General features: G+C 61.3%; 57 protein-coding genes and 1 tRNA gene (2 of these 58 cut by a window edge). 22 read left to right on the top strand and 36 right to left on the bottom strand.

Annotated elements, in window-relative coordinates; all coding sequences use genetic code 11:
• The 3 genes in view from HMPREF1531_RS08685 to HMPREF1531_RS08675 are tightly spaced (at most 38 nt apart) and all read right to left on the bottom strand, a layout consistent with a single transcriptional unit that may run on beyond the window.
• On the bottom strand, positions 1-205 hold the 5' portion of the coding sequence (locus HMPREF1531_RS08685) for a fluoride efflux transporter FluC (protein ID WP_198011026.1). The gene continues 152 nt to the left of window position 1, outside the view; the window shows 205 of its 357 coding nt (coding positions 1-205); the start codon lies at positions 203-205; the stop codon falls past the left edge of the window.
• 20 nt (positions 206-225) lie between these two features.
• Complete coding sequence (locus HMPREF1531_RS08680) at positions 226-522, bottom strand: GroES family chaperonin (protein ID WP_084669374.1); 297 nt, start codon at positions 520-522, stop codon at positions 226-228.
• A gap of 38 nt (positions 523-560) precedes the next feature.
• Positions 561-890: a DUF3618 domain-containing protein gene (locus tag HMPREF1531_RS08675; RefSeq protein ID WP_016669572.1), complete on the bottom strand. Its 330-nt coding sequence runs from the start codon at positions 888-890 to the stop codon at positions 561-563.
• Positions 891-981: 91 nt separating this feature from the next.
• Between HMPREF1531_RS08675 and bcp the strand changes: the two genes are divergently transcribed.
• Positions 982-1,473 (top strand): thioredoxin-dependent thiol peroxidase, encoded by a 492-nt coding sequence (bcp, locus tag HMPREF1531_RS08670; RefSeq protein WP_016669571.1) that lies wholly within the window; start codon positions 982-984, stop codon positions 1,471-1,473.
• Between the two features lie 25 nt (positions 1,474-1,498).
• Positions 1,499-1,583, top strand: a tRNA-Leu gene (locus HMPREF1531_RS08665).
• A gap of 1,074 nt (positions 1,584-2,657) precedes the next feature.
• Here the strand turns inward: HMPREF1531_RS08665 and HMPREF1531_RS08660 are convergent.
• From HMPREF1531_RS08660 to HMPREF1531_RS08655, 3 genes are all read right to left on the bottom strand, one after another.
• Positions 2,658-3,326, bottom strand: a complete 669-nt coding sequence (locus HMPREF1531_RS08660) for a TMEM175 family protein (RefSeq protein WP_016669570.1) — start codon at positions 3,324-3,326, stop codon at positions 2,658-2,660.
• The gene (locus HMPREF1531_RS13335) at positions 3,320-4,003 is read right to left on the bottom strand and encodes an SDR family NAD(P)-dependent oxidoreductase (RefSeq protein WP_016669569.1); all 684 of its coding nucleotides are present in this window, start codon (positions 4,001-4,003) and stop codon (positions 3,320-3,322) included. The genes HMPREF1531_RS08660 and HMPREF1531_RS13335 overlap by 7 nt, the downstream gene beginning before the upstream one ends.
• A gap of 145 nt (positions 4,004-4,148) precedes the next feature.
• On the bottom strand, positions 4,149-4,844 hold the full coding sequence (locus tag HMPREF1531_RS08655) for a sugar-binding domain-containing protein (RefSeq protein WP_016669568.1): 696 nt from the start codon (positions 4,842-4,844) through the stop codon (positions 4,149-4,151).
• Between the two features lie 345 nt (positions 4,845-5,189).
• On the opposite strand from HMPREF1531_RS08655, the gene galK reads away from it, so the two are divergent.
• From galK to HMPREF1531_RS08625, 6 genes are all read left to right on the top strand, one after another.
• Complete coding sequence (gene galK, locus HMPREF1531_RS08650) at positions 5,190-6,404, top strand: galactokinase (RefSeq protein ID WP_016669567.1); 1,215 nt, start codon at positions 5,190-5,192, stop codon at positions 6,402-6,404.
• A 78-nt stretch (positions 6,405-6,482) separates the two neighbouring features.
• Entirely contained in the window at positions 6,483-7,526 is a 1,044-nt protein-coding gene (locus HMPREF1531_RS08645) for a LacI family DNA-binding transcriptional regulator (protein ID WP_016669566.1), read from the top strand.
• A gap of 31 nt (positions 7,527-7,557) precedes the next feature.
• Complete coding sequence (locus HMPREF1531_RS08640) at positions 7,558-8,940, top strand: UTP--glucose-1-phosphate uridylyltransferase (protein WP_016669565.1); 1,383 nt, start codon at positions 7,558-7,560, stop codon at positions 8,938-8,940.
• 26 nt (positions 8,941-8,966) lie between these two features.
• The gene (locus HMPREF1531_RS08635) at positions 8,967-10,808 is read left to right on the top strand and encodes an HSP90 family protein (protein WP_016669564.1); all 1,842 of its coding nucleotides are present in this window, start codon (positions 8,967-8,969) and stop codon (positions 10,806-10,808) included.
• The gene (locus HMPREF1531_RS08630) at positions 10,805-13,600 is read left to right on the top strand and encodes a hypothetical protein (RefSeq protein ID WP_016669563.1); all 2,796 of its coding nucleotides are present in this window, start codon (positions 10,805-10,807) and stop codon (positions 13,598-13,600) included. The genes HMPREF1531_RS08635 and HMPREF1531_RS08630 overlap by 4 nt, the downstream gene beginning before the upstream one ends.
• Before the next feature lie 12 nt (positions 13,601-13,612).
• A complete protein-coding gene (locus HMPREF1531_RS08625; RefSeq protein ID WP_016669562.1) occupies positions 13,613-14,086 on the top strand; it encodes a YbjN domain-containing protein in 474 nt (157 codons plus the stop codon).
• A 6-nt stretch (positions 14,087-14,092) separates the two neighbouring features.
• Here the strand turns inward: HMPREF1531_RS08625 and HMPREF1531_RS08620 are convergent, their stop codons facing one another.
• Positions 14,093-14,416, bottom strand: a complete 324-nt coding sequence (locus HMPREF1531_RS08620) for a CHY zinc finger protein (RefSeq protein WP_016669561.1) — start codon at positions 14,414-14,416, stop codon at positions 14,093-14,095.
• A gap of 98 nt (positions 14,417-14,514) precedes the next feature.
• Here HMPREF1531_RS08620 and HMPREF1531_RS08615 point away from each other — a divergent pair, with 98 nt between their 5' ends.
• Entirely contained in the window at positions 14,515-15,120 is a 606-nt protein-coding gene (locus HMPREF1531_RS08615; RefSeq protein WP_016669560.1) for a class I SAM-dependent methyltransferase, read from the top strand.
• Here HMPREF1531_RS08615 and HMPREF1531_RS08610 read toward each other — a convergent pair.
• The 9 genes from HMPREF1531_RS08610 to HMPREF1531_RS08570 all read right to left on the bottom strand — a co-directional run bounded on the left by HMPREF1531_RS08610 (position 15,074) and on the right by HMPREF1531_RS08570 (position 23,915).
• A complete protein-coding gene (locus HMPREF1531_RS08610) occupies positions 15,074-16,489 on the bottom strand; it encodes a DNA polymerase IV (protein ID WP_016669559.1) in 1,416 nt (471 codons plus the stop codon). The genes HMPREF1531_RS08615 and HMPREF1531_RS08610 overlap by 47 nt on opposite strands.
• A complete protein-coding gene (locus HMPREF1531_RS08605) occupies positions 16,489-16,983 on the bottom strand; it encodes a dihydrofolate reductase (protein WP_016669558.1) in 495 nt (164 codons plus the stop codon). The genes HMPREF1531_RS08610 and HMPREF1531_RS08605 overlap by 1 nt, the downstream gene beginning before the upstream one ends.
• Before the next feature lie 8 nt (positions 16,984-16,991).
• A complete protein-coding gene (locus HMPREF1531_RS08600; protein ID WP_016669557.1) occupies positions 16,992-17,786 on the bottom strand; it encodes a thymidylate synthase in 795 nt (264 codons plus the stop codon).
• On the bottom strand, positions 17,783-18,403 hold the full coding sequence (gene rdgB, locus HMPREF1531_RS08595; RefSeq protein ID WP_016669556.1) for an RdgB/HAM1 family non-canonical purine NTP pyrophosphatase: 621 nt from the start codon (positions 18,401-18,403) through the stop codon (positions 17,783-17,785). The genes HMPREF1531_RS08600 and rdgB overlap by 4 nt, the downstream gene beginning before the upstream one ends.
• Entirely contained in the window at positions 18,400-19,122 is a 723-nt protein-coding gene (gene rph / locus HMPREF1531_RS08590) for a ribonuclease PH (protein ID WP_016669555.1), read from the bottom strand. The genes rdgB and rph overlap by 4 nt, the downstream gene beginning before the upstream one ends.
• Positions 19,123-19,288: 166 nt before the next feature.
• The gene (locus tag HMPREF1531_RS08585) at positions 19,289-19,951 is read right to left on the bottom strand and encodes a LutC/YkgG family protein (RefSeq protein WP_016669554.1); all 663 of its coding nucleotides are present in this window, start codon (positions 19,949-19,951) and stop codon (positions 19,289-19,291) included.
• Positions 19,948-21,456: a lactate utilization protein B gene (locus tag HMPREF1531_RS08580; protein ID WP_016669553.1), complete on the bottom strand. Its 1,509-nt coding sequence runs from the start codon at positions 21,454-21,456 to the stop codon at positions 19,948-19,950. Before HMPREF1531_RS08580 ends, HMPREF1531_RS08585 begins: the two co-directional genes overlap by 4 nt.
• Positions 21,456-22,241: a (Fe-S)-binding protein gene (locus tag HMPREF1531_RS08575; RefSeq protein ID WP_016669552.1), complete on the bottom strand. Its 786-nt coding sequence runs from the start codon at positions 22,239-22,241 to the stop codon at positions 21,456-21,458. Before HMPREF1531_RS08575 ends, HMPREF1531_RS08580 begins: the two co-directional genes overlap by 1 nt.
• Positions 22,242-22,262: 21 nt before the next feature.
• A complete protein-coding gene (locus HMPREF1531_RS08570) occupies positions 22,263-23,915 on the bottom strand; it encodes an L-lactate permease (RefSeq protein ID WP_016669551.1) in 1,653 nt (550 codons plus the stop codon).
• Positions 23,916-24,110: 195 nt separating this feature from the next.
• Between HMPREF1531_RS08570 and HMPREF1531_RS08565 the strand changes: the two genes are divergently transcribed.
• On the top strand, positions 24,111-24,797 hold the full coding sequence (locus HMPREF1531_RS08565; protein ID WP_016669550.1) for a FadR/GntR family transcriptional regulator: 687 nt from the start codon (positions 24,111-24,113) through the stop codon (positions 24,795-24,797).
• Positions 24,798-24,854: 57 nt separating this feature from the next.
• A complete protein-coding gene (locus HMPREF1531_RS08560) occupies positions 24,855-27,710 on the top strand; it encodes an FAD-binding and (Fe-S)-binding domain-containing protein (protein WP_016669549.1) in 2,856 nt (951 codons plus the stop codon).
• Between the two features lie 49 nt (positions 27,711-27,759).
• On the opposite strand, the gene murI is transcribed toward HMPREF1531_RS08560, so the two are convergent.
• The 3 genes from murI to clpS all read right to left on the bottom strand — a co-directional run bounded on the left by murI (position 27,760) and on the right by clpS (position 29,923).
• Positions 27,760-28,596: a glutamate racemase gene (gene murI, locus HMPREF1531_RS08555; RefSeq protein ID WP_051123418.1), complete on the bottom strand. Its 837-nt coding sequence runs from the start codon at positions 28,594-28,596 to the stop codon at positions 27,760-27,762.
• Positions 28,597-29,024: 428 nt separating this feature from the next.
• Positions 29,025-29,612, bottom strand: a complete 588-nt coding sequence (locus HMPREF1531_RS12985; protein ID WP_016669547.1) for a DUF2017 family protein — start codon at positions 29,610-29,612, stop codon at positions 29,025-29,027.
• Positions 29,612-29,923, bottom strand: coding sequence for an ATP-dependent Clp protease adapter ClpS (clpS, locus tag HMPREF1531_RS13690; protein WP_036898828.1), 312 nt, complete (start codon positions 29,921-29,923; stop codon positions 29,612-29,614). Before clpS ends, HMPREF1531_RS12985 begins: the two co-directional genes overlap by 1 nt.
• Before the next feature lie 51 nt (positions 29,924-29,974).
• Between clpS and HMPREF1531_RS08540 the strand changes: the two genes are divergently transcribed.
• The gene (locus tag HMPREF1531_RS08540) at positions 29,975-31,330 is read left to right on the top strand and encodes a nicotinate phosphoribosyltransferase (RefSeq protein WP_036897593.1); all 1,356 of its coding nucleotides are present in this window, start codon (positions 29,975-29,977) and stop codon (positions 31,328-31,330) included.
• A 34-nt stretch (positions 31,331-31,364) separates the two neighbouring features.
• Positions 31,365-31,940, top strand: a complete 576-nt coding sequence (locus HMPREF1531_RS08535) for an isochorismatase family protein (protein ID WP_016669545.1) — start codon at positions 31,365-31,367, stop codon at positions 31,938-31,940.
• Between the two features lie 24 nt (positions 31,941-31,964).
• Here HMPREF1531_RS08535 and malQ read toward each other — a convergent pair whose 3' ends face one another.
• Positions 31,965-34,127 carry a 4-alpha-glucanotransferase gene (malQ, locus tag HMPREF1531_RS08530; protein WP_442852412.1) on the bottom strand — a complete coding sequence of 721 codons (2,163 nt, stop codon included), beginning with the start codon at positions 34,125-34,127 and terminating at the stop codon, positions 31,965-31,967.
• Positions 34,128-34,158: 31 nt separating this feature from the next.
• A complete protein-coding gene (locus HMPREF1531_RS12980) occupies positions 34,159-34,911 on the bottom strand; it encodes an RDD family protein (RefSeq protein WP_016669543.1) in 753 nt (250 codons plus the stop codon).
• Positions 34,912-34,974: 63 nt separating this feature from the next.
• On the opposite strand from HMPREF1531_RS12980, the gene HMPREF1531_RS12975 reads away from it, so the two are divergent.
• The gene (locus HMPREF1531_RS12975) at positions 34,975-36,138 is read left to right on the top strand and encodes a serine/threonine-protein kinase (protein ID WP_016669542.1); all 1,164 of its coding nucleotides are present in this window, start codon (positions 34,975-34,977) and stop codon (positions 36,136-36,138) included.
• Positions 36,139-36,190: 52 nt separating this feature from the next.
• The gene (locus HMPREF1531_RS08515; protein WP_016669541.1) at positions 36,191-37,048 is read left to right on the top strand and encodes an NAD(P)-dependent oxidoreductase; all 858 of its coding nucleotides are present in this window, start codon (positions 36,191-36,193) and stop codon (positions 37,046-37,048) included.
• Positions 37,049-37,073: 25 nt separating this feature from the next.
• Here HMPREF1531_RS08515 and HMPREF1531_RS08510 read toward each other — a convergent pair whose 3' ends face one another.
• Positions 37,074-38,435 carry an MFS transporter gene (locus HMPREF1531_RS08510; protein ID WP_016669540.1) on the bottom strand — a complete coding sequence of 454 codons (1,362 nt, stop codon included), beginning with the start codon at positions 38,433-38,435 and terminating at the stop codon, positions 37,074-37,076.
• A gap of 44 nt (positions 38,436-38,479) precedes the next feature.
• On the opposite strand from HMPREF1531_RS08510, the gene HMPREF1531_RS08505 reads away from it, so the two are divergent.
• Positions 38,480-38,743 (top strand): DUF3039 domain-containing protein, encoded by a 264-nt coding sequence (locus HMPREF1531_RS08505; protein WP_016669539.1) that lies wholly within the window; start codon positions 38,480-38,482, stop codon positions 38,741-38,743.
• A 72-nt stretch (positions 38,744-38,815) separates the two neighbouring features.
• Here the strand turns inward: HMPREF1531_RS08505 and HMPREF1531_RS08500 are convergent, their stop codons facing one another.
• From HMPREF1531_RS08500 to HMPREF1531_RS12970, 6 genes are all read right to left on the bottom strand, one after another.
• Entirely contained in the window at positions 38,816-40,135 is a 1,320-nt protein-coding gene (locus HMPREF1531_RS08500; RefSeq protein WP_016669538.1) for an MATE family efflux transporter, read from the bottom strand.
• Entirely contained in the window at positions 40,132-41,364 is a 1,233-nt protein-coding gene (locus tag HMPREF1531_RS08495; RefSeq protein ID WP_016669537.1) for an anaerobic glycerol-3-phosphate dehydrogenase subunit C, read from the bottom strand. The genes HMPREF1531_RS08500 and HMPREF1531_RS08495 overlap by 4 nt, the downstream gene beginning before the upstream one ends.
• A gap of 1 nt (position 41,365) precedes the next feature.
• Positions 41,366-42,565: a glycerol-3-phosphate dehydrogenase subunit GlpB gene (glpB, locus tag HMPREF1531_RS08490; RefSeq protein ID WP_016669536.1), complete on the bottom strand. Its 1,200-nt coding sequence runs from the start codon at positions 42,563-42,565 to the stop codon at positions 41,366-41,368.
• Positions 42,562-44,139, bottom strand: a complete 1,578-nt coding sequence (gene glpA / locus HMPREF1531_RS08485) for an anaerobic glycerol-3-phosphate dehydrogenase subunit GlpA (RefSeq protein WP_016669535.1) — start codon at positions 44,137-44,139, stop codon at positions 42,562-42,564. The genes glpB and glpA overlap by 4 nt, the downstream gene beginning before the upstream one ends.
• 106 nt (positions 44,140-44,245) lie before the next feature.
• Complete coding sequence (locus HMPREF1531_RS08480) at positions 44,246-44,908, bottom strand: response regulator transcription factor (RefSeq protein ID WP_016669534.1); 663 nt, start codon at positions 44,906-44,908, stop codon at positions 44,246-44,248.
• Positions 44,905-45,954, bottom strand: a complete 1,050-nt coding sequence (locus HMPREF1531_RS12970) for a sensor histidine kinase (protein ID WP_016669533.1) — start codon at positions 45,952-45,954, stop codon at positions 44,905-44,907. Before HMPREF1531_RS12970 ends, HMPREF1531_RS08480 begins: the two co-directional genes overlap by 4 nt.
• A gap of 154 nt (positions 45,955-46,108) precedes the next feature.
• On the opposite strand from HMPREF1531_RS12970, the gene HMPREF1531_RS08470 reads away from it, so the two are divergent.
• Entirely contained in the window at positions 46,109-47,155 is a 1,047-nt protein-coding gene (locus HMPREF1531_RS08470) for a DUF418 domain-containing protein (protein ID WP_016669532.1), read from the top strand.
• Positions 47,156-47,209: 54 nt separating this feature from the next.
• On the opposite strand, the gene ahcY is transcribed toward HMPREF1531_RS08470, so the two are convergent.
• The gene (ahcY, locus tag HMPREF1531_RS08465; protein ID WP_036897589.1) at positions 47,210-48,598 is read right to left on the bottom strand and encodes an adenosylhomocysteinase; all 1,389 of its coding nucleotides are present in this window, start codon (positions 48,596-48,598) and stop codon (positions 47,210-47,212) included.
• Between the two features lie 62 nt (positions 48,599-48,660).
• Positions 48,661-49,014 carry a hypothetical protein gene (locus HMPREF1531_RS08460; protein ID WP_016669530.1) on the bottom strand — a complete coding sequence of 118 codons (354 nt, stop codon included), beginning with the start codon at positions 49,012-49,014 and terminating at the stop codon, positions 48,661-48,663.
• Positions 49,015-49,065: 51 nt separating this feature from the next.
• Between HMPREF1531_RS08460 and HMPREF1531_RS08455 the strand changes: the two genes are divergently transcribed.
• The 3 genes from HMPREF1531_RS08455 to HMPREF1531_RS08445 are packed head-to-tail and all read left to right on the top strand — an operon-like array spanning position 49,066 to position 50,708.
• Positions 49,066-49,299: a hypothetical protein gene (locus HMPREF1531_RS08455; protein WP_016669529.1), complete on the top strand. Its 234-nt coding sequence runs from the start codon at positions 49,066-49,068 to the stop codon at positions 49,297-49,299.
• A gap of 32 nt (positions 49,300-49,331) precedes the next feature.
• Positions 49,332-50,255 carry a hypothetical protein gene (locus HMPREF1531_RS08450; RefSeq protein ID WP_156860227.1) on the top strand — a complete coding sequence of 308 codons (924 nt, stop codon included), beginning with the start codon at positions 49,332-49,334 and terminating at the stop codon, positions 50,253-50,255.
• Between the two features lie 9 nt (positions 50,256-50,264).
• Positions 50,265-50,708, top strand: a complete 444-nt coding sequence (locus tag HMPREF1531_RS08445; RefSeq protein ID WP_016669527.1) for an RNA-binding S4 domain-containing protein — start codon at positions 50,265-50,267, stop codon at positions 50,706-50,708.
• A gap of 373 nt (positions 50,709-51,081) precedes the next feature.
• On the opposite strand, the gene HMPREF1531_RS08440 is transcribed toward HMPREF1531_RS08445, so the two are convergent.
• A complete protein-coding gene (locus HMPREF1531_RS08440) occupies positions 51,082-51,300 on the bottom strand; it encodes a hypothetical protein (protein ID WP_016669526.1) in 219 nt (72 codons plus the stop codon).
• Positions 51,301-51,905: 605 nt separating this feature from the next.
• On the opposite strand from HMPREF1531_RS08440, the gene HMPREF1531_RS12965 reads away from it, so the two are divergent.
• Positions 51,906-53,345: a glycoside hydrolase family 6 protein gene (locus HMPREF1531_RS12965; protein WP_051123357.1), complete on the top strand. Its 1,440-nt coding sequence runs from the start codon at positions 51,906-51,908 to the stop codon at positions 53,343-53,345.
• 209 nt (positions 53,346-53,554) lie between these two features.
• Here the strand turns inward: HMPREF1531_RS12965 and HMPREF1531_RS08430 are convergent, their stop codons facing one another.
• From HMPREF1531_RS08430 to HMPREF1531_RS08415, 4 genes are read right to left on the bottom strand one after another with little or no spacing between them, the layout of a single operon-like run.
• Positions 53,555-54,580: an SIS domain-containing protein gene (locus tag HMPREF1531_RS08430; protein WP_016669524.1), complete on the bottom strand. Its 1,026-nt coding sequence runs from the start codon at positions 54,578-54,580 to the stop codon at positions 53,555-53,557.
• Between the two features lies 1 nt (position 54,581).
• On the bottom strand, positions 54,582-54,770 hold the full coding sequence (locus tag HMPREF1531_RS08425) for a Trm112 family protein (RefSeq protein WP_016669523.1): 189 nt from the start codon (positions 54,768-54,770) through the stop codon (positions 54,582-54,584).
• Positions 54,767-55,537 carry an HAD-IIB family hydrolase gene (locus HMPREF1531_RS08420; RefSeq protein ID WP_016669522.1) on the bottom strand — a complete coding sequence of 257 codons (771 nt, stop codon included), beginning with the start codon at positions 55,535-55,537 and terminating at the stop codon, positions 54,767-54,769. Before HMPREF1531_RS08420 ends, HMPREF1531_RS08425 begins: the two co-directional genes overlap by 4 nt.
• A 9-nt stretch (positions 55,538-55,546) precedes the next feature.
• Entirely contained in the window at positions 55,547-55,921 is a 375-nt protein-coding gene (locus HMPREF1531_RS08415; RefSeq protein WP_016669521.1) for a DUF3499 domain-containing protein, read from the bottom strand.
• Between the two features lie 49 nt (positions 55,922-55,970).
• Here HMPREF1531_RS08415 and HMPREF1531_RS08410 point away from each other — a divergent pair, with 49 nt between their 5' ends.
• Complete coding sequence (locus HMPREF1531_RS08410; protein ID WP_016669520.1) at positions 55,971-56,408, top strand: metallopeptidase family protein; 438 nt, start codon at positions 55,971-55,973, stop codon at positions 56,406-56,408.
• Positions 56,409-56,410: 2 nt separating this feature from the next.
• On the opposite strand, the gene HMPREF1531_RS08405 is transcribed toward HMPREF1531_RS08410, so the two are convergent.
• On the bottom strand, positions 56,411-56,441 hold the end of the coding sequence (locus tag HMPREF1531_RS08405; protein ID WP_016669519.1) for a DUF5719 family protein. Its footprint extends 1,511 nt past the window's final position; only the last 31 of its 1,542 coding nucleotides appear in the window; the start codon falls outside the window, past its right edge — the gene reads right to left on this strand; its stop codon occupies positions 56,411-56,413.

The raw sequence follows: 56,441 nt of genomic DNA, 5'->3' as shown, positions 1-56,441 counted from the left end.
ATGCTCCACAGAACCCCACCCCGAACAGCAATCGGATCCGCTCAATGTGCGCCGAGGAACGGGCAAGCGCCATCGCGGTGATCGCACCCAGTGCAAAGGAGCCGATGATGTTGACCAAGAAAGTTCCCAGCAGCGAACCGGCTACAAACCCCACACCGACTCGCAATCCGGTTCCCGCACAGCCACCCATGAAAACCAAGGCCATCGAGCACAAGGAAGGACGCATCACAAGTACAGACCAGTCTCTGCCTCGGAGATCCTCTCGGCCGCGATCGCATGCAGGTCGCGTTCCCGCAACAGCACGTAGGTCTTGGCCTGCAGTTCCACCTCGGAGCGCTCCTGGGGGTCGTAGAGCACCCGATCGCCCAGTTTCACGGTGCGCACTGAAGAACCGACGGCCGCGACCCTCGCCCAAGCGAGACGATGCCCCATCTGCACGGTCGCCGGGATGAGGATGCCACCCGTTGAGTGGCGTTCCCCGGCGTCGGCATCCGGATCGACGAGCACCCGGTCATGCAGCATCCGGATCGGCAAGCTCACCAATCCGGAAGTCTCCTCGTTCACTTGGTGATGCCGCGGCGAGCGAACTTCGACAGACCCGAGACGGCCGCCACGACGGTGACGACGCCGACCACGGCGATGGTGACGGTACCGACGTGGTCCCAGCGAACCCCGTTCTCGTCGACGAACCAGCCCCTCGCCCTGCGCACGGAATCGAAGGCGGACTGCTTGGCTTCGTCCGCCATGTCCTGGGCGACTTCCTTCACGGTGTTCTTGATGGCACTCGGGTGAACCTCGGAGACGAGCCCCTCAAGACCAACGGTCATCGCATGCCGCGATGCGGCGATGTCGGCACGAATCTGCTCCGGCGTGCGTCGGTTCGAAGCCACTTTTCCTCCTCGGATCACTGAAGTGCACCCCAAGCCTATGCCCTGTGGTGTCTCGTTCGCAGTCGCCCTCCCTGATGGATAGGGTTAACCCATGACTGAACTCGCCACCGGGGACCCTGCACCCGCCTTCACCCTACACAATGCCGACGGCAAGGAGGTCTCGCTGTCGGACTATGCAGGCAAGAAGGTGATCGTCTACTTCTACCCCGCGGCGCTCACCCCAGGATGCACCACCCAGGCGGTCGACTTCAGCGAATCCAAGGAAGCCTTCGATGCCGAGGGCATCGACGTCGTGGGAATCTCCCCCGATCCGGTCGCCAAACTCGACAAATTCCGTTCGAAGAACGCGCTGTCGGTAGAGTTGCTGTCGGATCCGGACCGCGAGGTGATCAAGGCCTACGGTGCCTGGGGCATGCGCTCCCTGTATGGCAAGCAGGTGGAGGGCCTACTACGTTCCACCTTCTTAGTTGAGGTAGATTCATCCGGGGTGGGCACCATCGCCCTAGCCCAGTACCGCGTCCGGGCCACCGGGCACGTAGCAAGGCTCCAGAAGAAACTGGGGATCGGAGTCGACCTGGACTGATCCCCCCGCCCCGCCAGGGGCATGAACCGGAATGGTGGAATTGGTAGACACGCAGGATTTAGGTTCCTGTGCCGCAAGGCGTGAGGGTTCGAGTCCCTTTTCCGGTACCAGTAAGCTCTTCAAACCACCCCAGTTGAAACAGGCTGGGATGTGGTCTCAGCTGATGAAGGACGCCCAACCGTTAGAGTGGGCGTCCTTCATGTTGCGAGGCTCGTGGGTATGTCGCCAGCAGTGGGCGATGTGGTCAGGTTGTCAGGCTGAGCCTCATGCTGTAAAAAGTGCGCGCAAGCTGCGGCGTGCAGGCTGGAACTGGCCATCTGGTCGACGACCGTGTCGGCTTCGGCTGCCGTGAGGTTGGGGTGGGAACCAATGGAAGAGGTGTGATGAACCGAGTGACGAGCGCCGTCATGACACTGGTGAGAACACCGTCCTTGCCGAGCAGCTCCCAGGCGATGCAGACACGGTTTCGTTTGCAGCACAGCGCCCCACCGAAGTGCCACACTCACGCCTCGAGCAGGCCCTCGCACCCGAGGAAACCGCATCATCCGCCGCCGACGCCGCCGACGGTACAGCCTAATCCGTCTCGACCGCCATCTGCCGCGCCAGCGCTAACAGGATCCGCGCCACCACCCGGTGATCCACCATCCACCACTTGACGCCGTACCGGCACCAAGCGCACCCGCCGCGTAGAGGGCCATCATGGCTACCTCCTCAGAGAATGAGGACGCCGCCGACCGTTCTTTTGTTGACCTCCAGCAGTGGAGTGAGTGCGTCGCTTCCGGCTGACTGTCTCAGCATCAAGCCCGGGGCTCAAGCTGCGACTATCCCATTGCCGCTGATACCGCTGCTCAGCCCGTTCCGCCTGATGGCCTGCATCAGCTCGCCACTGCTCAAGCTGACTATACTGATTGTGACCACCGTGAGCACCCGACTCCCTCACCACTCCCGTCGGCCCCGCCACCAGCACACTGCCAGCCACTGCCTTACCCGACGGTACTTCACCGCCTCAGCAAATCAGCGACAAGCGGGAGGGTGCATCGGGCTGGCCACGACCACCGCGAGGAGAAAAACCCGCGAACCTGCCCCAACCTGACGACAGAATCAACAACCAGACCGTCAACCAGATCCGCTACAAGATCGAGAGGGTGCTCTCCAACATTAAGACCTGACCTATCCTGAACACTTCAACCTCGGGAAGTTGACATACTATCCATCATGTAAAACATGATAAGACAAATATAGGTACCTATACTTAGCCATACGTTTACAATACCAAGAACGCACGCAAACATATACAAAAATGGACCAAAAGCGAATCGCAAACTCATCCTCTTGACCACAGATTCTGAAATCTCAAATTTCAGGTTACTAGGGTTCCGAATAGCTGAATGCCATAAAGCGTTGAAAAGTAGTCCACCAACCACCATCACGCCGCCATAAAAAACCGCGCCCACACGAGCTTCCGATCCAATCTCCAAGCTGTCAGCGAGAACGGAAGTGGCGAACGGCAAGAAGACAACATCCAATAATAACAAAAGATTAAAAATCAACACTCGTTGATCGACTACACGAAGAATATGAAAAACGGCGTGATGGTTAAGCCACACTTGACCGATAAGCATAAAACTCAACACAAATCCAACATACGTTGGCCATAAAGTGACCAAATCGCCCAATAAGTCCCCATGATAATCGGGAAGCTTAATCTCAAGGCTAAGCAATGTTATGGCGATCGCCATAACCCCGTCACTAAACGCCTCCAGCCTGCCCGTGCCGATCTCCGGAAAACTATTCTTTTCCCCGTCTTCCTTGGCAGCAACACTTTTCGATGACCGCTTAAAAAACATCACCATGCAATCACCTTTCTATCACGGAGAAACCTGCCATTGATGCGCGTCTTATTTCGGCGAGTAGCAAGCCACACAATAGTATCGACGCCCTCTGCAACGCTCCTTGGAGCACTGGCTCCACCCATATCCGTTCGAACCCATCCTGGGCAAACTGCATTTACCTCGACAGAAGCAACAGCGTATTTGGAAGCGACAATCGTTAGCGCGTTCATAGAAGCTTTTGCGATACCATACGCCGCTGGGCCAGGAATATCATTCTCGAATGCCCCTCCACCTGAAGATACGTTAACGATTGCGCCTCGACCTACCGCGTTCATGCGCGGCAAAAATAACGACGTGAGTCGAAACGCCCCCATCAAATGAACATCTATCGACTCCTGTAAGGCTTCAGCACTAAGGCTTTCGAATGGACTCATCTCGTACGTCCCTGCGTTATTCACAAGCACGTCCAACTGCAATCCCACCGCGCTTCCAACTGAAGAAATATCGTCAGGATTTCTCACATCAAGTCTAACCGGAACGACTTCTCCATTGCTCTGGATCTCGCGCGCCGCTTCGTTCCCCAACTCTAAATCACGACAGCCGAGATATACCTGAAATCCTTGTTCAGAGAATTGGCGACACGCCTCTCTGCCAATACCTCGGTTACCTCCAGTGACAAGCACCTTCTTTATCGTCATTTTTTTCCTTGGGACTAATTACCCAACTTTAATTGATCGCCATTTTATGATTATACCTCACCTTACAGATCAGATGCAAGGCCGCAATAAATTCATTGACGCGACCGCTAATGATCGCATCATGCACGCATTCGGCGAGCGGAATCTAAGCGCATGTAAACTCGGTCCTGATCGCGGTGGTCGTGAAGTAGTCGAACAGCACCTTCTCAGGCCGGTCGAGCAAATAGACATCGCGGATGATGCCGCTGGTGCGGAATTTGTCCTGGTCCTCCAGGTAGGTGCCGTCGCACCACTTGAGTACCAGAACGGCCAAGTGGTTACTGCCATTGCGTAGGAAGTCGGTGACATCAAACTCGCTGGTGGCATGCGTTACCTGGCTGTAGCCGATGTAGTGGCCGTTCAGCCACACGTGGAAGCATGAGTCCACGCCGTCGAACAACAGATACGTGCGCGGGAGGTCCACGCGTCCGACATGTTCGAAGTCCAAGGTGTAGGCGGCACAGGGATTATCCCAGGGTACGAAGGGCGGATCGAGCGGTATCGGGTAGCGCACATTCGTGTACTGGTGTACGTCATACCCGTTGTGCTGCCAGGCACCGGGCACGACCGTGGGCTCGAAACCGGGACCACCATCCGCAGCGATGAAAGCATCATCCAAGCCACGAATCGACGTGCCGAACCGCATCCGCCAGGTGCCATTGAGTGACTGCACCCGGTCGGAATCATCCCGGGCGTTGACCACGTCGGTGAGCGGTACGGCTGCCGGTACGTAGTACGAACGAGCTGGCAGCGTGTTCACGTGCAGAACCGCCAAATTCTCGTGGTGGTTGGGAATCAACATCGTTGGTGCTCCTTGATCTGCTCCGGTCAGGACCAACGACGATGAGAGGATGCCACCACGATGCGGCTCATCCGCCGCTCACGGGAGTGAGCCCCTGCAATAACCCTGCTGATCTTCAACGAGAGCAGGATCCGATGACTCACTGGCGATCATCGATTTATGTTTGCGTCATCATTGATCCAATGCATCAACCGTGAGCGATCTTTGCACCATTGTCAAGAGGATGTGTTAAATTTGTGATAGCGCAAACAAGTAGATGCGTGACAGCCCTCGACCCAAGGTGACGGCATCGGGTCACCTTGCGTCCAATGACAGAGCAGCGATAAGAACGGGCGTGGAGCGACGATGAGCAACTGGAAGACGGCATGGAGCAGCGGCAAGGGCGTGACACGGGCCCGAGCCCTCTTCGCGGAGACTTTCGGACACGATGCGCACGGCGTGTGGGCCTCCCCCGGCCGGGTGAACCTTATCGGGGACCATATCGACTACAACGCGGGCCCCTGTTTGCCGATCGCATTGCCGCACAGAACCTACGTGGCGCTCAGCCCACGCAGCGACGAGGTGACGCGCATCATCACTGACATGGATGGGGGTCAGCGGTGGGAGGGCACTCTGGCCGATATCTCACCCGGCGGCGTGGAGGGCTGGGTGGCCTATTGCGCGGGCCCCGCGTGGGCTCTGCGCCGAACCGGTATTCGGCTGAGCGGTTTCGATGCCGCTGTCGTCTCGTGCGTACCGGTCGGGGCCGGGTTGTCCTCCTCGGCAGCTGTGGAATGCGCCATGGCGCTGGCTCTCACCGAAGTCTTCGATCATCCAGTCGGCGAATCAGACAAGACACGCGCCCACCTCGCCGAGTGTTGCGTGGCAGCCGAGAACGAGATCGCGGGTGCTCCCACCGGCGGCCTGGACCAGGCAGCCTCCTTACGCAGTCGCGACGGGCACGCGCTGCTGCTCGACACCTCGGATGGCAGTGTGCGGCACATTGCGCTGCCATTGACGGAGCATCAGCTCTGCGTGCTGGTGATCGATACCCGGGCCTCCCACAGTCTGGGCGACGGCCAGTATGGCGCCCGGCGCAGCAGCTGCGAGCAGGCGGCTACCATCCTCGGCCTGCGAACCCTGCGTGAAGCAGCTGACGCCACCACCACACGAGAGGAACTGGACGCACTGCTGTCATGCCTGCCCGATGATCTGTTGCAACGTCGCGTGCGGCATGTCGTGACAGAGATTTGGCGGGTGTCCGAGTTCACCGCTGCCCTGAAGGCAGGCGACATGAATCGTGTCGGCCGGGTCATGACCGGTTCTCACGCATCCTTGCGCGATGATTTCGAAGTGTCGGTCGCGGAACTCGACACCGCTGTCGAATCGGCATTGCAGGCCGGGGCACTGGGTGCCCGGATGACCGGTGGTGGGTTCGGCGGAAGCATCGTCGCCCTGGTCGACGATGCGAAGATAGATACAGTGGCAGCGAAGGCTATCAAGCAGGCTCGAGCCCGGGGTCTGCCACGACCCCGGATCCATTTGGTCACGGCAGGCGCATCCGGTCGGCGACTTGCTTGACACCCGGTTCACGGTCCATGACCATGACAACCCCCACCGACCCACGTCGGCACACTCCAAGAAGGGAACACAGGTTCCATGACCGAACATCAGACGACTGGATCCCGCCGAGGTGGCAAGGGGTGGGCCCAGCGGGCCACAGCAAAGGATGTTGCGGCACTCGCGGGCGTGTCACCGCAGACCGTCTCCCGAGTCGCCAATGATCTGGACAATGTCCTGCCACAGACCCGCAACCGTGTGCTGGATGCGATGAAACGCCTCGGGTACGCCCCGAACGCCGCCGCCCGCAGCCTGCGTGCGGGGCGTTCCACCACTATCGGACTCGTTGCCCATCACCTAAGCCGAACCGGTGAGGCGAACATCATCGAAGCCGTGTGCACCACCGCCCGTGCTCACGGGTACGACATCGCCTTGGCCAATGCACCCAGCGGATCGGCCGATGACCTGAACCGGACCATGGTTCGCGCACGTCAAGGCGTCGCAGGTCTGGTCGTTCTCGGCTTGGAAACAGCCGAGGTGGGTGATCTGCGCTTCCCGGTGAATCTTCCCCTGGTGATCGCCGATTCCCGACTGCTGTCACTGCCCAGCGTGGGATTCGATCAGGCGGGCGGAGCCAGGCTGGCCGTCGGGCACCTGCTCGACGGGGGTGCGCGAACAGTCACGATGATCGCCGGGCCTGCCACCTCAATCCAATCACAACAACGCGTCACCGGTTGGCGTGAGGCACTGCAATCAGCGGGCCGGGCTACCCCCGAGCCGTTGTGGGGAGACTGGAGCCCGGCATCCGGCTACCGACTCGGCCAAATGATCGCCGATGACTCGCATGTACACGCCGTCTTCGTCGCCAACGACGAGATGGCCTCCGGGGTGCTGCGCGCCCTGCACGAGGCAGGGCGGAACATCCCACGAGACGTGGCCGTCGTCGGTTTTGACGACATCAGCGCCGAATACCTGTGGCCCCCGCTGAGCAGTATCCACCAAGATTTCCGGGCCATCGGCCACGGCTTGGTCAGCACGCTAGTCGAGCAGATCGAACAGCATGCCGACGCCGGAGTCCTCAGCCCCAGCCGATCCACGGTCATCGCACCGAAGCTGGTTGTGCGGGCCAGCAGCACCGCATGATTCCACCCACCACCGCGAAGAAGATTCCATCATGAGTGAACACGGGCGACGACTGGCCCTGACCAAGATGACTGCGGCAGGGATCAGCCCCGCCGCTATACGCGTCTTTGAAAAGCACTGCATTCAACTTGAGCATGGTGTCACCGGCATCATTCGCGAAGCCGACATCGAACCTTTGCTCGACATTCCCCAAATCGACGAACTGAAGATTGATCCGGACCGGGCCCGAGTGGCCATGGACCGGACCGTTATTCTCAAACTCAACGGGGGTCTTGGCACCTCCATGGGCCTGGACAAGGCGAAAAACCTGCTTCCGGCCCGTAACGGCATGACCTTCCTTGATGTCATCGTATCCCAAGTGCTGGCCGCGCGCGCCGCACACGGTGCCCGGCTTCCACTGCTGTTGATGAACTCATTCCGCACCCACGAGGATACCCAGAAGGCACTTGCCGCATACCCAGATCTGCCAGCCGACGATCTGCCGGTCTGCTTCCTACAGAATCGGGAACCCAAGCTTCGGGCCGATGACTTGACTCCTGTCGACTGGCCGGCCGACCCTACGCTCGAGTGGTGCCCACCCGGGCACGGCGATGTCTACGCCGCACTCTACGATTCGGGACTAATTGACCGGCTGCTCGTACACGGCTACGAATATCTTTTCCTAAGTAACGGCGACAACCTCGGTGCTGCGCCGGATGCCCGCATGGCCGGCTGGTTCGCGGCTTCTGGCGCCCCCTACGCTGCCGAGCTCTGCCGCCGCACCGCCAACGACCGCAAAGGCGGGCATCTGGCTACCCGCAAGCTTGATGGCCAACTGGTGCTGCGCGACACCGCTCAAACCGCACCAGAAGAGATGGACTTCTTCACCGACGAGTCTCGTCACCCCTTTTTCCACACCAACAACCTGTGGATTCGCTTATCCAGGCTCAAGGAAGTGATGCGGGCCCGGGACTGTGTCTTGGACCTTCCCCTCATCCGTAACGAGAAGACCGTTGATCCCACCAACCCCACGTCTCCCAAAGTGATCCAACTCGAATCTGCCATGGGAGCCGCAGTCGGGGTATTCCCAGGGGCCACCGCCATCGGCGTGAGCCGCGAACGTTTCGTGCCGGTAAAAACCACCAACGAACTGCTCCTACTACGTTCGGACCTCCACGAACTCGACGACCAGTACCGTCTCGTGGCCAAGGGCCGGACCCCGGCTGTCTGGTTGGACCACCATTTCAAGCTGATCCACGACTTCACCCGCCGCGTCCCGTTCCCGCTTCACCTTCGCCGGGCAACCTCTCTCACTGTCACAGGAGACGTCAGCTTCGGTCAAGCCGTGCACATCCTGGGAGATGTCGACATCACCTCCCAGGGCCCGCTGCACATCTCTGACGGCACTTGGCTGGGAACCCTCAACGATGACTGACGGACCGCCTCGGAGCCATCGATCACGTGCTGAGTGGCGACTTCAACGCAGGCATGCACCAACTGCCGCTACGGTGGGACTGGACTCATCGTTGGAAGGACACCGTGGAGAACTTCAAGGTTGATCTGAGCGGAATCGTCGAACTCTTGTCGACAGCCATCTACTCGACCCCTTCGGTGTATCTGCGTGAACTCATCCAGAACGCTGTGGACGCGGTCACCGCTCGTCAACAGCAGGAACCTGGCTGGGTCTCAGCGGGTATCCGTATCACCCCGGCCGGGGTCCAAGGCCCAACGATGACCATCCGTGACGACGGGGTGGGGCTCACCGTCGAGGAGATCAACGAATTCCTGGCGACCGTCGGATCTTCGACCAAACGCGACGCGCTGGGCATGCGCTCAGCGGGGATGATCGGACGGTTCGGTATCGGCCTGCTCTCCGCGCTGATGGTCTCCCAGCAGATCATCGTGCACACCCGCTCGGTGAAGGGTGGCCCTCCCATCGAATGGATCGGGCGTGGCGACGGCACCTGGTCGATAACCGAACTGACCACCGATCTACCCTTCGGGACGACCGTCATCCTCGAACCACATGCCGACAACGACCACTTGGTGTCCACGGAATCTGTCAACCGTCTGGCACGCCACTACGCGCGTTATCTGCCGGTACCGATCCACATCGCCACTGGCGGAGCGGATGTGACGATCACCGAACCCCCCGCCTTTGCCTCTACCGACCCGATGGTGCTGGAGGCTCACGGCACCGAGGTGCTCGGTACCACCCCTTTCGATGTGGTGCCGATCAATGTGCCACTGACCGGCACCCGGGGAGTGGCCTACATCCTTCCCTATCCGGTGCCGCCTCAGGCACATGCGGCGCACACCATCTACTGTTCTTCGATGCTCGTCTCGCAGCACTGCCGGGTGATCGCCCCCGACTGGGCCTTCTTCGCCCGCATCGAGATCGACTCGACCGGCCTCAACCCGACGGCCTCCCGCGAGGATCTGATCGACGATGAGGTCGCCTCGATCACCCGGGATGCCATCTCGCAGACCTTGCGGGACTGGATCACCACCATGGCTACCAATGATCCGATGCGGCTGCAGGCCTTCGTTGCGATCCACTACTTGGGTCTTAAATCGTTGGCAATTCACGATGAGACGATCGCCCCGGTGATCGTCGGGCTGTTGCCGATGGAGACTTCACGAGGCATGCGTTCCATCCAGGAGATCTTGGAACACTCCTCACACATCGCCTATGTGCCCACCACTGACCAGTTCCGTCAGATCAACGCCCTCACCCATCGCACCATCGTCAACGCCACCTACACCTGGGATTCCCAGCTACTCCAGCGCCTGCCTGAACTGATGCCCGGAACCACTGTCCAGGAGATCTCGGTCAACGACGTACTGGAGGCCCTCGACCCGGTGAGTGGCCCGGATTCGGTGCGGGCTGACGACTTGGCGAACCGGGCGAACCAGGTATTGGCCGAGTGGGACGCCCGTTCCTCAGTGCGGTTGGCCTCCAACCCGGACATGCCTTCCTTCCTGCTCACCGACCCCGACATGCTGCGTCGCTCGGAACGTCGCAAAGCCCAAGGGTCGGGCAGATGGTCGGACATTTTGGGTGCCTTGGAACAGACAGAGACCCACGGCACTCCCACAGCGGTCACCCTGCTCAACTGGGCGAATCCCCTGGTGCGCCAGATCTCCGAGATCAGCGATCAGGTCGTCTTCGCTCGTTCCATCCGTCTGCTGCACTTGCAGGCAATCCTGGTCAGCGGGCGACCGCTGACCAGTGAGGAATCCCGAGGGCTGACTGATACCCTGACCGATCTGATGATCTTAGGTATCACGGAGCAACGATGAGTTCCCACATCCGGCAACTCGTCATCGACTCTGACCGTGTGCCATGGGGAGAACAATGCGCATCAATGCTCGGCGAGGCAATCACTCTGGCCGATGCCGCGGGGGAACGCCAGTGGGCCTATGCCGCACGAATGCGCCTGGCTCAGAACGCCTTGATGACCGGTGACCAGGAACTACTGTTGTCTACCTTCGCCATCTGCGAACAATGTCACCATGACGACCCGGTAACCTTCCCCGCCGATCCAGCCGTCATGGGAGCTGCGGGTGAGGGATACGGCTATGCCGATCTGTACTGGTTGTGGAAATCGATTCCCGGAATCCTGGAATGCAGCCTGGCTTTCACACGCAGCGCGATTGAGCAGGTGCTCTCGACCATGGAGGCCAGCTACGATCGCGCAGGGCTCGGAAAACGCGGCGTCCATCAGCGACTGCTCAGTTTGGCCATAATGCGTCATGACAGAGCCGGGATGGCTAAACAGCAGGCTATCCTCGCCGAACTTCCCGAAGACCAGTATTCGGACTGCCCCGCCTGTTCCACGGCCCAGATGATCGACTGCAGCCTGCTCACTGGCGATCACACCACCGCCTTGGAGCTATTGGACCAGATGATTGCTGAAGGGCAGCGCTGTGCCGAGGAGCCGGCCACCATCCTGTCCAAATGCCTTGACCTGCTCGCCACTCCACAAAACCACCACCGTCTGGGCCCGGCCATTGAGCAGATCAGCACCAACCCGATGATCAGGGAGACATCCCCAGGGGCGATCGCCCGGCTGGCGGTCTTTCTCACTAGATGCGGCCATCATCGGCGTGGACTGGCCCTGCTGCGCCAGGTGCTCGGGCTGGCTGAACGCAATCCCACCAACAACTATGCCCAGGAGATCCTTTGTGCTGCCCTGGCCAGGGTGTGTTCCGGCGCACGCTTGGAGATGGGCGGCGAGCTTCTGCCGGAAACCACCAACCCAGTGCTCTCCGTGTTGCTGTCCAGCCCTCCGAGCGGGCACACAGTCGAGACGGTGATCGTCCGGGCAGCCACCGCTGCCCGCCAACTCGCCGAGCGTTTCGACGAGCGAACCATCGAGGTTGAACTGGATCTGCCAGTCGATCCGAGTACGGCCTTCGCCGAGGATGCCGCGTCCTCGGCCACCTTGTTCCGACTCGACGATGCGCCGGTCGCCGAACCCCCGGATGCAGCAGCCGCGATCAGCGCCATAGCTGCGCTGCTGAAGCTGGGGCGGGGATCACGAGCACTGGGATTGGCCTCCAGTTGGCTGTCCCGGGTAACAGATCCTCGCGAGAAGCTGGCGATCCGTTACCTGTTAGCCCGGGCCCAGGCCGCCACTGGAAACCGCCGGGAAGCGACTTGCGTCATGCAGGAGGTCATCGGATCCTTTCAGACCTTCGGGTACAACACGCTCGCCGAGGCCGCTGCTCCCATCCGTCATCTCCTGTGTGGAAAGGCCCCCGACCAGCAGCCGAAGATCATGTGGGCTGACGTCTGCGATCTCGGCCGAAGCCACGGCCCTGTCGTCGCAGGGTTCATTCTGATGCACGATGAGTGGGTGGTACCCGTCTCGGAACACCGGCTCGCCTTCGAATGGCTCACCGCAGCCGTCAACGAACTGCCGCTGACGGTGTGGCGGGAAACAGCATTGAACTCACGAATGACCTTAACCATTCGCGCCATCAATGCATCCCTGCCGCTCACCGGAATGGTCCTGGAATCCATACCGCCGGATCTGGACTCCTGCCACACCCGGTCGACCTACGAGACAATGCTGAGCTTGCTCTCCTCTCTTGCCCAAGACCACCACGCTGCCTATGCGCATGCGCTGGCTGCGCTACAAGCAGCTTCACTGTGGGCATCAGCCCCATTCCGGGCGGTCATGGCCAGCAGGCTCGCCAAAACGGCCGTCGCCGCCGGACATGATTCCGAGGTGCTGGCGACAGTCAATCATCTAGTTGCCCTGCGTGAGCAGATGGATCCGACCGGTCGTACCCGGGTAACCATCGAATGCATCACCCATTTGTTGGATGTCGGCTACACCCGTCGAGCACACATACTGGCCATCGACTTAGCGAAGGAGGCCGACGGGGCCGAGGAGATACATCCCGCGATAGTCGCCGCCGTTCACAAGGCCTTGGCCGAGACCCTGATCGCCGATCGTCATGCCCTGAAGGCGGCGTCTGCCGAGTTACTCATCGCTGCGGAGTTCTACGAGAAAGGCGGGGAATACCTGTATGCCCTACACTCCGGTGCCGATGCGGCCGAGTTGAGACTGCAGGTCGGCGATGTCATCACGGCCGGCAAGCTCGCCGACCGGGTAATTGAGGAGGGGCCACGATTCGGTGCGAGCTGGCACCTACTCTTCACCGCAAGGAAAACACTTGCCGAGGCGGCAGCGCGGACCACCGGTTCATTACAACCGCAGCAGGTGGCCGCAGCCATGAGCGACGCCGTCCTGTTCTGCTCGGCAGCCCCGGACTGGATGACCGCACGCGCGAGTCACGCTGAGATCCTGCTCATCTGGATGCGGTGGCAGCGACGGCAAGGAAACCACCAGGAAGCGGCCCGGTTGGCGGAGGAAGGAGTGCAGGTCTGCCCAGATCCCGACGGTAGGACCGGACGCACCCTGCGCTTCCACCTCGCCCGCCTCCTATTGCACATTGATCGCACCGTCCACGCATCCCGCATCCGCAGCATCCTGACCGACCTCGTCGAACTACCTGCCACCGACGAGGACATGCGAGCAGACTGTCTCAACCTGCTCGACCAGCTGTCAAAAGCAAAATGAACAGGAGAAATGATGGGATTGTTCAGCGACATCACCTCCGGGAGCACTCCCGAGCCATTCACCGGGAACAGGTGGCCGCGGGTACTCACCAGCATGGACATCAACTTCTCCACCGACTCCGATGGAGATCACCTCGCCGAGTGGGATGACATGCGAGTGTGGTTCGAGGGGTGCGGCTCACGAGGCGAAATCATGGTCATGCGTGCGGTCTGGGAGCTTCTCCCACCCCACGAGGCCTTCGACGCGATCCTGCATCACCTCAATGACTGGAATGCCAACACTTTCTGGCCACGTGCCTTCGTCCACCGACTCGAGAAGCACCTGGTCGTCATCGCTGACCACAACATCAACATGGAGACCGGCATCGACGATGAGTTCCTGCGCCAGCAGGTGACATGCATGCTCGCAGCCACCAGCCGGTTGTTCGAGCAACTGGCCGAGGCCTTCCCGGAATCGAAGCGGTGGATGAACGCCACCAGCCGATGACCCAGGTCAGCCCTTCGGTTGAAAATACTTGTGGGCATGAAGCAAGCATCTGGGATTGAAAGCGTGCCCACATGAGGGACAGCAGGAGGCTGCGACGTAGGTAGCATGATCCATGATCAGCCCGCAGACTCCGCACATCACCGCAGGGACCCCCTCACCAACCCGGCCGAAGGGGTGACCCGCAAGTTCGGCATGACACTCGTGGCAGGCCCAAAACTCCCCGCAGAGGGTACACCGATTGGCCACTACATCCAGTTCCGTATGGTAATGGGCGCAGCGTCCCTCGGCATCCACGTCGATACCGCGGATCTGCTCGCGTCCCACCGGCATCACACGCTCCTCCTCACCTGGTGGGACGGACTGCGATGTCCCGCCGGATCCCATCATGAACCATGGGGGACAATGGAACAGAACATTGAAGGAGAACAATGCCAGAACCCAGCAAATGGCAACGCATCATCGAGCAAAATCCTCAGCACTCGGCGTGGTACGCCGACCGCTTCCGCCAGATGGAGGCCCGGGGCGACGATATCCACGGCGAGGCCCGATTCGTCGATGCGATGGCACCGCGTGGCGCGCGCATCCTCGATGCCGGTTGTGGGCCAGGCAGGCTGGGACCGTGTCTGGTCGCCATGGGGCACGAGGTCGTCGGAGTCGATGTCGATCCGCACCTGATTGAGGTGGCCAACAACGAACGCCCGGGCCCCACCTACCTGGTGGGTGACCTCGCCACCCTGGATCTCCCGTCGGCTGGCATCGCCGAAGGATTCGACGTGATCATGTGCGCAGGGCACGTCATGACCTTCCTGGCTGCTTCCACCCGCATTGAGGTGCTGTCCCGCTTCGCAAAGCACCTTCGCGACCGAGGACGCATCGCCGTAGGTCTGGGGGCAGGACGAGGCTACGAGTTCGCCGACTTTTTCAACGATGTTCAGCAGGCTGACCTGGTGGTCGACCAGAACCTGTCAACCTGGGATCTGCATCCGTTCACCCCGGATTCAGACCATCTGGTGTCGATCCTGAGGAAACGATGAATTGGTCCTCGTTGACGAACTCTGCCTGTTGGGCTGACCGGGTCACGGCCAGCATCAATGGGGCAGCTACGTGCAGCGCTGGGTCGTCGGCGCGCAGGGAACGAACCGGGCCGACCCCAGTGTGCCGAGTCTCGAATCGTACCGTGACAATCCCGTGCCCCGCACCCCACACCCAGCCGCGGCCATGGTCATCATGGGAGACATCCATCCCCGGCACCCAACTGGCCTCGTTACCGTGACGTCGTCTCATTACCGGGGCTGCCTGGGTGATGATCGGTATCTCGTCGGACCCGGCATCCGGCTCCCAGAACAATTCCTCCTGGGCAGAATCGGTGAGATTGGAGACCCCGACCCCTACGAGGCGCACCCCGTCGGCGACCTGTACCTCGCGCAATAGATCGATGGCTACCTGCCCGATACGTTCCGGGTTGTCGGTTGCCCCGTTCAGGGTCCGCGAACGAGACCATGTACTGAAATCCGCGTGTCGCACCTTGATGCCGATGGTTCGGGCGAACAGACCCTTGCGGGTCAAGCGTTCGGCGACGGCCCGGGCATCGCGCGCCAAAATCGCGGCGAGTTCCGCGCGATCGGTGATGTCAACAGCGAAGGTATCCTCCATGGAGATGGACTTGACCTCACGGACATGTTGCACGAGCCGGTCGTCACGGGCGAAGGCAAGCTCGTGCAGGCCCTCACCCATCACCCGACCGAATTCCCGAACGAGTTCATTGACCGAAAGCTTCTGCAATTGGGAGACGGTCTCCACGCCCAGTCTGGCAAGTCGTTCGGTGGTAGCAGGTCCCACGCCCGGGATCACCGAAACCTTTAGTGGGGTAATCATTGCCAATTCCTCGCTGGGACGTAGCACCAATGCACCGTCGGGTTTGGCTGCCTCGGAGGCCAGCTTCGAGATGAGCTTGGAGGAACCGACCCCAACCGATGCGGTCAGCCCCTCGGTAAGTTGGCACAATTCGTTTCTCAGCCACGCCACGGCCTCGCCCAGGGCAATCGGGTCGTCAACTGGCCAAGCCGATGCAGTGAGATCGACATAGGCCTCATCCAGGCTGAGGGGCTCCACCAGAGGGCTGATGGTTCGCAACAGGCCCATGACGACATTGCTGGATTCCCGGTAGGCATCAAAACGCCCGGCAAGATAGGCCGCATGCGGAGCGCGCCGACGAGCAATAGCAGTTGACAAAGCAGAATGCACCCCATATCGACGTGCCTCGTAGGATGCGGTGGCTACCACTCCCCGACCACCGATTCCACCCACGATGACAGGCTTGCCCCGCAGCGATGGTTTATCTCGTTGCTCGACCGAGGCGAAGAAGGCATCCAGGTCGAGATGCAGAACCGTTCGGCCAGGCATCAGCGCCGACGGTAGCGGACGAAGCTGAACTCTTTGCGCGGTTGTTCCCGGGAGATCTCCCGCCAAATTCTCGGATCGATGACCGGGAACAGCACCGATCCCTCGGCATCGGCGTGCACCTGAGTGATGTCTAGCTCGTCGACCAGATCCATCGTGGTCGCGTAAACCTGGCCTCCTCCCACGACATGAGCTACCTCCTGGTCGAGTTCACCGGCCAGCTCGATGGCCTCCTTGATTCCGGGAACCGCTCGGCCACGAAGGTTTCCTTGGGCATCAGGAGGAAAATCTACCGATGCTGGATCGTGGGTGATGACGATGGAGAAACGTCCCGGCAACAAGCCCATGGACTGGTGGGTACGTCGCCCCATGATGAGCGGATGCCCCATGGTGAGGGCTTTGAAGCGTTTCCAGTCCTCGGCGAATTTGAAGGGCTGATCGGTACCATCACCGATCACCCGATTGGCGGCCACCACCGCGATTGACACCAGACGCATGGGGGCTCCTAGACCGCCACCGGGGCCTTGATGGCCGGTGCCGGATCGTAGTCCACAACCTTGATGTCGTCGAGAGTGAAACAATCGATGCTTGCTACATCGGGATTCAACCACAACTTGGGAAGTACGCGTGGAGTGCGAGAGAGCTGCTCGGCCACCTGGCCGATGTGGTTGTCGTAGATGTGGGCATCGCCGAAGGTATGCACGAATTCCCCGACCTCCAACCCGCTCACTTGGGCGATCATGTGCACCAGCGCCGAATAGGAGGCGATATTGAAGGGCACTCCGAGGAACAGATCGGCGGAGCGCTGGTAGAGCTGGCAGCTGAGTCTGCCATTGGCTACGTAAAACTGGAACATGATGTGACACGGGGGAAGAGCCATATCCTCAACCTCAGCGACGTTCCATGCCGAGACCACATGGCGACGGGAGTCGGGATTATCGCGAATCGAAGAGACCACCTTGGCGATCTGATCAATAGCCTCGCCATCAGGGGTGGGCCAGGAACGCCATTGGCGGCCGTAGAGCGGACCAAGATCGCCGTTCTTGTCGGCCCATTCATCCCAGATGTGTATGTCGTGGTCGTGCAGCCAGGAAATATTCGTCGAACCGCTCAGGAACCAGATGAGCTCACCGAACACCCCACGGGTGAAGATCTTCTTGGTGGTGACCAGCGGGAATCCCTGGGACAGGTCAAAACGCATTTGACGGCCGAAGACCGAACGGGTTCCCGTGCCGGTACGGTCGGATTTGTGAGTACCGTTGGCCATCACATCAGCTAGCAGGTCGAGGTACTGCTTCATGCCTCACCTCCGATGACCGATGCCAGGGTGCCGATGATGGCTCGTACCGCCTTGCCCCGATGGGAAATCGTGTCCTTGGCCTCGGGGGTCATCTGTGCGGTGGTGAGATCTGCCTCGCCGTCGTCGGGGACAAAGATCGGGTCATAACCGAACCCCCCCTCACCACGCGGGGCTCCCGTGATACGTCCAGGCATCTCGCCGCGACTGGTGAACTCCCGGCCGTCGGGGGTGACCAGCGCCATCGCCGCCACGAAACGGGCAGTCCGGTGGGGGTCACGCACATCGGAGATCTGGGCCAGCAGCAGGTCGAGGTTAGCCAAGTCATCATGCTGTGGCCCTGCCCACCGTGCAGAACGGACACCGGGCATCTGGTTGAGCGCATCGACGCAGATCCCAGAATCATCGGCGAGAGCTACCAACCCGGTGTGCTGGGCGGCAGCGCGCGCCTTGATGAGCGCATTGCCCTCGAAGGTCCACTCGGTCTCGGCCGGTTCCGGGAAGGTGGCGACATCTCCCAGACCGAGCACCTCGATATCCAAGCCTTCCTCAACGACGATGCGCCGTAGTTCGGCGAGTTTCTTGGCGTTGTTAGTGGCCAGCACCACACTGGTAGTCACGCGAGGACCTCACTCTGCAACCGGGTCAGCTCGGCGCACCCATACTGACCAAGATCCAGCAGTTCGTTAAGCAGGCCACGATCGAAGGGGGTGCCCTCCGCGGTGCCCTGGATCTCGACGAACCGCCCGGTTCCGTCGCAGACGATGTTCATGTCGGTGTCTGCCGTGGAATCCTCCGCGTAGCACAGATCAAGCATTGGGGTTCCTCCAACAATGCCGACCGACACCGCGGCCACCGATCCGATGAGCGGCTCGCCTGCCAGCAGATCACGTTCCCGCAACCAGGACACGGCATCGCTCAGGGCGACGTGGGCCCCGGTGATAGACGCTGTACGAGTGCCACCATCGGCTTGGAGTACGTCGCAGTCGATGACGATGGTGTTCTCCCCCAGTGCCTTGTGGTCGATGACTGCACGCAACGAGCGGCCGATCAACCGGGAGATTTCATGGGTGCGCCCACCGATCTTCCCGCGCCGTGATTCCCGATCGCTGCGGGTATTGGTGGACCGGGGCAGCATCTCGTACTCGCTGGTCACCCAGCCCAGCCCGGAGCCCTTACGCCAGCGCGGTACTCCCTCGCTCACCGACGCCGCCACGAGTACCCTCGTCTTCCCGAACTCGACGAGAACCGAACCCTCCGCATGGTCGAGCCAGCCGCGGGTAAATCTCACCTCACGCAGTTCGTCGGGACCCCGACCATCAACACGCAGATCACTCACACCAATAAACCTAATCACTCACGCCGACAAACATATCGAGCCGCACCGTGATCTATTGGAGCAGACTCCCGGTGGACCATACTCCCAGCCACTCCATCACCTCGCAACGCATCGGATCCCTGGCCCATATGGGCCAGGGATCCGACAAATCGCGGTGAAACCGGCATCACTCCTGGACGATGACGTACAGGTTGCGCGGGCCGTGCACACCCTCAACACGGCTTAGCTCAATGTCGGAAGTCGCCGACGGCCCAGAAATCCACGTCAACGGGAGGCCGTCCTCCTTGACTGAGGGCCCGAGCTTGGTGACCACCTCGGGGACAGAGGAGTACACCTGATCGGCACGAATCACACAGATCAACGAGTCAGGAACCAGCGACAATGCGCGACGACCCTGATCCGGACGGTGGTCTAGGACGATGGTCCCGGTCTCCGCAGACCCGGCGGCTGCGGCAGAGACCACCGCATCGACCTCGTTCAACTCCAGTGCGCTCAGCTGCTGACCCGGCGTGTCGATGTAGAGCTTGGCCCCGGCCCCCTCGATCGCCTCGCGCCACTTCTCGTCGACGCCATCACCGATAACCACCGACTTCACCTCAAGGGCTTTCAGACCTTTGGCGATCTCAGCGGGAACATCTGCGACGGGGCACTTGATAACCGTCGCCTTGTAGTCGATGACCCTCTCGATGAAGGTCTCGATCACGTCACCGACATCGACCTGCTGGCCATATTTCCAGTCGACCGGGGAATCCTCGGCCACTGCCACATTGCCGGGTACGTCACGCAATGCGCTGCGCACCCGAGCGAGAATCTCGTCCTTGGCGTTCATGCCAGCTCTCCTCGGTTCTTCTTCCACCAGGTGCGGAAGCTCTGCTCGGGCATCATCGGAACATCACGGGCATCGGTCCACCGCGACAGCGGGTAGGGCATCGGGCCAAACTTCTTGACTTTGAATCCCTTGCCGAGGATCAGGTCGACCAGAGCGGTTCCCTTGCCTGCCCATGCCAAGTGTTTGCCGTCGGCCATCACCCAAGATGCGATAGACATCAGCTGCGGCTCCGCGGTGTGCGGAATGTGCGGCGGATCAGACTTCTTCGCCTCGACCACCTTGTGACGCATGTGCACCAACAGGTCGGTGATCGGGATACGCACCGGGCAGACCTCGTTGCAGGCGCCGCACAACGACGACGCGAAGGGCAGCGAGCGGTCCACATCGGAGGCCAGACCGCGCAACTGCGGGGTCAAGATGGCACCAATCGGGCCGGAGTACACCGAGCCGTAGGCGTGACCGCCAACGCGCTCGTAGACCGGGCAGATGTTCAGGCAGGCCGAGCAACGAATGCAGCGCAGCGCAGCCCGGCCGATGGGGTCAGACAGCACGTTGGTGCGACCGTTATCGACGAGCACCACGTGCACGGCCTGTGGGCCGTCGTCCTTGGAGACACCGGTCCATATCGAGGTGTAGGGGTTCATCCTCTCGCCGGTAGAGGAACGCGGCAGCAGTTGCAGGAAGACCTCAAGATCCTGGAAGGTCGGGACGATCTTCTCGATCCCGACCACCGAGATCAGAGTCTGGGGCAGCGTCAGGCACATGCGACCGTTACCCTCGGACTCCACAACCACCAGCGAACCAGTCTCAGCGACCAAGAAGTTGGCACCCGAAGTAGAGGTTTTCGCCCGCAAGAACTTCTCGCGCAGGTGGCGGCGAGCCGCACCGGCCAGGTTCACCGGGGTATCGTCGAGGCCGTCGGGCGGCGGGGTGCCGTAACGGCCCATCTCGCGCAGGAAGATCTCGCGGACCTCGGCACGGTTGCGGTGCAGGGCCGGGACCACGATGTGCGAGGGACGGTCGTGACCGAGCTGGACGATGAGTTCCGCGAGGTCGGTTTCCCAGGCAGCGATGCGCGCGGCCTCAAGGGCCTCGTTCATGTCAATTTCCTGGGTGACCATCGACTTGACCTTGACGACCTCCTTCTCCCCGGTCTGCTCGACCAAGTCGATGACGATCCGGTTGGCCTCCTCGGCGTCGCGTGCCCAGTGGACGATGCCACCGGCCTCAGTGAAGTTCTTCTCGAACTCCAGCAGGTATTCGTCCAGGTGGCGGCCGACGCGGTTCTTGATTTGCTCACCTGCGGTGCGCAGAGCCTGCCAGTCGGCGACCTCACCGACCACGCGCGCCCGCTTGTTGCGGATGGTGGTGGTCGCGTGTTTCAGGTTCGCCCGCTGCTGGGTATTAGTCAGCGAGGTGCGAGCGGACACCTGGAATCTGGGCGAATCGACAAGCTCACCTGGCGGCGGTGCCGGAGTGAGACGTTCGAGTTCTGTGCTGGTCATCATTCATCTCCTTCGGTCTGGGCCAAGATCTCGGCCAAGTGAATCGGCTTGATACCGGCCTTGGTCCGATTGAGAACGCCCGAGATGTTCAACAGACAGAGGTTGTCGCCTGCACACAAGTATTCAGCCCTGGTGGAGGCCACGTTGCGCGCCTTGTCGCCAGCCATCGACACCGATACGTCCGGGTTCTTCAGAGAGAAGGTGCCACCCATGCCGCAGCAGGTAGTGGCGTCCGGAAGATCGATGAGATCAATGCCGCGTACTGCGCGCAGCAGTTGCTGCGGCTTGTCACCCACGTGGGCGATGCGGATGGAGTGGCACGACGGGTGGAAAGTGACCCGGTGCGGGAAGTAGGCCCCAACATCGGTAGTGCCCAGAACATCGACGAGGAACTCAGAAATGTCGTAGGTGCGAGAGGTAACCGCAGCCACACGGTCACCGATCCGATCACCAGCATCCCGGCGAGCCAGCATCTCGTGTTGGTGACGTACCGAGCCGACGCAGGACCCGGACGGACCAACGATGTAGTCGTAGGACTCGAAGGCCTTCAGGAAGTTCTTCACCGAACCCATGGCCTCGTCGTAGTAGCCGGTGTTGGTGAAGATCTGGCCACAGCAGGTCTGTGCCTTGGGGAACACGACCTTGCAGCCCATCCGCTCAAGCAGCTTGACAGTGGCGATCGGAGTCTCGGGGAACATCACATCGTTCGCGCAGGTCGGGAAGATCGCAACGGTCATCCCCGCTCCGGGCTTGGCCACGGGGGCCGAGACAGCGGTTGTTGTCATGGAATTCTCCTTTGTCGAGGATCAGGCGGGCAGCAGCCAGCCGAGGACCGAGGTAGATTCGAGACCGACGATGATGCACAAGATCACCAGCAGGCCGATAGACCAAGGCAACGACTTGCGCAGCATGTCGGATTCCTTGCCTTCCACGGCCGTGGCCGCAATGGCGAGGGTCTGGGGGCTGATCATCTTGCCGACGGCACCGCCGACGGTGGAGGCACCGACCAACAGGCTGGGATCGACACCGATCTGCGAGGCAGCAGTCTGCTGCAGCGACGCGAACAGCGCCGTCGCAGAGGTGCCGGAGCCGGTGACCGCAGTACCAATCCAGCCGAGGATCGGACACAGGAAGGCGAAGACCGCGCCTGCACCGGCGATCCAGTAACCGATGGTGAGGGTTTGTCCAGAGAAGTTCATCACATAGGCCAGACCAAGCACCGAACCGATGGTCACGAAGGTCCACCGCAACTTGTAAACCTGGGTGCTGAAAACCTTCCAGACTTGAGCCGGTTTCATGCCGTAGCAAATGCTCAGTAGGATCGCAGTGAGCAGCAGCAGGGTACCCGGGGATGACAACCACGTGAAGGTGTATAACGCCGAAGAGGTCGCCTTACCCTCGGCAGTGAGCACCAAGTTGGTATCACCGCTCCACAAGCCCGGCCAGTGGATCTTGATATTGGTGGCGGCGAGAGCCTTCTTCACTACGGGGATCATCTGGGTAACCGCGAAGACCACGATGACCAAGATGTAGGGAAACAGTGCCCAGGCAACGGACTTGAAGGTTACCGGAACGTCTTCGTTGTCCTTGGCTGTTGCGGCAGCCTCTTTGCCGGTCATCCGAGCAATCGCCTCGGTTACTCCCTTCGGCTGCCAGAAACGCAGCATCAGCACGCCGAAAGCCAGCGAGACCAGAGCGGCAACCATATTGGTCAGCTCGGTGGAGATGTAGGCGGCCGACACCCAGGTCGCGATGGAGTAGGTGATACCGACGACGAGCGCCAGCGGCCAGAGTTCCTTCACGCCCTTGGCCCCATCCATGATGATGAGCAGCAGGATAGGCACGACCCACGCCATGACCGCGGTCTGACGGGTGATGTACATGCCAAGTTCCTGTGCCGGGATGGAGGTGATTGCCGCGCCGGTGATCACCGGGGTGGCAATGGCCCCGAAGGGCACCGCGAAAGTGTTGCCGACGAGAACCGTGAGTGCAGCCTTCATCGGCTTCAACCCGATGGCCACAAGCATCACACCAACGATGGCCACCGGCGCACCGAAGCCCGCGAGGGCCTCAAGAAGAGCACAGAAGCTGAAGGCGATGAGGATACCGAGTGCCCGCGGATCGTTGGAGATCACGTTGAAGGCACGCATCAGGTCAGCGTGGTGACCAGATGCCACGGTCAGTTCAAAGAGGAAGATCGCACAGAGCACGATCCAAGTAATCGGGAAGATGCCGAAAGCGGCACCTTCGGTAAACGATGCGACCGTCATGCCGACCGGCATCTTGAAAGCGAGAACTGCGATGACCATCGCCACAGCCGCACCCAGCAAGCAGGACCAGTGAGCCTTCATCTTCGCCACGCCGAGGGCAACGAAGACGACAATCAGCGGCAACATGGCCAGCAGCGCGGAGATCAGCAGGCTGCCTCCCACTGGGGCCGTATCAGGTTTGAACTCCATCGAAACTCCATCGTTTCGCATCGGGCGGTTTACCGTCTTATTCCAGACTGTGGTCGGACCACAGTCAACAAAGGCTAGCCTTTCCTAGAAGTCTCAACGCAGCACTTGCAGACGCGCGAGTCTATTGTCAGCAATCATCGTGGCGTGCATGTGCATGTTCCGTGGCACTCGGTTCGGATGGAAGGATCGACGCCAATGAAGGCTTACCAACTGGTGCAACAACACATTGAGGAACAGATCCTAGAAGGCATGTTGACCAGCGGAGCGCTGCTGCCTCCCGAGAGGGAGCTCGCGGCAGCGCTGGGGGTATCACGCACCGCCGTACGTGAGGCCTTGCGTACCTTGGAGGCACAGGGGCTGGTCACCTCCAATGTCGGCGCAGGTCCGGAATCGGGCACCCGGATCTCCGCCCACTACTCCCCCTCAGTTGCCAAAACCCTACAACTCCATGTCGCGCTGGCTCATTTCCCGATCGACGACGTCGTCGAGACCCGGATCATCCTTGAGAAAGAGAGTGTACGGCTTGCCTGCGAGAAGGCCGACGAAGCGGATCTTTCGGAGATCCGGCACATGCTCACCCAGATGGATGAGCCGGACTTGAGTCTCGAACGCTTCAACCAGTTGGACGCAGCCTTCCACGTCCGTATCGCCGAGGTCTCGGGCAACAGCCTGTCGGCGGTACTCACCTCCTCGGTCCGCTACGCCCTATCGCTGCCCATCAAGAAAGCGTCAGAGCAGATACCAGAATATTCGCAATTGAGGAGTAGCTTAATTCAGCAACATCACGGAATATTCGATGCAATCGCTGCCAAGAACACTGCTCTTGCTGTTGAATTAGTGGAGAACCACATCCGTACCGCGTACGCGATCCTCCCGATGTGAAATTCGCACTGGCGTGGCTCGGACACCGTGGCTTGACCCTCACTCCAGGAGAAGTTCATGACGGCGATCAGCTCCCGCTCCATCCTCAGCACTACACCGCAGTCGCACGTCGATCAGCTGGCGGCAGCCCTCGGCTCCGACGTCGAAGTCACCACCAGAGCCCTTGAGCGCTTCGCCCTGGCGGTTGACGCATCCCATTACCTCAAAATTCCCCAGGCCGTCGCTCGGCCCACGAATGCAACACAAGTCGCCTTGGCAATGGCCCTGGCCGTTCGCTGCAACTGGCCCCTAACCTTCCGCGGTGGCGGTTCCTCGCTGTCGGGTCAGGTCATGGCCGAAGGCCTATGCCTGGACACCAGACGACACTTCCGCGGAATTGAGGTGCTCGATCAGGGTCGCAAGGTGCGTGTCCAACCGGGCGCAACGATTGCGCAAGTCAATGCGCGATTAGCCCACCACCACACCAAGCTCGGCCCAGACCCGGCCTCCTCCATCGCCTGCACCATTGGTGGCTTGGTCGCCAATAACTCCTCCGGGATGACCTGCGGGGTGACCGCCAATACTTACAAGACCCTCGACTCGATGATCTTCGCCCTACCCTCGGGCACCGTCATCAACACCGCAGACCAGGATGCCGACGAGCAGCTCAAGAGTTCCGAGCCCGGGCTCTACCTCACCCTGCTCAACCTGCGTGATCAACTGCGTCGCCCCGAGGTGCGAGCCGACATTGAGCGCCGCTACGCCATCAAGAACACCATGGGCTACGGGATGAACTCCTTCATCGACTTTGATGAGCCAGTAAAAATCCTTGAGCACCTGATGATCGGTTCTGAAGGAACCCTAGGATTCGTCGCCGAGGCCACGTTCAACACGGTGCCCATCCATGCGAAGACCGCCACCGGGTTGCTGATCTTCAATTCCCTGCAGGCCGCGACCGATGCCCTGCCCACCTTGGTGTACTCCGGGGCCGACGTCGTCGAGTTACTCGACTGCCGATCGATCCTTGCGGTGCAAGACCAGGCATCGGCCGTGCTACCCGCCGGATTCCAGGTCGACCAGCAGGCGGCCCTGCTGGTTGAGTATCAGGGTGACACCTCCGAAGAACTGGAGGCCCGCACCAACAAGGGCGCAGTGCACTTCGGCGAATTCGATCTGGCTATGGACCCGGAACTCACTCAGGACTCTGGCCGACGCAACCAGATGTGGGTCATGCGCAATGGGCTGTACACCAAGGTGGCCGGCAACCGACCAGCCGGCACCTCTCCCCTGCTGGAAGATATCGCGGTACCCATGCCCACCTTGGGCGGGGTCTGTTCCGATCTCCAGGTGCTCTTCGACAAACACGGCTACGAGGGCGCGGTGATCTTCGGTCACGCCAAAGACGGCAACATCCACTTCCTGGTAACCGAGGACTTCGACGGTGAGAAGTCGATGAGACGCTACGAGAATTTCACCGAGGACATGGTCGAGCTCATCCTCGACAAGCAGGGAACCCTGAAGGCTGAACACGGAACCGGTCGGATTATGGCCCCATTCGTCCACCGCCAGTACGGCGATGAGCTCTACGAGGCGATGTGGTCGGTGAAACGGGCCTGTGACCCGACCGAGGTACTCAACCCGGGGGCTGTACTCACCGAGGATCCGAAGCTCTACCTGAAGAACATCAAGAAGACCAACCCGGTGCGTCCGCTGATCGACAGTTGCGTCGAGTGCGGGTACTGCGAGCCGGTATGTCCTTCCCAACACCTGACCACCACCCCAAGGCAACGCATCGTCATCCAACGTGCCATCGCAGATGCCGAGGCCCGCGGTGACCGCGAGATGGCCAGGCAACTGTACGAGGAAGAGGACTACATGGTGGTCCAGACTTGCGCGGTTGACGGCATGTGCCAAACGGCCTGCCCGATGAAGATCAACACCGCGGATTTGGTCCGTGACCTTCGTGCCGAGCGCCGCAGCAAGCCAGTCAGTGGCTTCTGGACCGCAGCAGCGAAGGTCTGGGGACCGTTTACTGGGGTCGCATCGATCGGCATGTCGACAGTGAAGGTGCTTCCCACACCACTGGTGCGCGGTGCTACTGGGGCTGCCCGCAAGTTGTTGGGTACCGACGTGGTTCCCACCGTCACCTCCGAGCTTCCCGGTGGCGGTCGGCGTCGTTCCCCGATCCACTGCGACTACCCGGATGCGGTATTCATGCCTGCGTGCGTGGGCACTATGTTCGGCACCGGTCACGAAAACAAGGAAGGAGCCGACCAAGCCCTGCGGGAGCTGTGCGAACGTACCGGGGTGAAGCTGCGGGTCCCCGACGACATCTCCTCGCTGTGCTGTGGCACGGTGTGGAAGTCGAAAGGGATGCGTCCCGGTGAACGCATCATGGACGAACGGCTCACTAAATCCTTGCGCAAGGCGACGGACAACTGGCGGCTACCCATCGTGTGTGATTCGGTATCCTGCTCCGAGGGCATTGAGATCGCCCTGTCCCACATGGGGGTGACCGAGGCCACGGTGCTCGACGCAACTGAGTTCGCGGTGAGTCACATCATCGATAAACTCCCCGAGTTGCCGAAGGCGAAACTGGCAGTACTGCACCCGACCTGCTCCTCGACCCGGATGGGTGTCAACGACGCCCTGATGACCCTGGCCAAGCTAGTGGCCGATGAGGCTCGCGTTCCCGATGGTTGGCGGTGCTGCGGCTTCGCCGGTGACCGTGGCTTGCTGCACGAGGAGTTGACGGCCACCGCAACGCAGGATGAAGCCCACGATGTCGCCCAGATGCACGCGGACCTGTTCTTGTCCTGTAACCGGACCTGCGAGCTGGGCTTGACCCGGGCCACCGGAAAGGTCTACGTCCACGTTCTGGAGGAGATCAACGACCGGGTGAAGAAGCTGGTTCCGGTACGCGGCGTCGTGTGATCCACGGTGTGGGTGCGGGCCCAGGCACCGCACCCACCGTTCGATCAATTCAATCCAGGTGGAGTGATTCGATGCCGGAAACGAATCCACCCATCAGCCGTCGGCCGAGTCCCTCGAAGGCCTTCGGATCACCGGTGGTGACGAAGCGCCGCGTGGCGACGTGGGGTTCGGTGCGCACCAGGTTGCGCCGAGTGAGCAAGGCATAGGCAGCCCGTGCAGATTCATCGGAGGATGAGACCAAGGTGACCTCCTCACCCATCACTAAGGACACCACCCCACTTAACAGCGGGTAGTGCGTGCACCCCAGGATGAGAGTGTCAACCCCTTCATCCTTGAGCGGGGTCAGATAATCGGTGGCAACCTCAAGGAGTTCGACTCCGCTGGTGATCCCAGCTTCCACGAAATCCACGAAACGCGGGCAGGGTTGGGTGAACAATTTCGCGCGAGAAGCCACCAGCGCGTCATCGTAGGACCGAGAATTCGCGGTGCCCTGAGTACAGATGACCCCCACCTTCCCGTTGCGAGAGATCGTGGCCGCCTTGCGCGCCGCAGGGAGGATTACTTCAATGACCGGAATGTCGTAGCGCTCGCGGGCATCACGCAGAGCAGCTGAGGAAGCAGTGTTGCAGGCGATGACTAAAGCCTTGACCCCTTGTCCCACCAGCCAGTCGAGACATTCCAAGGTAAATTCACGGACCTCGGCGATGGGCCGGGGTCCATAGGGGGTCCGGGCCGTGTCGCCCAGATAGATGATGTCCTCATCTGGCAGGAGATCGACGATGGCGCGTGCCACCGTCAGTCCTCCGAAGCCTGAGTCGAAGATTCCGATCGGGGCGTTGATTCTCACCCGACCAACTGTAGGGCGTCGGTGCCCAACGGTGGTCATAGCAGCCAAGGGAATCGGTTGGCCTTGGTAACCGTGGACAGGTTCCCAGGTGGGTGTGAGCATTCCTTGCCATGACACTCACCATTGTGAATCCCACCTGATTCCTCGCCACGCAAGCAGCCCCGTGACGAACTTCCAGAAGGCCCGGACTTCCGGTCCCAGTAGCTCAATCGCAGGGAGGATGACAAGCGCGAACACGGTCTCACTACGCTGAACACCTTTAATCTCACTTGACTTCACCCACTTCCGCACAGACGGTGTAACAAAAATGCTATTTGAAAATGCCTGCTACTTATAGCAGGTCCGCATCGATTTACTGTCAATTCTTCGATACGGATTACTCCTGATCCAGGTCACGACGAGCGGGATAGACAACGAACTCTGCCGCAGTAGCAGTTCCCACCTGCCCACAGTCCAGCGCTCGTGCATTACTCCAAGGTGACCACCAAGGATTCGACGACGAAGCCCAGCCAGTCAAAGATCGCGGCAACCGCACTCATCGGGTCGTTCGCATCCAACTCGGCCAGCGCATCGATGTCCTCGGCGGTACGCACCTCCAGCCGGATGGACAACGCCAGACGCACCGCGGACAAGGTCTTCAACCAAGCGTCGGCATTATCCATCTCAACCACGCACCGCCCGTCAGTGATGGCATGCAGGTCAGCCAGCATGATGCGGGCGTCGTTCACCTTCTGATCACGCTGAGCGACCTTGGTATAACGCTGAAAATCTGCGGAGGCTGCGGGATCATCCGGGTAAGGATCGGGGAACAATCGCCCCAGCAGAGGATCGGGATTCGGATCTCCACAGAAAGCATCGCTAGTGATCAGTTCGCGCTCCAACTGGGCGAAGAGATCATCGGTATCGGTGATGCGGTCGGTACCCGGGCCGGTGCATCCTGGGACCGCGTCCAGCAGCACCTCAATGAGGGAGATCACCAGCCCGCAGAGCACATGTCGTTCAGTGTCATCGAAATCGCAGACCAGTTTCCCCGAGATCCTGCGGAATGCCTGCATTAGTCATTCCTACTCATGGTGGCCCACAGCCCGTAGCTATGCATGGCCTGAACGTCACGTTCCATTGCCTCGCGACTGCCCATGGCGACGACGGCCTTTCCTTCCATGTGGACCTGCATCGTGAGGTGTTCAGCCTTTTCCCTGGGGTAATGGAAGTAGCTGGAGAAGACGTGGATGACGTAGGAAAACAGGTTGACGGGGTCGTCCCAGACCACGGTCACCCAACCGTGAGTTGCAGGATCCGCTGCGTCGGTGCGATCCTCAACTGCTGTGCCACCGCCGGTGATCCCTTCTTGTGCTGGTCCGACCATGACCTCCATTCTGGCCCATTGGTTCAAACCGTCTTGGGTAATGTTGTGCGCATGACGTCGACCGCGCTGCTGACCGACATGTACGAGCTGACGATGATCCGGGCAGCCCTGGCCTCCGGGGTCGCCGATCGTCGTTGCACCTTCGAGTTGTTCCCGCGCCGATTACCCCAGGGACGCAGCTACGGGGTGGTCGCCGGTACCGGGCGCGCACTGGAGGCCCTCGCCGAGTTTCGTTTCGGCGACCAGGAGATTTCCTATCTCGCGGAGGCCGGAGTCGCCGACGACGCCTTGGCCCAGTGGCTGGCCGGTTACCGCTTTTCCGGAACCATCCGCGGCTATGGGGAGGGTGAACTGTTCTTCTCCGGCTCGCCGGTCTTAGTCGTCGAGGGCAGCTTCGCCGAAGCGGTAGTCCTGGAAACCCTCATGCTATCGATCTTTAACCACGACTCCGCAGTGGCCTCGGCGGCCTCCCGGATGACCTTGGCCGCCGAGGGCCGCCCGATCATTGAGATGGGCGGGCGCCGAACCGCCGAGTGGGCTGCGGTGGCCTCGGCCCGGGCTGCATGGATCGCAGGCTTCGCATCCACCTCGGTGCTGGAAGCTGGTCGGCACTGGGGAATCCCGGTCTCCGGGACGGCAGCCCACTCCTTCACTCTGTTGTTCGACTCCGAACAGGATGCCTTCGCATCGCAGCTGAACTCGATGGGTGAGAACACAACCTTGCTGGTCGACACCTACGATGTCGACCAGGCGATCCACACAGCCGTTGAATTAACCGGTGGCAAACTTGGCGGCATACGCCTGGATTCGGGTGATCTGTCGACTGAGGTGCGTCGAGTGCGCAAGCTGCTGGATTCCCTCGGTGCGACGAAAACCCGGATCATCGTCACCAGTGACCTCGACGAGTACCAGATCGCTGCCCTGCGCGGGGCACCCGTTGACGGCTTTGGAGTGGGCACCTCGGTGGTCACCGGCTCAGGGCATCCCACTTCCGGAATGGTCTACAAGCTGGTAGCCCGCGCCCAGTCCGACGATCCGGATGCTCTGCAGGTCCCAGTGGCCAAGAGATCCACCAACAAATCCACGATCGGCGGACGCAAGACCGTGAAGCGTCAGATCGGCGACGATGGCAAGGCAACCGCAGAGGTGATCGGCATCGATATCACCCCGCGCGCGGATTCGAACGACCGCATGGTAATGGTCGATCTCGTGAGGGACGGCGAGATCGTCGGGGCCGAGGAATTGTCGGTGGCCCGGGAGCGCCACGAGCGAGCCCGCGCAGAATTGCCGAAGACCGGCCTGAAGATCTCACGGGCCGAGCAGGCCATCCCCACGCTCTACGTGGACAGCACCGGGGATGAACGAGCCAATGTCTATCTGGCGGGCAAACCACCTGCCAATCTTTGAGGTTAACCGTCGGCAATCCCACGGGAGGAGAGATATGAGCACCGCACTTGTGGTCGTTGACGTGCAGAACGATTTCTGCGAGGGGGGAGCCCTCGCTGTGACCGGGGGCGAGCAGGTCGCTCGGGCCATCGCCCAATACATCGGGGAGGATCTACGCCGGGCCCGCGGTCACGGTTTCGATCTGGTCGTAGCCACTCGGGACAGCCACGTCGACCCGGGCTCCCATTTCAGCGAGACCCCAGACTTCGTCGATTCGTGGCCACCACACTGTGTCGCCGACACACCAGGGGCGCAATTTCACCCGGCTGTCGCCGAGATCGGTTTCGACGCCGTCTTCGACAAGGGAGCCACCCAAGCCGCATATTCCGGTTTCGAGGGCGTTGACGCCGACGGCACCGGACTGCAGTCCTGGTTGCAGCAGCGTGGGGTGACTGCGGTGAGCATCGTCGGGCTGGCCACCGATCACTGCGTGCGGGCCACCGCCTTAGATGCGGCACGTCTGGGCTTCCTAACCACCGTCGACCTGAAACTGTGTGCAGCCGTCGATCCAGGAGCAATAACCCGGGTCGTGGCCGAGTTGGAAGCTGCACGAGTGCTGATCACCCACTGAGACTTTACCGCCCGAATGTCCTGATCAGTCCTGGTCGGGGCTCCAAGGCTGGGGGACGTGGGTGAACCCGTTCAGCACCCCGGCCATCCGCATCGGCCGGGCCATGGTGAAGACATCTTCTAACAGGAGGGTCTTGCCATCCGGTCCGGACAACGGAATCTGCCAGTTCGGGTACTCTTTCCACGTTCCCGGCTGATTCTGCACCCGGCGGTCTCCCACCGCGTCGACCAGGGGAACATTCAGCACCTTGCACCGCGACTGCACCAGATAGCGGTAGAGCCCGAGCATTTGTTCCTCAACCAGATCGATGTCGGCATCAGGAACCAGCAACCCACGTTCCTCAAGAACATCCAGGAAGGCGGCCTGCTCCGCATTGGCGGCTGCCTCCTCGGCCTCCACCGATTCCATGAGCAGCCCCAACTTGTGACGCAACTGCACATGGTCCTTGGCCAAGTACCCGGCGGTCGGTGGTAGATCATGAGTGACCACCGAAGCCATCGCTAGTTCTCGCCACTGCTCTGGAGGGATCGGCACACCCTGGTCGTCTTGCTCGAACCACAGCACCGAAGTGCCCAGGATGCCGCGAGCACCCAAGTACTGCCTGACCCACGGTTCGACGGTCCCGAGATCCTCACCGACGACAAAGGCCCCGGCACGCTGAGCCTCCAGCATGATGATACCGACCAGAGCCTCGTGGTCGTAGCGCACATAGGTTCCCTGCTTGGCGGTTCCGCCCCAGGGAACCCACCACAGCCGGAACATTCCCAACACGTGGTCGATGCGCACTCCCCCGGCATGTCCCAAGGCCACTTGGAGCATCTGCCTGAAGGGGGCATAGGCGGTATCGGCAAGCCGGTCGGGGCGCCATGGAGGCTGACCCCAGTCCTGGCCCATCTGGTTGTAGCCGTCCGGCGGGGCGCCCACATTGATGCCGTGGGCATAGACATCACTCATCATCCAGGTGTCCGCGGAGGCTCCCGAGACACCCACCGCAAGATCGGTAACGATGCCAATCCCCATCCCGGCATCCACCGCATCCTGCTGGGCATCGGACAACTGCTCCCAAGCAACCCACTGGGCCCACTCATGGAAAGCGATTTCCTTGGCGTTCTCCTGGTGAATCCGGGCAACGGCCGGGGAGGTGGGGCGACGCAGTTCTTCCGCCCAAGTGCGCCAGTCATTGCCGAATTTCTCGCACAACACACACCACGTGGCGTAGTCGCGCAAGCGGCGGCCCTGACGGCGGCGGAAATCGGCGAAAGCCATCTGGCGAGCGGGGCGAAGGCCTGCATCATGGATAATCCGCAGCGCGGCGACCTTCGCCAGCCAGGCAGTGTCCCGGTCGATGAGATCTGTATCCGTCAGCCGCTGTTCCAGATCGGTGCGCAGCCGGTTGATCGCGGCGCGGGCGTCATCATTGAGTTCCCCGTACTCGGGAATCGCTTCCGGGCGGATGTACATCGGGTGTAAGAACAGCCGCGAGCTGGGAAGGTACGGCGAGATGTCCATCGGCGGCATGGGCTGGGCCGCATGAAGCGGATTGATCAGCACGTAGTCGGCGTACTGCTGGGTGGCCGACCATACCGATAAATCCGCCAGATCGGTCAGATCACCGATGCCCCAAGATCTCCTGGAACGCACCGAGTAGAGTTGAGCAGCATATCCCCAAATACGTCGGCCATTGAGCCGCGGAGGCAAGCCCAAGTAGCGGGGGGTGACGATGAGGGTGGCCTCAGCCTGACGGTCGTCGGAGACCAGTTCGAGGCGGTGGTAACCGGTGGGCAGATCGCCGGGAATCTGGAAAGAGGCCTCCCCAATCAGTTCACCATCCACCTCGCGAGGCGGCACGTCGTGCTGGCACTGTCCCAGGTAGCGGATACCCCCATCCTCGAGCTTGAGCCGCACCTGGGCGGGATGACCGTGGGCAACGTGGACCTCCATGTGTTTTTGTTCCCCTTGGGTCACCACCACGACTGGCGGTAGCCCACGACGCCAAGGGCGCATGTCAATCTCGCGGAGGGCAGCCTCGGCCTGCTCATCGGTATGCGCGTGGATGCCCATCGCGGCCAGCACCTTGATGATCGTCTCATGGCTAACCGGAACGTGACGCCCCTTCCAGTCCCAGTACTCGGTGGCTATTCCGAGTCGTTCCGCTAATACGTGGAGTTGTTCTGCGTTCATGCCAATCCTCAGGGTCGACGTGGAGGCATGGATAACCCTATCTGATGCGCACCACCTGGGTCCGCGCAACCATGTCATGCAGCCCCTGTCGTCGTGGGTTCATCAGCGGAATGCCCCCGTTGAGTAGCGCTGTGATTGTCAGGAGGGACAATGCTTGGTAGAGGAGGTTGCGCAGCAGTGCCTCACGCATCGGCAGACCGTGGTGCTCCCGACCACGATCAAGGGGCACCACCCTCATGCCAAGGATGAGCATGCCGAGGGTGGCCGAGCGCCACAGTTGCATTCCCGCCGAATAGATGAACCCAACCACCAATTGCACGAGAGTGAGTTGCTGCATGCTGGCACCCAACCCGTAGGTGGTGGCATAAGGATCGGGGGTCTGCCCACCGGTCTGCGCAGATCGCCACACATCGTCCATGAAGCGGTTGAGGCCCTCTACGAGATCTGCCGAGAAGGGCCAGAAAACCAAGGCCGTGAGCATCCCCACTACCATTGCATCAATCGCCAAACCGCCCGCCCGGCGCCACCAACCGGCCAGCGGAACTCCATCAGCGGTTGCCGGACCAGGAATGACAGCAAAAGGCCGGGGCTGGATGGCAGGAGCTGATCCCGGCAGCGGAGCGTCGGCACGGTGAGGATTGGCAGCCGGTGCAACGGGGGTGGACGCGGCATCGCGGGTGTCATTGGTCCAACTTGTCCCATCCCACCAGCGGTATCCCTGGCAGCCCACAGGATCTGAGTACCAACCGGCAGGTGGCAACATCCGATCGGTGTCTTCTGATTCGCTCACGCATTCATCCTGACACGTGCAACAATTGGGGCGCCTCACCCCGGGCACAAGGTTGGGGGTTGAATGGAACAGATCGGGCGCTACCAAGTCGGTCAACGCATCGGCGCGGGCTCGTTCGCCACGGTTTTCAAGGGACGCGATCCCGATCTTGACGTGACCGTGGCGATCAAGGTCCTTGCCGAGAACTGGTCGACGAATCCTGACGTACGCTCACGGTTCTTGGCCGAGGCGCGGATGCTGCGCCGGTTCCAGGATGAGCGGGTCATCTCGGTTTACGACATCGGCACTACCCAGGACGACCGCCCCTATTTCGTCATGGATTTCGCCGACGCCGGCTCCTTCGAACAGATGCGTAGGCATCCTCCGGCTTCCGGACGAGCGCTGCGGCTGGCCGCCGAGGCTGCCCGGGGCATTGAGGTACTGCACCGCAATAATGTGATCCACCGCGACATCACCCCGGGCAATATCTTGATGCAGCATTCCTCGAGGGGGATGCGGGTTATGATCGCCGATCTGGGTGTAGCGAAATCGCTGGTGGAGCGCCAGGAATCGACGATGACCGCGGGCACCCCTGCCTTTATGGCCTATGAGCAGGCCACCGGCGGATATCTAGACCAGCGGGTGGATGTGTACTCGATGGCCGCAGTGACCTATTCGATGCTGACCGGGCATCCGCCCTTCCCGATCAAGACGCTCAATGATCTCCTGGTCCGCAACTGGTCGGTCGGAGTCACCCCGATCGCGGATGGCATCGGGGCCCCTCCGATGCTTGATGACCTCATGTCGGCGGCCCTGTCACCGGATCCTCGGATGCGCCCGGCAAGCGCCCTGGAACTGGCCAATGCCTTCGATGCCCTGGCCGACGTGCTTCCAGGAGGCAACGTCGCGACCTCCCAAACCGACTGGGCTGCATTGGGCGCCGAACACCCCCTTGCCCCGGCGCCGGTGTCCTATGGTTCGGATCCGAATGGATGGGGTCCTTCTCTGGTCACCGGCACTTCCTCCCTCGCGGGTTCCGGCGGATGGAGTTCCGCCCACTCCATCGGACAGGTAGCGCCGCGTTCGGAGACCCCCCAAGAGATGCTGGACAATTATCTCGGGCGTGGGACCTATGAGGTCGAGCAACCCAGGGAATCCCACTCCAAGACCTACTGGTTGATCGTGGTCGGTGGTGTGGCCTTGCTGTTCATCACGGTAGTGCTGTTCACCATCATGTTCCTCACCTGAGTGCTCCCACAGCTTCCTATACTGGCCGGACACCTCGTCCCCAGGAGGGATCATGAGCGACAACATCACCTTCATCGGAGTGGGAGCCATCGGTTTGCCGGTGGCTGCCCGGATTGCAGAGGCAGGTCATCGGGTGACCGGGGTTGATCCCCGACCCGAAGCAGCCGAACGTGCAGCAGGTACACGGATCGAATCGATGGTCACCAATATGTCCGAGGTCGACGAGCTGGCAACGGTGGTCGTAATGGTCGCCACCCCTACCCAGCTGACCGGTCTGGTTGACGATGCGCTGGAACAGGATCTGAATGGCAGTGGGTGGATCATCATGTCCACCGTCGGCCCGGATTCGGTACGCACCGAGGCCGAGCGGCTGCAGGCAGCAGGGGCCATGGTCATCGATTCCCCGGTGTCCGGAGATATCCCGGGCACCGGAACCGGCTCTCTGACCCTGTTCACCTCCGGAGCCCCCTCGGACATCGAAGCGCTGGGGGATGTTCTCGATGCTGTGGGCCCCCGCAATGTTGTTGGCGAGCGGATCGGCGAAGGCCAGGCCTTCAAGCTGGTCAACCAGCACCTGTGTGCCATCCACATCGCCGCGGCCGCAGAAGCCCTCAACCTGGCGGACCGTATGGGGCTGGATCCCGAAAAAGCACTTCGGGCTGTCGAAAACGGAGGCGCCGGATCACGGATGCTCTCGGATCGCGGGCCCCGGATGCTCGCCCTGGGCCAGATTGAGGTGCACAACTCCATCGGGATCTTCGTCAAGGATGCCGGAATGGTGGTCCATACAGGACACCGCTGCCGTGCCCAGGTACCGCTGGCTGAGGCGGCCAACCAGCGCTACCGGCTGGCCGCCGACATGGACCTGCTGACTGAGGACGATTCCCAGGTGATCCGTACCTACCGCTGAATCCACTGTGAGCCAGGATTCCCGTTCAACCCACTCCGGATGATTCGTTGCGCACTGCACCGATGCGCAACGACGCCGCCACTGCTGCCCCGGCGGCAAGCAGCGCCAGTAACTGGATCGCACCGAAGGTGACCGTCGTCACGGCGACGCCGTGCAGGACGGCGAAGACGGCACCTACCAGGCCCGTCACCAAAGAGTTGCCGAGCCCCTCGGAAACCTGCAACGACGAGGTGTTGCGCCCGATCTGCTGTGGCTCCGAGAGTTGCATGTTGGCCAGCGAGGTGCTCGACACACTGAGGCCCATCCCGAGCCCGCCCATGGCATAACCAATGGCGACCAGCGGCCAAGGAAGATTTCCCCACACCGCAACGCAGTTGATCAACAAACCACCGGTCAGACTTGCAACACCGCTGGTGATGATGACATCGCGGCGAATCCTGAGCCGGGCAGATGCCTGAACCGATGATCCGGCTGCCCAGCTCACCGCCCCAACTGCCAAGAACATTCCTGCCTGAGACAAAGAGAAATCGTACTGGGAACGCAGCAGCAGGGGGATGAACGTCTCCGCCCCGAAGAAGGCGCCGGCTCCCAGGCCCCTGGTCCACATCACCGAACCGAGGCCACGGGAAACCCGCAGGAATCCCGGCGGCATGAGTCGTGGAACCGAGACCCACAGTGCCACCAACCCCATCACGGCGATGACCGCGGCGGCTCCCAAGCGTTGCGCCGCGTATTGCACCGCCGCCAAGCCACCGGCTGCCACCACAGCAGCCCACACCGGCACCGGATCGCTGGACTCATTCGGTGTCCACCGTGCACGCAGCGTCATCAATGGCCGCCAGCCGACTGCCATCATGATGAGCAGAACTGGGAGCAGAACGAGGAATACCCAGTGCCAGGAGAAAGTCTCAGTCAACCAGGCAGCGACGACTGGTCCGACAAAGCTCGGCAGCATCCAGCAGAACGACAACATGGACATCACTGTTGCCCGCCGGGCCTTACCGAACCCTTGGGCGACCACCACCATGAAAGCCACATTGGTGGTTCCGGCTCCCAGTCCCTGGACGAATCTCGCGGTGAGCAGCACATGCATGGAGAGGGCGAATCCGGCCATCAACAGCCCCGCGATGAAGACAGCCGAGCCGATGATCAGAGGAATCACCGGTCCGGACCGATCGACGATGCGCCCCGACATCACGATGGCTGCCACTTGGGCAATGAGAAAGGCAGTGAATGCCCACGCGTACCAGTCAACGTGGCCAAGTTCCTCCGCAGCCACCGGCATCGCGGTGATCGTGCCATAGGCCTCGAAGGCTGTGCACAGCGCCATACCCAGCAGGGATGCGACCAACATGGTTTGTTTGTCTTCGGGAGAGGTGCTGTTCACCAGATCAGTATCCCGGTCGCATGCCGACGTGCGACACTTGAACCATGGCAACACTCGCACCAGGCTCGCAGACCATCACCCGGGAACGGATCCAGGAGGATTACCAGGAAGGTGACGAGGAGCGTTACTCGCACTACGTGCCCAAGGGAAAGCTCTTAGAGGCCCAAGTGAACGGCACCCCGGTGGTCGCGCTGTGCGGCAAGGTGTGGGTACCGACCCGCAACCCCGAGCGTTTCCGGGTATGCCCGATGTGCAAGGAGATCTGGGAATCCCTCCAACCCGGCAAGGACAAGGGACCCGATCGCTAAGCTGGGATGCCCAGCCCTTGGGCACCGCCCCAGTGATCTCGCCGCACGGCACCAATCCCGGGCACCGTCACATCACTGCCCCAAGCGCATCCATTGCTCACCTGTGATGCGATGCCGCAGTGTGACCCCGCGCCAAGCCATATACCAAAAGACCCAGCAGATCCACACGCTCACCAACCCAACGACGCCCGTGGGCCCCCGGGCGATGACGAGGAGGATGACGGGAAGGAAGCCCACCAAGTTGATTACCCCGGCTTTCGCCAGATAGTGGGTGTCCCCAGCTCCCATGAGCACACCGTCGAGGATGTAGACATATCCGGCGAGTGGCTGACCAACGAGCACCACCACCAAGGCGATCCGGATCGCGTGCTGTACCTCGATATCGGGGGTAAACACTGCGGGGCAGGCCACCGCCACCGCCCCGACAACAACCGCCATCACGATTCCCCCGGTCACCGCCCATCTGGTCATCCGCGCGGTGGTAGCCCGGGCGAGGTGTGCCTGAGAGCCACCGAGATATTTCCCGGTAAGCGCCTGGGCGGCAATCGCCAAGGCATCCAAGCCGGATGCAAAGAATCCCCAGATGCTCATGATGATCTGGTTGGCGGCCAGAACGACGGTTCCCAGCCGGGTCACAGCGACGACCAGCAGGATCAGCGCAATGCGCAGCATCACTGTACGCACCAGCAGCGGCAAACCGTCACGCCAGGCACCGCCGACACCAGAGCGATCCGGGCCAATACCAACTCCCAGTCGGCGCGCGTGCCCTACGACCACACCCACCAGCAACACCGCCATCGCGTACTGGCATATGACGGTTCCCGTAGCCGCACCCACGACGCCCCAGCGAAGCCCCAGAGTGAGCCAGACCGACAGCGGGATGTTGACCACAGCGGCCCCACTCGACACAAACAGTGGCATCCGAGTGTCCTGCAACCCGCGGATGATACCTGTGGCTGCCTGAACAACGAGCATGGCAGGTAGCCCGACACTCGACACTTGCAGATAGGCAACCGCCTCGTTAACCACCTGCGGGGAAGTGCCGAAGCAGACCACGATCCATTGGGCTCCCACCAACATGATCACAGTGACAACCACTCCGATGAATACCGCCAACCAGATCGCGGAGATGCCCGATCGGATGGCCCGGAACAAATTCCCGGCCCCAACTGCCCGCGCGGTAGAGGCCGTCGTCGAGTACGCTAAAAAGACGCACAGCCCGACGACGGTGGTCAGCACAGTCTGAGCCAGCCCCAGCCCTGCCAAAGCATCGGTCGACCAGTGCCCCACCACCGCCGAGTCAACGAGCAGCAATACAGGCTCGACGAGTAGTGCTCCGAGAGCTGGGATGGCTAGGGCAAGGATCTCCCGTGACGATCCCGGGACCGTCATCTGGCAAGACCGTAGGCCTTGTGGATGAAGAAGATCGGGTGGACGGTGGTCACCTTCGTCGACTTCTCGATCTGCCAGCGGCAGGTCTCGGTATCGCAGGCGGCATAACCTTGGTTGGTTGCCTCCACCATTTCGAACAGGTCCTTCCCGACAAGCTGACCGATCTCGTACTTCTCCTTCTTCAGCCCGTAGGTTCCGGCGATGCCGCAACAGGTGGCGAAGGATTCGACCACCTCCAGTCCAGGAATCAACCTCATCAGATCCGCAGCGGGCATCCCCATTCCTTGAGAACGCACCTGACAGGGCTGATGGTAGGGCACCCGCATGGCGATCTCGGCGAAATCGGTGGGCAGTTCCCCCGCCATATGCAGATCCATCAGGAACTCACTGATGTCCCGCATCCGCAGGCCGACATCTGCCAGTTCCGGGTCATCGATGCCCAAAATCTTGCGGGCCTCGTGACGCAGCATACCGCCGCAGGAACCGGCACTGGAGATGATGAGTAGATCCTCACCTGCCGAGCGTAGTTGGTCGACCAAGCTGCGCACCGAGGCACTCGCTTGGTCGAACAACCCGTTAGACTGCGCGGCCAATCCGCAGCACGACTGCTTCGGCACCAGCACTTCATAACCGATGTACTCCAGGACCTCGACGGTCTGTTTGGCGGTTTCCACCTCAAAATAGCCACCGGCACAACCGTGAAAGAAGACCACTGGCCCGCGGGTCGCAGGTTTGGCAGGGGTGTGTTTACGCCACCAGCTGCGAAAGGACTGGGAACGGGCGGTAGGCATCGCCGCGGCACGGTGAACCCCGATGACCTTCTCCATCGCGACCCGGGCCAGTTTGTTGTTAAGCACGGCATTTGCGACGGGAGCGACCGGGGTCATCATCCGGCCCATCATCGTGGTATTGACGATGAGCCGGTCGCGCAGCGGGATTCCAGTCTCCTCACGCATCAAGGCCCGGCCGATCGAGTTGATCTCGGCGACGTTGACTCCCTGCGGGCATACGACAGTGCACGTCGAGCAAGACGAGCAGTAGTCGATCGAATGGTCGACGGAGAACTCGTTGCGGAACCGTTCTCCTTGAGGACCGACGAATTTCGGCCCGGAGAACAGGTCGGTGACCGGGGCGACCGGGCAGTTCTGCTCGCACAGGGTGCATTTGACGCAATGGTCCAGGGTCACCCGGTCCAATTCGTTGTTAAGGCGTTCACGCAGGGTGGGCATATCATGCTCCTTCCGCGAGACCGTCGGCGGCACGCAGGGCAGTCGCGATGGCAGTGCCCTCCCCCGACTTCTCGATCCACCGTTGGGCACCGGCGATGATGTCGCCGGCCACATACAGATTGCGGAACACCGGCTCGTTGTCAGCATTGACGGCGCGCCCGTGGACGTCGGCGCGTACCCCCACCTCGAACAATGGCTGGGGATCGAACCAGCTGGGGGTGATGAGGCCGGTGGCATCGTCGGCAGTCAGTGGCAACCCAAACACCCGCTCGGTGATTCTCCCGTAGGAGTCGACATCCAAGGCACCAGAGGAGAACCCACCCGGGGCGTGGATCACTGCGTCGGCCCCAAAGGTCCGGGTGCGGCCCGCAATACCGACTCGTACTCCGGACAGCCGGTCACCGTCGGCCTCAAAGCCCACCACCCGGGAGCCGATGACGACCTTCACATGGGCAGCACGGATGGCCGCGACCATGGCGTCGTGCAGTCTGATGCCCGGCACCGACGGCGGCACTAGCGGGACCTCAGCGATCTCCCGGCCGATGCGGTCCCTAATCCTGCGCCAGGTTCCCGGCCGGGTGCCGAGTACTCCCGGCAGCAGGATGACCTCACCTGGTGGCGCAGCCTTGGCCACCGCGTCGGCGAAGCGATCGGCAAACTCGGGATCCTCCAGGGCACGGGCATAGGTGAGCGAGGTCGGGTCCTGTTCCCCCGCACGGGCTGGCAGGTCGATCCAAGCCGATTCGGCGCCCAAATTGCCAGCCATCAGTTCGGCTGGCATGTCCTTGAGCTGGCGCACCCCGACGACGGCATATTCGCGCGTCGCTGCCGCGGCCACCATGGAGGGCTGAGCGAAGGCGGTGGGGCGCATCGCCCCGACAGCCGTCGGCAGTACCAGATTGTGTTCCGCCGAACCCACGAGGAGTTCCGGACCGATCCTTTCGGCTGCCCAGTTCACAGCCTCGCGCACCCTGTCGGCGCCGATCCCTGCATAGGGGTGTTCAGGACCGAGGGATGCGATGGCAACCAGAGGCTGGTCGATCTGGTGACCGTCGAGGCTGGCGAGCACGTCGAGAGTCCCTTGGGAGAGTTGGAACCCACCCTCTCCCTTTGAGATCAGCCGTACGTCATGCCCGGCCTCCACTGCACGCAAGGCCGCGCTCAGACCGGCCGGCCCCATTCCGATGACGATGATCCTCATTGCTTGATCTCCGTTTCGAGGGCAGGCAGATGACCGACGCTCATCGTTCCGTCCAACATCCAGTGGTCCAGAGCCACTTGCCGCACTTGGTCGTTGGCCAGGATCGGCCACAGCCCGATCCAGCGGTTCGCCAGAAACAATCGCAGCAGGCCCGTAGCCCGTTCATGGTCGACAACCTCCTCTGCGACGGCGATCCCTGCAGCCCGGGTCGAACAGAATCCACCCTGGCAAGGCCCCATGCCAAGCCTGGTTTGGCGACGCCAGTCGTCCATGGTGCCCAGGGGTTGTTCTTTCATCGCCGAGACCAGTTGTGACCTGGCCAGCAGCTCGCATTCACAGATGGTCTGTTCATCCAGCCGGTTCTTCTCCCGCTCATGGAGCCGGTGGGTGACGTGGTACAGCTTCCCGTCGGCCTCGCCGGGAACCGGTTCGGTTGCAGTGGTGCATTCCCGGGTCTGCCCCAGTTGCTCGCACATGGCGTCGACAATGTGCTCGGCCATCAGTCGGTAGGTGGTGAGCTTGCCGCCACCGATGGTCAGCATCCCCTTGATACCGTCGCGGGTGTCGTGGTCGAGCACGGCCATACCACGCGACATGTGGCGGGTATCACTGCTCGATACCCGGTCGTCCTTGATCAGCGGGCGGGCCCCAGCCCAGGCATGCACAGCCCGGTGTTCTCGGAATGTCGGGATGAGCACCGAACCGGCATCCATCATCTGCTGGACCTGGTCGCGCGGGATGGTCAGCTTGTCCGGATCGTCGGCCTTGACGTCGGTAGTGCCGATGATCGAAACGGTGTGCACCGGCACGAGAATGTCTCCGTCGGTCGGGTATACACACCGATTGATCACTGTATTCACCAACCGGTGATTCATCGCGATCATGATGCCCGCCCCCGGGATGACGTTCACGTCGTGGCATCCGGCCAGGGCAGCGACCTGACCCGCCCAAGGCCCTGCGCAGTTGAGGATGAAGGAGCAGTCGATGAGCACCTGCTCATCGTTCTTCACGTCATGGGCGCTGATTCCCACCACGCGTCCGTCACGCACCTGAATGCCGGTTGCCCGGTGATAGGTGAGGACCTGAGCTCCATGAGATTGCGCAGAGCGTGCTGCGCTCCATACCAGGGCCCATCCGTCGACCGAGCCGTCAGCGACCTCAATCACCCGTTTGATACCGGGGTTGAGTAGCCGCTCCCGGCGCAAGGCCTCGGCGACCGGGATCTCGGTGGCGGGAACCCCCGTCTTAGCGGCCCCCGCCAGGAAGTCATCGGCGAAGGCCGGGTCATCATCGGGCGTGACGACGAAGAAGCCGCCGGTATCCTCAATGGCGTGAGGTTGGATTCTGCGCAGAATCGCGTTCTCCTGGGCGCATTCGGTAGCCGATCCAAGATCGGAGACGACGTATCGCCCGCCCGAATGTAGCAGCCCGTGAAACCGTGAGGTTGTTCCCTGCCCCAAATCCGCACGTTCCAACAAGATGGTACGGAATCCGCGCATGGCAGCGTCACGGGCAACCCCGACCCCGGTGGATCCTCCACCGACGACGACGACCTCAGCCTCGAGATGTCTCATACAATAATCCTGCCATTATGAGGAATAGCAACCGCTTGCAGACGACTGATAATGGAATAAGGTGACCCTTCTCCGTGAGAATGGTCGGCTCGGATGAGCACGGAGCTCAGGACTCGCGCGTCACCAGTCCACTCTCAATCGCCAGGATCACCAGTTGCACCCGGTCCCGGCTGCGGGTCTTCGCCAACAGGGCATGGACATGGGATTTCACGGTAGATTCAGCGAGCACCAATTCGTCAGCGATCTCGGGATTCGACAGGCCACGACCGATGAGGGAGAGCACCTCGCATTCACGTTCGCTCAACCCTGCGGCAGCCAGCCGCGAGGCTCCATCCCCGATCACAATCGGGAGCATCCTGTCCAGCAAGCGTTTGGTTGCCGAAGGCGCGACGACGGCATCACCACCGCACACCGCGCGCACGGCCGCCAGCAGTTCGTGGGCCGAAGCGTCCTTGAGCAGGAAGCCGGAGGCCCCCACGTTCAGAGCTCGGATCACGTACTCGTCCAGGTCAAAAGTGGTCAACACGAGCACCTTCGTTGCGGGACACCGGTTGAGGATCTGCTCGGTGGCACCCAACCCATTAAGGTTCGGCATCCTGATATCCATGAGCACCAGATCAGGTTTGAGGTCGACAGCTAGCTGAACCGCCTGCAGGCCGTCGGCGGCCTCCCCAACGACGGCCATGTCGCGTTGCGGGGCGAGCATCATCCGGAAACCGGTGCGCACCATCGCCTGATCATCGGCCAGCAGCAATCGCCATGTGCTCATCGTTCCTCCTTCAGTGGGATCCGAGCCTCAAGGACGAACTCCCCATCAGCGAGGCCCACATCCAGCGAACCATTCACCGCCGCCAGCCGTTGCCGCATGGCTGCCACGCCACTACCCTCGGCGATGGCGAGAGCATCCGTGTGGTTGACCGCATGCCACACCAGTGACAAATCCTGCACCTCAAGCGATCCTCGCAATATTGTTCCAGGAGCATGTCGCAACGCATTGGTAAGGCATTCCTGGACGCACCGGTACATCGCGGTCTGCGCCGGGATCCCGATATCGAGCAGGTCCACCTCCCGCGCGATGATGACCCGAGCACGTTGACCGGCCTGGCAGGCGTTGTTCACCAGTTCACGTATATCGGCGAGCCCCGGGGCCACCCCCGTGACCGCGGTGCCCTCACCCAGTGCATGGACCAAAGTCCGGGTCTCGGACAAGGATCGCACTGCGGTGGCGTGTATTTGGTCTAAGGCATTACCGATTTCTACCAAGCGTTCCCCGGTGCCGAGATCCACCTCATCGGCGGGGGCCTGGGCGAGATATCTAGCAGCTTCGCTGGCGACGGCGATCAGGGCGAGTCCATGGCCCACGACATCGTGCATTTCTGCGGAAATCCTGCTTCGTTCGCCCAGCACGGCGGCCCGCAGATTTTGTTCATGCTCGGCTTCAAGGGCATCACGACGCATCTGGTGGAGCCGCCGGTTGACCCGGATTATCAGGCCCACCGCCACAGCCGCCCCCACAGTGGAGACCAAGGAGATGAGCACCATCAGACGATCCTTCATGAGCAACTCGTGCGAAACCACACCGAGCTCATCCTTGGTCCAGTCAAAACAGGCGATGCCGATCCCGATCATCATCGGCACCAGCCACACCCACCACGCCCGGGCATTGGCTACCGCGATGCCGAGCGCGACCGGAATGAGAATGTCCACGGAAAAAACTTGATCGGTGACGACGATCTGAATGGCACCCAGCACCACGACGACCGCCATCAAGGTGTGGCTAATCAGGTTCCAGTTCCATCGTGATGTGTAGGTCATCCGGGCCTCCTTCGTCACGAGACTAGGCAGATGGACCGTCGGATCCCCACCCCATGGCGACTGATTCCACCCTGGGGTGGATTAGGTCACCAACCAGTGGTTCCCCGAGAGGAATCCGGCCCCAGCGCGCTGTTTTATCTCCTAGCTTGCTCCCATGAACACCAAACGCATCCCCTTCCTCGACATGCTCCGCGGCTTCGCCATCACGGGCATCCTGCTGGTCAACATCGGCGACATCACCCGCCTAGGCGATGGTCTTGACACCACTGCCCGCGTGGCAGGTAATACAGAACCAGCACAGCAGGTTCTGTATTACCTAGTCAGTTGCCGATTTGTGCCAATCTTCATGTTTTTGTTCGGCATCTCGATGGGGCTGATCACCCGCAGCTTGCGTTCCCGCGGTGAGCGGGCCTGGCCACAGCTGATGCGACGCATGGTCGCCCTATTCGGTTTCGGGATGCTGCATTCCTTGGTCTACCCCGGCGAGGTGCTGCGTGAATACGCGATCTTCGGCCTGATCGTTCTTCCGTTGGTGCTGTGCTGCTCACGCCGCATCCTGCTGGCGATCGGCCTTGCGGGCACGCTGGTGACCTTCATGATCGGTGGCGGGTCAGCCGCTCTGCCGGGAATGTTCTGCCTGGGAGCGGCCTGCGCGGCATATGACCTGCCGCAACGCTTGGAGACCGCCGGGCGGGGAACCCGTCCCGGCTTGTGGATCACGTTCGCGCTGAGCATCCCGGCGTTGATCTGGCAGGTGAGCCAACCAGGCGATCCCCGGTTCACCACCGCAGGCGGCGATGCGGGAATGATCATGACGGTGCTCTACATCTGTGCCCTGTCCCTGCTGTGGCAAACCCGGGCACGCAACGTGCTGACTATGCTGTTCACCCCGCTGGGCCGGATGGCCTTCTCCAACTACGTGAGCGCCAGCCTACTCGCCGTTTTGGCGGGCAAGGCCCTCGATTTCCGGATGAGCACCACGGTGCTGCCCGCCCTCGGCGTGGCGGTAACGATCCTCGTCGCTCAGAACTTGGTCTCCCGCTGGTGGCTCGCTCACTTCACCTACGGGCCGCTGGAGTGGTGCTGGCGAGTGGTGACTCGCTGGCAGCCGGTTGCACTGCGGCGTATCTCACAGAAGCAGGGCGACCAGCCCAAGCGATCCGCCAAACGGGAGGTAAAACTGGTCGGAAGTATCGCGTGAGATGCTGGCTCGCTCGTGGCGTCCATCGCGATGGTGGCCCCACGAGCGAGGGTGTCAGTAGCGGTAGGTGTCGGGTTTGTAAGGCCCTTCGACACTGATCCCCAAGTAGTCTGCTTGCATGGTGGTCAGCGTCGACAGCTTGGCTCCCAACGAGTCAAGGTGGAGCCGGGCGACCTCCTCATCAAGCTTCTTGGGCAGCACGTGCACCCCCACCGGGTAGGCCTCGTGATTGATGTACAGCTCCATCTGGGCAAGTACCTGATCGGTGAAGGAGTTCGACATAACGAAGGATGGGTGACCGGTGGCATTTCCCAAATTCAGCAGGCGTCCCTCAGAGAGGATGATGATGCCGTTACCACCCGGGAAATGCCACACGTCGACTTGGGGCTTGATGTTCTCGCGACGGATCCCCGGCCAGTTCTCTACCCCGGCCATGTCGATCTCGTTGTCGAAATGGCCGATGTTCCCGACCACAGCCAGATGCTTCATGCGGCTCATCTGCCCGGCGGAGATCACATCGCAGCATCCGGTGGCCGTGATGAAGATATCTGCCTGGTCGACGACATCGTCGAGACGCACCACCTGGTAGCCATCCATCGCAGCTTGCAGGGCACAGATCGGGTCGATCTCGGTAACTAGCACCCGGGCCCCTTGGCCACGCAGAGCCTGGGCGCAGCCCTTGCCTACTTCACCATACCCGCAGACGACCGCGGTCTTTCCACCAACAAGCATGTCGGTGGCCCGGTTGATCCCGTCGGGAAGCGAGTGACGACAGCCGTAAACATTGTCGAATTTCGACTTAGTGACCGCATCGTTGACATTGATCGCAGGGAACAGCAGTTCCCCACGGGCAGCCATCTGAACGAGTCGGTGCACGCCGGTGGTTGTCTCCTCAGTAACGCCCAGCAGGTTGTCAGCGATGGCCTTCCAGTCAACATCGCTGGTGCGGCGCAATTGTTCCAAGATCACCTTGTACTCCGTGGAGTCATCGGGTCCCGGCTGTGGCACATCACGACCGAATTCGACTCCCTTGTGCACCAGCAAGGTAGCGTCTCCACCGTCGTCGAGGATCATCGTGGGCAGCTGGCCGTCGGGCCAGCGGAAGATCTCAGTGGTGCATTCCCAGTACTCCTCCAGAGTCTCCCCCTTCCACGCGAAGACGGGAATCCCTGCTGCAGCGATGGCGGCCGCGGCGTGATCCTGGGTGGAGAAAATATTGCAGGAAGCCCAGCGCACCTGAGCGCCGAGAGCCACCAGGGTCTCAATGAGCACCGCGGTCTGGATGGTCATGTGGATGGATCCGGAGATCCGCGCCCCGGAAAGTGGCTTGCTGACCGCATGCCGTTCACGCATCGCCATCAGCCCGGGCATCTCGTGCTCGGCTAGGGTGATTTCACGACGACCGAAATCAGCCAGGGACATGTCTGCTACGCGGTGATCCATGCAGACAAGTCTAGAGACCCAGGCACACGACCGCATCGACCCCAGGGCGCTTCCCGTTGTGGTCACCACACGACCTGCGAAGCAACCAAGCCCACCAGCACCGAAGCTGCGTTGGCCGCCATGCTCACCGTCATGGCAGCACACCTCACCGGATGGTTCCCCAGTTCCGGACGATGGGATGCCCACTGCCCCAGCGCCGCACCTTCGACGAGGATGACCACCATCTCGGCGCACAGCAGACCACTGATGGTATTCGGTGCCACCAACCACAAGACTGGGTGGGTGAACTGCAGCATCCAGCCGATCACCACCATGGGCCAGAGTCTCACCGGCCAGCCCAATACCCGGCAAGCGAGCAAGATCACCGGGATCTCCACCGCGCACGTGAGCAGATAAGCCGACAACCAAAAGAGCATGGCACCATTCCACTACGGCATCTGACACCCTATACATGCCAAAATGGTGCGATGCTGCTGGACGTTCCCTCCTATCCAAAAGAACTTACCGACGGTTGGCCGGTATTTGTGTTGGTCGCCTTGGTGGTGCTGATCGCCGCGATCGCGCTCATTGTGGTGCTACGACGCCGCGGGGCGGCTCGCACCACCAATCCGAGCTCAGAATGGCCCACCACGGCACCGACCACCGAACGATCGCCCGGCCCGGCTCCGGATGCGCCGCAAGCACCCCGCAAGACCCCGTGATTACTGGGCCGACACTTCATGACACCTCACCTGTGCTGTGGCCGTGGGCGGGAGCAGCGGTTGTCATTCTGGGGGTGACCTTGTGCGCCCCGTTCGAGATGAATGTCTTCGTTATGGGCGCGGTTGGTGTGCTGCATATCGCCTGCGCGCTGCGTTACCTGGTGGGGCGTACGGCAGAGGTCATCCCTCCGGGAGGTGGGGCAGTGATCGTGGCTTGGCTGACGGTTATGGCGCTGATCAGACTGATTTCCACCCAGTGGTTCACTGCTGGTCATCGTGCCGAGGTCATCGCCTCCGGCGTGGTGATGTGCTTGGTGGCTCATCTGGTGTGCCGCGGAACCCTCCGGTGGACACTGACCGGAGTCATGGTCGTGGTCACCGTGCTGGGAGTGATACATCTGGGCTGGTGGATATTCGCTGCCGCCCACATCCACAATCTGGTCCCCGTCGTACTCGTCTGGGACTGGGCACGACGGTCCGCCTCGACCACCCGCCGGATGGTGCACGGTTTTCTCGCAGTCTGGGCACTGGTCATCCCAGCGCTGCTGATTGGGAGGCTCATCACCACGTGGCCCATCCCACGGTTGTTGCCCGAAGAGATCCACACCAATGCTCTCATCTCGGCCGTCGCCCCGCCCGGCGCCGATCCGGTGACCGCCATGGGCTGGTATGCCGCCTTCTGTTTCATGCAAGGGATGCACTACCTTTTCTGGATCGGTTTCACTCATGTGGAAGGCCGGAACACGGTGTCGGTGGCAACCACATTATCTCCGCTGCTGAGCGGCCCCGTGATGTGGATGGGCGTCGCGGTGCTGACCGTCATCGTGGCAGGTCTACAGATCTGGGACTATCCGGTCGGACGAATGGCCTACTCAGCCTTGGGCGCCTACAACGTCCACTACGAGATGGCCGCCCTGGTCGTGGTGCTCTCGCAACTCGTATCCCGTCACCGGTAGGGTCCTAGGATGACCTCACCACAACGATACGGAACCGATGCGACGAACGGGCCAGTCTCGGCCCGCATCGACGTGTGGCTGTGGGCAGTGCGTCAGGTCAAGTCACGTTCTGCGGCCACCGCTGCCTGCCGGGCCGGACATGTGCGCATCAACGGCGAACCGGCGAAGCCAGCCCAGCACGTGAGCGTCGGTGATGAGGTGCGCTATCGGGTAGCGGGCTTCGATCGGTTTCTCCGAGTAGAACGCATCCTGCTCAAAAGAGTGGGAGCCTCGATCGCCCAGAGCGCCTATACCGATTTCTCCCCGCCACGGCCTACTCCGCTGGAGGCGCCTGCGGCGATCATCCGTGACCGAGGAACTGGAAGACCCACGAAACGGGAACGCCGTCAATTGGATGCGCTGATGGGTGGCGGACGCCACCGCGACCTGCGTGAGCTGTTCGACGACGAATGATGCGTTCGCCGCAATGCGCCACGCCACCTCCGCCCAGCCCATCTCGATGTTCATCATGTTTCTCTATGCATAATTCTTCGAGGTCGCAAACACACCATGGCGACTGCTCCGAATCGCGATACGGCTCAGCAGGCATTAATTTTTTGATCCTCAATATATTTGCGCTAACCTTAGAAGATTACATTCATCATAATTCCTTTCGAAGAAACATCATAAACAGCCTTCACCTCGTATCGAACAATGCGGTCAGAGTCGTTACTGTTCATGATGCTTGCCACCTTCAGCCCCCAACATCGGACCGGCACTCACCCGCGATCCGCCTGACAGTCGACCTGCCGTAGACAACAGCAGCATCAGAAAAGCCCTCACCACCTCAAGCAGGACAACCCCACGACAGAAGTTTCAACTTTGCTTCCATGGCCCGAATGAACAGATCGTGCTGAACATCGACACCTTCCCATGCATGGCTATAGGCCCCGAGCCCGATACTTGGCAGGAGCACGGGCATGCCTGCAATTTCCAAGAGCACTGCACGCAGATAATCGCTTTGCTGTTCATGGCAGTCCAGCCCGCCATGCTGTCTGCTCGGCATCGGAAGCCTCCATCGGTACGCGGACACGCAATGCTCAGACCACACCACCTGTTCCCACGGGCAGAGTCATGGCCTAGTAGGCCAAGACGCCATCATTATCGATTCCATCTCTTCCATCAGTTTCCACGCTCACGCTTCTGACATCAGATAAAGTGCACAACCTGCTCGTCCGTATCGGTGATAGCCCGCAGGGTTCATGTTAAGGCCTCCCAACCACAGCTGCCCAGTTCGCATCGGGCACCGATGCTGTGGCGGGATGCCCCATCTCGTTGACCGCGCATAGGCTATCGACTCAGTGTTTTCTCCCCAACTTGGCGGTATCACGTTCCTGTAAACTGTTCATAGCCCCGTCCGCGATGTCCCTGGCAAGATGAGCAAGTTCTCTTCCAACTCATCCCATGCCGGGGGCTGATCGACCGCGCGGCGCCGATCGACAACAGGCAATCATGAGAGCCTCTTACTCTACGCCACCTCAGCCCCCAGCAACACCAGCGGTCTCGTTGCATCCATCTGTGTATCCAAATTTCTGGGGTGTGACCTCGCCATTCATCATCCACGGCATGCCGAGTCACTTTCACGAACCTTTCGTGAGGCATGATGTCATCATGACTGTTTCACACCTCAGAAAAACCAGTCTTGCCGTTGCCGTGGTTGGCTCCTCAATGGTGTCCATGGCGCTTCCGGTCTTCGCTCCGACCGCAACTGCCTCCCCCACCCTCAGCGTGACTGCGAAAGCAACCCTCAGCGATGGAGCAGGCCCCGATGTCCAAGTGCGGGTCAACGGCGTCGACCAAGGCCGTTTTACGGTCAACTCGACCGACTACACCGTTTACAAGATTCCACTGACGGCAGACCTGAAGAGCACCGACAGTGTTGACCTGTTCTTCGGCAATGACGCCATGAACCAGACCGGAGACCGGAACCTATGGGTGCGGTCGATCAGCGGCGGAAATGGTGTCGACTTATCCATCAACAACGCCATCGTGGACGCCGGCAATACATGGGAGACCGCGACCGACGGTGCAAACACCTCAACGACGACCGGCGCAGTGTGGGGCAATGCCGCCATTCGCTGGAATGTGCCCACCACACCAGCTGCCTCCAGCGACAAGAAGCCCGCTGCAGCGACCGGCACCCCTTATCTGCCGACCAATACCGCGGCCTACTGGGCGTACCAGAAGGAGACTGATCCGGATAAAAAACGCGCCTACTACAACATCGGTTATACCCCCAGTGTGGCGTGGTATGACGGCGTGTCATCAGATGCAGACGCGCGACTGAAGAAACTGCTGGACAGGGCCAAGGCAGCCAACCAGGTTGCCCAGATCGCCCTGTATGGCATTCCCCATCGCGACTGCGGCTCTTTGTCGTCCGGTGGTCATGAGACTCCTGGGAACTACAGGGCATGGATCGACCGGGTTTCGGCCATGGTCGGCGACCAGACCGTCATGGTGATCGTGGAACCCGACGCAATCAGCTACTGCGGCAAAGCAGAGATCCGCAAAGAGCGAGCCCCACTGCTCACCTATGTCGGACAGAAGTTCCAGGCCAACAACCCCAACGCCGCCCTCTACATCCATGCCGGTTCCGGTCAGCTCAATCAGGAGTCGGCCGCAGATGCCGTGATCGATGGAGGCATCAAGTACATGCGCGGTTTCGCCATGAACGTCTCCTCGTCCGGCACGACCCCTGTCGAAGAGGCATGGGCCGAGCAATTCGTCAAGACCCTCGAAGCGAAGGGCGTTGCAGGAAAGCACTACGTGGTCGACACCAGCCGCAATGGTGTTGCCCTTCAGCCCGACTCCAACCCGGGCGGGAAGTTCCTGACCTGCAATAACTCGACCGCCGCTGTGGGTACACGCCCGACGAGCAATACCACCGGTGCCCATGCTGACGCATATGTGTGGGCCAAGCCGGTCGGCGAATCGGATGGCGTGTGCCATCCGGGCGACCCAGAGGCAGGAAAGTTCTTCCCCGATCTCGCATTGAAGGTCGTTGAAAATGGAGTGAAGGCCGGTACCATCGAATACTGGGAAGCTCCCTGATACTCCTGATACTGATAGGTCCCCTTCATCGGGGATGAGACATCTGCGCCCTGTTGGTCCGGTCGTTAACTGCGCTGGATCAACAGGGCGCAACCCAGTCTTCCTCAGATCCCGCACGTACATACCTCTTCCCACACCCGCGCGCTGCACGACACCAACTAGTTGGGATCCCACCAGTTGACGGCCCGGGTGAAGACGAGTCCCAGCCTTCACCGATCCGACAGGCCAACCTCCAGATAGGCCACCGCATAAAGCCCGTGCAATAACAAGGTCAGGTAACGGTCCAGGGCACTGCCGTGTGAACTAGCGATCCGCTGGATGGGGACGTCCATCGCTGTCGCTACAGAGATCACCTCACGGGTGATGGCCTCGGACAGATCATCGCTCTCAGCGTCGTCGAGCATTACCAAAGCCTCCCTGCGTTTCGTCCCGTTCTCGAAGGGATCTGCGAAGACGTCCCTGGGCGCCACATGCTGCATGACAGCGATCACCTCAGATGCATCAGCCGCCAGAGCATGACATCCGCAACAACGCCGGATAGCCTCGGCCATCCGGCGAGCCGCGCGACCGGCAAGCACCGATCCACCCCAGATGAGTGGCTCTGCATCACCCAGGGCACAGGCGAGGTCCTTGGCGGGATTATTCGACAAATCCCGGAACGGCGAGCAGGCCTCGGCCACCATGTCGGCGGCCTCCGCGGCATTCACGGTATTCACCGCGGGTCCCAGACCGATACGCCCGAACATCTCCAGCACCACCACTGCAGCAGCCAGTGGGTCACCAGTGCGGGTCGGGATCCGAACACTGGCCCGCTCCCCTCGCCCGACGAGCACGGAATCCGATGGGGCCGCCAACCACAACTGGGCTCCACGACGCACCGCCTCGTCGACGGTGGCCATCAAAGCTGCCGACTGCTGCCCCGCCTCATCACTGGCGAGCACCACGACGAGATCGAGCGGGCCCACCCAACCGGGTAACCCGCCCAAAGACCAAGCGACCAACGGCACCGGGCACACCGGTTCCAGCACGGCCCGCACCAGCCGGGCTTCGGCCCCTGCAACGACCACCCCACGAGGCCGATCCACCGACGAGAGCTGGCCGAGGGATGCAGGCCATTCAACATCGGTTGCCTCGATCCTGATCCGAGCCCCCGCTCCAGCAAGAGTGCGCAGTACTGTGTCGTGAGCCGCCAGCGCGGCTGGATCGTCGATGCGTGCCTCGTCGAAGGTGGGCATCTCAGCCGACCTTGCGTGCTTGGCCGACCAAAAGAACCGGGATGCCATCGCGCACCGGATAGGCCAGGGCGCATTCGGCATTCACGCACACCAGTTCCGCCAATTCATAGTCCACGGCGAAAGAGCTGTGGCAGGCAGGACAGGCGGCAATCTCCAAGAATTGGCTTGTGAGACCCAACTCGTCGATCATCGTTCCTCCAATGTGGTGATCAGGTTCTCCAGATAGGCGACCGTGTCTGCGGGACCAGTCACCGCATGGGTGGCGACACCCATGGCCGCCACCGGGTAGTCATTGCCACCAGGCATCAGCCGGTCACCGACGAACAGCATGTCATCAAGACCGATTCCGGTCTGTTCTGCCAGCCGACGCATTCCATAGGCCTTGTCGATACCGCGAGCGGTGACATCAATGGAAGTGGAACCACCAGCACGCACCTCAAGATCGGGCAGCAACTCGGCAACTGCGGCTCGCAGCGCCTCACGACGGCTGCCATCGGGGTCCCAGGCCTTCTTTTCGGCGACTAGAGCCTCCTGTCCCAAGGCCGAGAAAGTGATCTGAGAACCGCGGTCCTCGATTCGGTCACCGCGTACCTTCTCCCCGCTCTCCCACAGACCGAGCGCACGCGCCGAACTCTCCAGGGCCTTGATCGCCCGGACCTTCTGTCCATCGGTAAGGTCGTGAGCATAAACCTGCCGCCAGCCATCATCCATAAATCGCAGATAGCGGGTGCCGCAGGTGGGCATCAGGTGTAACCGGGAAAGACCGGTATCGGCGGGCAGATGATCTAGCACTTGGGCCTCGAACTGCTCGAAGCGCCCACCAGAGATGATGCACACCTCCAGCTGCTCCAGCAGCCGAGACAGCACCCGCCCCACCCCGGGTTCCAGGGCCGATTTCGATTCGGCCAAGGTGTCGTCGAGGTCGAAGGCGATGATCCGGAGGTCTTCGATGTTCACCCGAATAGACTAGCCGTGCAGCCGGTCAGCATCGGTGATGACCCGCAAATGACCTCGTCGCCCAATCTCCACCACCGTGTCCGGATCAGGGGTAGGTGGGTGCTCTGCGTCATCAGCCAACCCGATCCGGCGAACCGCATCGGCCAAGGCCATCAGGTCGTCCTCGTCGGGAACCGGGGTGAGTTCCGAGGGTGCGGCCAGCCGGATCAACTCCCATCCCCGGGGAACGGTGAACCGTTCAGCATGCCTGGCACACAAGTCGTAGCCGGAACGACTTCCACTGGGTGACAACGGGCCGATGACCGCGGTGCGCTCGGCCATCGCATAGGTCAGCGTCGCCACTGCCTGTTCCCCGCAGCCGTTGCGCGAACACCGCCTCATCATCACAGGGTCAAAATTAGTCCATCGGCGCTGCAGCGCTAGAGTGCGCCACATGGGTTCCAGGAGAGACCGGCATGGCCGCGGGGTACGTGGACCGATGTCCCTGCCCAATCGCTACACGCGCCGGGCCTCTCCGATCAAGGGGCGTACATCCCCGGCCGAGTTTTTCCTGCAGGTCATGGACGAATCCGTGCGGCATCTGATGACAACCTGCCCCGAGGTGATCACCGCGATAGATATCGGCGTAGAGGACGTGCCAACCGGCGCGATGTCCTGGGATCTGGTCGACCGGGTCCCGCTGGCCGCAGCCATGGAATCCAGCACCACCCGTCCGGCACGCATCGTTCTATTCCGCCGCCCGCTGGAGCGTCGGGCAAGCAGCCGGGCAGAGCTGCGGGAACTGGTGCACTACACCTTGGTTGAACAGCTGTCCGGGCTTACCGGTCGCTCGATGCCCGATCTGGACCCGAACATCGACGACCAATGGTGAACTCAGCGGCCCAGCGACGGGTCGTAATCCAAT

This window comes from Propionibacterium sp. oral taxon 192 str. F0372, assembly GCF_000413315.1.
Classification (GTDB): domain Bacteria; phylum Actinomycetota; class Actinomycetes; order Propionibacteriales; family Propionibacteriaceae; genus Brooklawnia.
The sequence above is the reverse complement of the archived record's forward strand: the minus strand, read 5'-3'. Positions and strand labels throughout refer to the sequence as shown.

Bases quoted from the DNA above. Each gene is read 5' to 3' on its own strand.
- HMPREF1531_RS08680 (WP_084669374.1), bottom strand. From the start codon at position 522: ATGCTGCATGACCGGGTGCTCGTCGATCCGGATGCCGACGCCGGGGAA.
- bcp (WP_016669571.1), top strand. From the start codon at position 982: ATGACTGAACTCGCCACCGGGGACCCTGCACCCGCCTTCACCCTACAC.
- HMPREF1531_RS08660 (WP_016669570.1), bottom strand. From the start codon at position 3,326: ATGGTGATGTTTTTTAAGCGGTCATCGAAAAGTGTTGCTGCCAAGGAA.
- HMPREF1531_RS13335 (WP_016669569.1), bottom strand. From the start codon at position 4,003: ATGACGATAAAGAAGGTGCTTGTCACTGGAGGTAACCGAGGTATTGGC.
- HMPREF1531_RS08655 (WP_016669568.1), bottom strand. From the start codon at position 4,844: ATGTTGATTCCCAACCACCACGAGAATTTGGCGGTTCTGCACGTGAAC.
- galK (WP_016669567.1), top strand. From the start codon at position 5,190: ATGAGCAACTGGAAGACGGCATGGAGCAGCGGCAAGGGCGTGACACGG.
- HMPREF1531_RS08645 (WP_016669566.1), top strand. From the start codon at position 6,483: ATGACCGAACATCAGACGACTGGATCCCGCCGAGGTGGCAAGGGGTGG.
- HMPREF1531_RS08640 (WP_016669565.1), top strand. From the start codon at position 7,558: ATGAGTGAACACGGGCGACGACTGGCCCTGACCAAGATGACTGCGGCA.
- HMPREF1531_RS08630 (WP_016669563.1), top strand. From the start codon at position 10,805: ATGAGTTCCCACATCCGGCAACTCGTCATCGACTCTGACCGTGTGCCA.
- HMPREF1531_RS08625 (WP_016669562.1), top strand. From the start codon at position 13,613: ATGGGATTGTTCAGCGACATCACCTCCGGGAGCACTCCCGAGCCATTC.
- HMPREF1531_RS08620 (WP_016669561.1), bottom strand. From the start codon at position 14,416: ATGCCGGTGGGACGCGAGCAGATCCGCGGTATCGACGTGGATGCCGAG.
- HMPREF1531_RS08615 (WP_016669560.1), top strand. From the start codon at position 14,515: ATGCCAGAACCCAGCAAATGGCAACGCATCATCGAGCAAAATCCTCAG.
- HMPREF1531_RS08610 (WP_016669559.1), bottom strand. From the start codon at position 16,489: ATGCCTGGCCGAACGGTTCTGCATCTCGACCTGGATGCCTTCTTCGCC.
- HMPREF1531_RS08605 (WP_016669558.1), bottom strand. From the start codon at position 16,983: ATGCGTCTGGTGTCAATCGCGGTGGTGGCCGCCAATCGGGTGATCGGT.
- HMPREF1531_RS08600 (WP_016669557.1), bottom strand. From the start codon at position 17,786: ATGAAGCAGTACCTCGACCTGCTAGCTGATGTGATGGCCAACGGTACT.
- HMPREF1531_RS08585 (WP_016669554.1), bottom strand. From the start codon at position 19,951: ATGAACGCCAAGGACGAGATTCTCGCTCGGGTGCGCAGCGCATTGCGT.
- HMPREF1531_RS08580 (WP_016669553.1), bottom strand. From the start codon at position 21,456: ATGACCAGCACAGAACTCGAACGTCTCACTCCGGCACCGCCGCCAGGT.
- HMPREF1531_RS08575 (WP_016669552.1), bottom strand. From the start codon at position 22,241: ATGACAACAACCGCTGTCTCGGCCCCCGTGGCCAAGCCCGGAGCGGGG.
- HMPREF1531_RS08570 (WP_016669551.1), bottom strand. From the start codon at position 23,915: ATGGAGTTCAAACCTGATACGGCCCCAGTGGGAGGCAGCCTGCTGATC.
- HMPREF1531_RS08565 (WP_016669550.1), top strand. From the start codon at position 24,111: ATGAAGGCTTACCAACTGGTGCAACAACACATTGAGGAACAGATCCTA.
- HMPREF1531_RS08560 (WP_016669549.1), top strand. From the start codon at position 24,855: ATGACGGCGATCAGCTCCCGCTCCATCCTCAGCACTACACCGCAGTCG.
- murI (WP_051123418.1), bottom strand. From the start codon at position 28,596: ATGACCACCGTTGGGCACCGACGCCCTACAGTTGGTCGGGTGAGAATC.
- HMPREF1531_RS12985 (WP_016669547.1), bottom strand. From the start codon at position 29,612: ATGCAGGCATTCCGCAGGATCTCGGGGAAACTGGTCTGCGATTTCGAT.
- clpS (WP_036898828.1), bottom strand. From the start codon at position 29,923: ATGGTCGGACCAGCACAAGAAGGGATCACCGGCGGTGGCACAGCAGTT.
- HMPREF1531_RS08540 (WP_036897593.1), top strand. From the start codon at position 29,975: ATGACGTCGACCGCGCTGCTGACCGACATGTACGAGCTGACGATGATC.
- HMPREF1531_RS08535 (WP_016669545.1), top strand. From the start codon at position 31,365: ATGAGCACCGCACTTGTGGTCGTTGACGTGCAGAACGATTTCTGCGAG.
- HMPREF1531_RS12975 (WP_016669542.1), top strand. From the start codon at position 34,975: ATGGAACAGATCGGGCGCTACCAAGTCGGTCAACGCATCGGCGCGGGC.
- HMPREF1531_RS08515 (WP_016669541.1), top strand. From the start codon at position 36,191: ATGAGCGACAACATCACCTTCATCGGAGTGGGAGCCATCGGTTTGCCG.
- HMPREF1531_RS08505 (WP_016669539.1), top strand. From the start codon at position 38,480: ATGGCAACACTCGCACCAGGCTCGCAGACCATCACCCGGGAACGGATC.
- HMPREF1531_RS08500 (WP_016669538.1), bottom strand. From the start codon at position 40,135: ATGACGGTCCCGGGATCGTCACGGGAGATCCTTGCCCTAGCCATCCCA.
- HMPREF1531_RS08495 (WP_016669537.1), bottom strand. From the start codon at position 41,364: ATGCCCACCCTGCGTGAACGCCTTAACAACGAATTGGACCGGGTGACC.
- glpB (WP_016669536.1), bottom strand. From the start codon at position 42,565: ATGAGGATCATCGTCATCGGAATGGGGCCGGCCGGTCTGAGCGCGGCC.
- glpA (WP_016669535.1), bottom strand. From the start codon at position 44,139: ATGAGACATCTCGAGGCTGAGGTCGTCGTCGTCGGTGGAGGATCCACC.
- HMPREF1531_RS08480 (WP_016669534.1), bottom strand. From the start codon at position 44,908: ATGAGCACATGGCGATTGCTGCTGGCCGATGATCAGGCGATGGTGCGC.
- HMPREF1531_RS12970 (WP_016669533.1), bottom strand. From the start codon at position 45,954: ATGACCTACACATCACGATGGAACTGGAACCTGATTAGCCACACCTTG.
- HMPREF1531_RS08470 (WP_016669532.1), top strand. From the start codon at position 46,109: ATGAACACCAAACGCATCCCCTTCCTCGACATGCTCCGCGGCTTCGCC.
- ahcY (WP_036897589.1), bottom strand. From the start codon at position 48,598: ATGGATCACCGCGTAGCAGACATGTCCCTGGCTGATTTCGGTCGTCGT.
- HMPREF1531_RS08460 (WP_016669530.1), bottom strand. From the start codon at position 49,014: ATGCTCTTTTGGTTGTCGGCTTATCTGCTCACGTGCGCGGTGGAGATC.
- HMPREF1531_RS08455 (WP_016669529.1), top strand. From the start codon at position 49,066: ATGCTGCTGGACGTTCCCTCCTATCCAAAAGAACTTACCGACGGTTGG.
- HMPREF1531_RS08445 (WP_016669527.1), top strand. From the start codon at position 50,265: ATGACCTCACCACAACGATACGGAACCGATGCGACGAACGGGCCAGTC.
- HMPREF1531_RS08440 (WP_016669526.1), bottom strand. From the start codon at position 51,300: ATGCCGAGCAGACAGCATGGCGGGCTGGACTGCCATGAACAGCAAAGC.
- HMPREF1531_RS12965 (WP_051123357.1), top strand. From the start codon at position 51,906: ATGACTGTTTCACACCTCAGAAAAACCAGTCTTGCCGTTGCCGTGGTT.
- HMPREF1531_RS08430 (WP_016669524.1), bottom strand. From the start codon at position 54,580: ATGCCCACCTTCGACGAGGCACGCATCGACGATCCAGCCGCGCTGGCG.
- HMPREF1531_RS08425 (WP_016669523.1), bottom strand. From the start codon at position 54,770: ATGATCGACGAGTTGGGTCTCACAAGCCAATTCTTGGAGATTGCCGCC.
- HMPREF1531_RS08415 (WP_016669521.1), bottom strand. From the start codon at position 55,921: ATGATGAGGCGGTGTTCGCGCAACGGCTGCGGGGAACAGGCAGTGGCG.
- HMPREF1531_RS08410 (WP_016669520.1), top strand. From the start codon at position 55,971: ATGGGTTCCAGGAGAGACCGGCATGGCCGCGGGGTACGTGGACCGATG.